The organism is Thiemannella venezuelensis (assembly GCF_014203605.1).
Lineage (GTDB): Bacteria > Actinomycetota > Actinomycetes > Streptosporangiales > Streptosporangiaceae > Planomonospora_A > Planomonospora_A venezuelensis.
The window spans coordinates 1-55,578 of the sequence record NZ_JACHJJ010000008.1; the positions used below are offsets into that span (position 1 = coordinate 1).

Here is a 55,578-nt window from a genome sequence, read left to right on the forward strand (position 1 = left end):
ACGGAGAGCGGGAAGCCCAGGAGCAGGTAGCGGGTGTCGATGCCGATGCGGCGCAGGAGGGATCTCATGGAGCCAACGCTACGAGCCCCCGGCGGGCCCGATCGACCCTGTTGGCAGGCATCCCGGGGTAGGGCTGGCCCTACCCTTCCGGATGGCACGGCCTCGCCCCGAAGAGGTCCGTCGACCGCCGGCGGGGCGGGCCACCACGGCGCGAAGCTATCGCCTCAACGGCTCGCTCGGCATCCGACCACGGTCAGATATGTGCATCCGCCTGAGGTCGCACCACCGGCTCGTGCCCGCCCGCCAAGATGCGACCCGGGCCAGACGCGCGCCCCCCGCCTCGCCCAGCACCATGTTGACGTGCCACGGCGTACCGGTCCGGGCACACCGATACGGACATGATGGGCGGCAATCCATGAGCGTTGATCTTCAGGGGCGAGTGACTCGATGGCGGCGGACCGGCGCGGAGCGGCGGGCCGCCAACGCCGCCGCCAACCTGGACCGCCGGCCCGCGTTTCCCGGCCGATGGGTGAGCGCCGTCTCACTGATCGGCGGCCCTATCCTGATCATGACCGGGACTCTCCTGCGCTCCCAGTTCTACTACTTCGTCCCGTACCAGCTCGCCGCCTACACCCAGCACCCCGCCCTCATCACCGCCGCCTACGCCTGCTTCGCCCTGGGGTTCGTGCTGCTGTGGCCGGCGGTCATGACGCTGGCGCAGAGGATCTCCGCCACCCACCCGCTGTGGGGAATGTGGGGCGGCTGCCTGGTGATGGTCGGCCTGTTCACCCGGGTCTTCCAGTTCGGCACCGATCACCTGGCCTTCCACCTGACCGACGTCCTCGGCCTGCAGACGATGCTCGACGGCATCGACGGCTACTACAACGCGTGGCGGGACACGCACTGGCACCCGTTCAGGTCCATGTCCGGACCGGCCTTCTTCGGCTGGGTCGTGCTGGCCATCGGCGCCTACCGCTCCGGCGCCCTGGGACTGGGCCGTTCGATCGCACTCGGCCTGATGTCGGCCCTCGCGCTCGGGACGCTCAAGGGCACCGAGCCCCAGTCCTTCATCGCCGTGGCCGGCCTCTGCCTCGCCTTCATCCCCCTGGGCGTCTCGCTGCTGCGCAGCGGTCCCCCGCCGACCAGGCGCGCCATGATCTGGATCACCGTCCTCATCGGCGTGCATGTCCTCATGACGGCCTTCGGCCCGAGAGGATGACGATCCAGACCAGCGCCGGTGAGCCCGGGACCCGCTCACCGGCGCCGCCGTGACTCAGCGGTGTCGCAGGGGCTCAGCGGAGCCGGCCGGTCTCCGGGTGCCCTGGGTCACGATCCGCAGGCCGTACTCGATCGGGCCGTACCGGTGGGACCGCATCCACCAGGAACTCAGTCCGAGCAGGACCACGTAGATCACGACGGCCACGCCCGTCACCACCGGAGGCGTGAGCCGCCCGGCCAGGCCGAGGCCGTAGCCGGTGAAGAGCAGGGCGATCAGCACGGACTGGCCGATGTAGTTGGAGGCGGCCATCCGTCCCGCCGGGCCGAGGACGCCGGTGAGCGCGGGGAAGCGCCGCAGCGCCCGCAGCAGGGTGGCGACGAAGGCCGCCGCCAGGAAGGGCGAGGTCACCGTGTTGACCGCCAGGCCGTACAGGGCGACCTCGTCGGAACGGCCGGAGGCCCAGGCGAAGAAGAGCATGCCGGGCAGGCCCACCAGGAAGCCGACCCCCTGGGCACGCGCCACCAGGCGCTGCCGGAGTTCCGGCCGCTCCAGCAGCCCGGTCCTGCCCGCAGCCAGTCCGAGCAGGAACATCGCCAGTGCGACCGGACCCTGGAAGCCCCACACGAACAGGGCGGACGGCAGATAGACCTCGGTCTGGAAGGTGAGGAAGCCGAGCGGCCCGTCGGTCACCAGCCGGAGGGCGCGCGCTCCGGCGGCGGGGTCGGCGGCGGGGATCGGGTCGGCCGGGGCGAGGGTGGAGAGCCACCCCAGCCCGGCCCAGAACAGGCCGACGAGGCCGACGATGCAGGAGCCGGCGAGGACGGCGGTCCGCGGCTTGACGGCGCGCATCGGCAGCAGGATCACGCCGAGGACGGCGTACAGCGTGAGGATGTCGCCGAACCACAGGAAGAACCCGTGCAGCACCCCGAGGACGAACAGGCCCAGGCAGCGGCGGAGCATCCGGCTCCGGACCCGGCCCTCACCCCATGAGCGCATCTGCAGGGTGAAGGAGTAGCCGAACAGGAACGCGAAGATCACGTAGAACTTGCTGAAGACCAGAGCGTTCACCGCGAAGGCGACCGGGTCGTCGGTCGGGGGCAGGGCGCCGACCGCCACGTGGGCGGGGTCGGGCAGGTAGGCGATGGTGCCGAGCAGGATGCCCAGGAGCGCGAAGGCGCGGATGGCGTCGATCTCCCGGATGCGCGTCGTTTCCATGAGTTTATATCTAATAGAAATATCTGCCAGATACAAGAGGTGGAGACGGCATGCGGAGCCCGCCCATGGGCGGCGACCGGGCCGCCCGCGCCCGTCGGGCCGCGACCATGCCCTGCTATTCAGCATTGCTATGTACTGGTAGTCAGTGTTACTTTGTACCGGTAGTCAGCATCACCAAGTAGCTGAAGGACGTCTCATGGGCAAGCAGGCGACAGAGATGCTCAAGGGAACGCTGGAGGGCATCGTCCTGGCGATCCTGGCCGACCGGCCCGCCTACGGCTACGAGATCACGGCGTGGCTGCGGGAGCAGGGCTTCTCCGACATCGCCGAGGGCACCATCTACGCACTGCTGGTCAGGATCGAGCAGCGCGGCCTGGTCGACGTGGAGAAGGTCCCGTCCGAGAAGGGGCCGCCGCGCAAGGTGTACTCCCTCAACACCCAGGGGCGGGAGTACCTCGAAGAGTTCTGGAGGACCTGGAGCTTCCTCGCAGAACGGCTCGAACAGCTCCGCAAGGGAGGCGAGTAGACATGACCACGGAGTCGAACGAGCAGAAGAGCCGCTACCGGCAGTACCTGGAACTGGTCACCGGGTCGCTGGAGGACAAGCGGCGCTACCGGCAGTACAAGGCGCGCATCAGGCGGCTTCCCGAGAACTACCGCACGGCGGCCGAGGCGCTGGAGCGGTACCTGATGATGCTCGGGCCGGCGGACGGCGCCGGCGCGATGGCGATGTACGAGGACCTCGCCGACCTGCTCGAGCAGAGCGCGGCGGACGGAACCCCGATCCGCGACCTCTTCGGGGAGGACCCGGTGGAGTTCGTGGAGGCGTTCATGGCCAACTACCCGGCCGGACAGTGGAGATCCCGGGAGCGGAACCGCTTCACCAGCGCCATCGAGCGCGCCGCCGGCGAGGACACCGGAGGAAAGGACAGGGCCGTCTGATGACGACACGGCAAGCACAGGCGATCCAGGTCCACGGCCTGGAGAAGTCGTACGGGGGGCTGCGGGTGCTGCGCGGCGTGGACTTCACCGTGGCGCGGGGCGGCATCTTCGCCCTGCTCGGCTCGAACGGGGCGGGCAAGACCACGGTCGTGAAGATCCTGTCCACGCTGCTCAAGCCCGACGCGGGAACGGCCCGCGTCAACGGCTTCGACGTCGCCGCGCAGGCCGCGGACGTACGGGAGTCCATCAGCCTCACCGGGCAGTTCGCGGCCGTGGACGAGATCCTCAGCGGGCGCGAGAACCTCGTGCTGGTCGCCCGGCTGCGGCACCTCGGGAATCCGGGCGAGGTCGCCGATGACCTGCTGGAGCGTTTCTCGCTGACCGACGCGGCCGCGAGGCGGGTCTCGACCTATTCCGGCGGCATGCGCCGCCGTCTCGACATCGCGATGAGCCTCATCGGCGATCCGCCGGTCATCTTCCTCGACGAGCCGACGACCGGGCTCGACCCCCAGGCGCGCATCGAGGTGTGGCAGGTCGTCAAGGAACTCGCCGCCCAGGGTACGACGGTGCTGCTCACCACTCAGTACCTGGACGAGGCCGAGCAGCTCGCCGACCGGATCGCGATCCTCCACGAGGGCCGGATCATCGTCAACGGCACCCTGTCCGAGCTCAAGCGGCTGCTCCCACCCGCCGAAATCGAATACGTCGAGAAGCAGCCGACCCTCGAGGACGTCTTCCTCGCACTCGTCGGCGCCGACGGCAAGGACCGCAACGCCGGCACGAACGCGTAAGGAGCAACCATGAGCAAGCACTTCTTCGGCGACACCGCCGTCCTGCTGGGACGATCCCTGCGCCACATCACGCGGAGCGCGGACACCATCATCACGACGGCGGTCATGCCGATCGCCATGCTGCTGCTGTTCGTCTACGTGTTCGGCGGCGCGATCGACACGGGATCGGTGCCGTATGTGAACTACCTGCTGCCCGGCATCCTGCTCATCACGGTCGCCTCGGGCATCGCCTACACCGCGTTCCGGCTGTTCATGGACATGAGGAGCGGCATCTTCGAGCGATTCCAGTCCATGCCGACCGCCCGGTCGTCGGTGCTGTGGGCGCACGTGCTGACCTCGGTGGTCGCCAATTCGATCTCGCTCGTGGTGGTCGTGCTCGTCGCCCTGCTCATGGGTTTCCGCTCGGGGGCGGGCCTGCCGGCATGGCTGTCGGTCGCCGGCATCCTGCTCCTGTTCACCCTGGCGCTGACATGGCTCGCCGTCATCCCCGGCCTGGTCGCGAAGACCGCTGACGGCGCGAGCGCGTTCTCCTACCCGCTCATCTTCCTGCCGTTCCTCAGCTCGGCGTTCGTGCCCACCGCCACCATGCCCGGCCCGCTGCGCGTCTTCGCCGAGCACCAGCCGGTGACGTCCATCGTCAACGCCATCCGCGACCTGTTCACCCAGCAGCCCGTCGGCGCCGGCCTCTGGACCGCTCTGGCGTGGTGCGCCGGCCTCCTCGTCGTCGCGTACGGCCTCGCCATGAACACCTACCGCCGCAAGGTCTCCTAGACCGTACCGGCCGGCGCGGCGGAGAGGCGCCTCGCGGCGCGGTCGCCGTGGACGGGACGCCTTCCGGGGCCGCGGCGGTCGTTCTCCGATTCAGCACGGCCCCCGAGTCCTCCCGAACACGTACTATCTCGATTCAAGGTCATGGCCGAATCCCTCACCCTGCGGCCGGCCGTACCCGCCGGACAGGCCGCCCCGCGCCCCGAGACCGCCGACGTCCACGGCGTCGGAAGCCTCCCGGTCACCTGGGACGCCCGACCGAGGTGCCCCGCGCACGCCAGGGCGGTCCGCCCCAAGCCCAGCGGACCCGGAGCGCTTCACAGCGTCATCCACCACTTCGCCGGACGCGGCCGTGACCCGTATGGATCGCGTCAACAATCCATCCGACAGCGTAGGGAAACCGTCAAGATGCGAGGAAAAGCTCCGCTAGCGCTATTTCATAGACCTTGGTCCTAACTTATGGACCTTGGGGCGTTTCAGGATCGGGGAAATGGTGATCGGCATGCCACGGGGACGGCTGCGGATCTATCTGGGTGCGGCGCCAGGGGTGGGCAAGACCTTCGCGATGCTGAACGAGGGGTGCCGCGGCCTGCAGCGCGGCCGGGACGTGGTCGTGGGCTTCGTGGAGACCCACGGTCGCGCCCGCACCGCCGGGTTGCTGGAGGGCATGGAGATCGTCCCCGCCAGACGTGCGCCCCGCGGCGGGATCGTCTTCACCGAGCTGGACACCGAGGCGGTCATCGCCCGGCGGCCGGCGGTCGCCCTCATCGACGAGCTCGCCCACACCAACGCTCCGGGGTCGGGGAACGCCAAGCGCTGGCAGGACATCGAACAGATCCTGGAGGCCGGCATCGACGTCGTCTCCACGGTCAACATCCAGCACCTGGAGTCGCTCACCGATGTGGTGCGGCAGATCACCGGGATGACGCAGCACGAGACCGTGCCGGACGAGGTCGTGCGGCGGGCCGACCAGGTCGAGCTGGTCGACATGACCCCCCAGGCGCTGCGCCGCCGCCTGGCGCACGGCAACGTCTACGCACCGCAGGAGATCGACGCCGCGCTGGCGAACTACTTCCGGGAGGGGAACCTGACGGCGCTGCGGGAGCTGGCGCTGCTGTGGGTGGCGGGAAAGGTCGACGAGCAACTGGAACGCTATCGCGTCGAACACGGCATCGCCGCACCCTGGGGCGCGCGGGAGCGGGTCGTGGTCGCGCTGACCGGCGGCCCGGAGGGCGAGACGCTGATCCGGCGGGCGGCCCGGATCGCCGGCCGGACCAAGGGCGCCGACCTGCTGGCCGTGCACGTCACCCGCGCGGGCGGCGGCCTGATCGGCGCGGATCCGGCCCATCTGGCCCGCCAGCGCACGCTGGTCGAAGCCCTCGGCGGCTCCTACCACCAGGTGGTGGGCGACGACGTTGCACGTGCACTGCTGGACTTCTCGCGCGGTGTCAACGCCACCCAGCTGGTGCTGGGCGCCTCCCGCCGCGGCCGGCTGGCCCGCCTTCGCTCTCGCGGCGTCGGCGCGGAGACGATCGCGCTGTCCGGTTCCATCGACGTGCACATGGTCACCCACGAGCAGAGCGCCACCGGACGGCGGCGCCCGTCGCGCTCGCCTGCCGGGCTTTCCCGGACCCGGCGGACCGCCGGGTGGTGCCTGACCGCGCTCGGCCTGCCCTCCCTGGCCGCGGTGCTCGTCTGGCTGGGCGGAGCGGTGAGCATGTCCAGCCGGATCCTGCTGTTCTTGCTGATGGTCGCCGGCGTGGCCCTGCTCGGCGGCAGGTGGCCCGCGATCACCGCCGCCGTGGGCGGATCCACCCTGCTCAACTGGTTCTTCACTCCGCCCCTGCACACCCTGTTCGTGGCCGATGCGGACAACCTGCTCGCACTCATCGTGTTCGTTCTGGTCGCGGTCACGGTCAGCACCATCGTCGACCTGGCCGCCCGCCGGACCGAAGAGGCCGCCCGCGCCGGTGCGGAGGCCGAGGTGCTGTCCACCCTGGCCGGGCACGTGCTGCGCGGACAGGCCGCGCTGGCCTCCCTGCTGGCCCGGCTGCGTGAGACCTTCGCCCTGACCTCGGTGACGCTCCTGGAACGCGTCGGCGAGCCGGGCCCCGACGATCGCGGCGACCCCGGGGCCTGGCGCATCCTGGCCACCTCCGGCGGCCCGCCCTGCACCCACCCGGCCACCGCCGACACCGACGTCGTCATCGACACCTGCCTGGTGCTGGCGGTCCGCGGGCGGCTGCTGAAAGCCTCCGACCGCCGGGTGCTGGAGGCGTTCGCCACCGAGGCCGCCGTCGCCCTGCGCCAGGAGCGGCTGCAGCAGGAGGCCGCACGGGCCCGGCCGCTGGCCGAGGCCGACAAGATGCGCACCGCCCTGCTGGCCGCCGTCAGCCATGATCTGCGCACCCCGCTGGCCTCGGCCAAGGCGGCCGTCGACAGCCTGCGCAACACCGAGATCGGCTGGAGCGACGACGACCGCGCCGAACTCCTGGCCACCGCCGCCGAGTCCCTGGCCATGCTGGACCGGCTGGTGTCCAACCTGCTCGACATGAGCCGCCTGCAGGCCGGCGTGCTCGGCCTGGCCGCGCATCCGGTGGCGCTGGAGGAGATCGTGCCGCGCTCCGTCGACGCCCTGGGCCCGCTGCGTGAGCGCGTCGAGGGCGACATCCCGCTGGACCTGCCCGAGATCGTCGCCGATCCGGCCCTGCTGGAACGCGTCCTGGTCAACCTGATGTCGAACGCGGCCCGCCACAGCCCGCCCGGTCACAAGGTCCTGGTCACCGCCAGCCGGTACGGCGACCGCGTGGAGATCCGCGTGATCGACCACGGGCCCGGCATCCCGCCCGCGGCCCGCGATCAGGTCTTCCTGCCCTTCCAACGCCTCGGCGACCGCGACACCCACACCGGTGTCGGCCTGGGCCTGGCGCTGGCCCGCGGGCTCACCGAGGCCATGGGCGGCACCCTGGTTCCCGACGAGACCCCCGGAGGCGGACTCACCATGGTCGTTTCCATGCCCGTCCTCCCCGCGGCGGAGCGCGCCTCCGCGCAGGGGGACGCATGACCCGCGTCCTGATCGTCGACGACGAGCCGCAGCTGCTGCGGGCGCTGCGCATCAACCTGGCCGCCCGCCACTACGAGGTCGCCCTGGCCGATGACGGCGGCTCCGCGCTGCGCCAGGCCGCGCAGTTCCACCCCGACGTGGTCGTGCTGGATCTGGGCCTGCCCGACATCGACGGCGTGGAGGTCGTCCACGGTCTGCGCGGCTGGACCTCCGTGCCGATCATCGTGCTGTCGGGCCGGGCGGGCAGCCAGGACAAGATCGACGCCCTGGACGCCGGAGCCGACGACTACGTCACCAAACCGTTCGACATCGAGGAGCTCCTGGCCCGGATCCGGGCCGTCACCCGCCGCGCCTCACCGCATGAGACGCAGCCGGTGCAGATCCGGATCGGTGAGCGCACGGTCGATCTGGCCGCCAAGACGGTCTCCGGCGGCGTACGACTGACCCCGACCGAATGGCGACTGCTGGAGCTGCTGCTGCGCCACCCGGGCCGGTTGATCAGCCAGCGCCAGATGCTCACCGAGGTGTGGGGCGCCGGCTACGCCAAGGAGACCCACTACCTGCGCCAGTACATGGCCCAGCTGCGCCGGAAGCTGGAGCCCGACCCGGCCCGCCCGGTGCATCTGATCACCGAACCCGGCATGGGCTACCGGTTCGCCCCCTGAGCGACAGACCGGCGCCGCCGTACCCACCCCGCAGAGCCTGGAACGGACCACACCATGCACACGACACATGCCGCCGGAGCACATCGGCCGATGACCGCGGGAGGTGGAGGGCGGTGAAGGCATCGGCCCCGAAACCCGCCGCCGCCGGGAACCCCCAGACCGGACATGCGGAGGCCGGACATGCCGAATCCGGGCTGCGCCGATGGCTGCTGCACGGACTGGCGCGGACCGGCCCCAAGACCAGCGGGCCCCACCACGAGGAGGCGCCGGGCCACCAGCACGCCTGGTGGCAGGTGATGTGCCTGACCGGCGTCGACTACTTCTCCACCCTGGGCTACCAGCCCGGCATCGCCGCGCTGGCCGCCGGGACGCTCAGCCCGATCGCCACACTGCTGCTGGTCGCGCTCACCCTGCTGGGGGCGCTGCCCACCTACCGGGCGGTGGCCCGCCAGAGCCCCAGCGGGCTGGGCTCGCTGTCGATGCTGGAGCGCCTGCTGCCCGGCTGGCGCGGCAAACTGCTGGTGCTGTCCCTGCTCGGCTTCGTGGCCACCGCGTTCATCGTGACGATCACCCTGTCGGCCGCCGACGCCACCGCCCACGTGCTGCACAACCCGTTCGTGCCCGCGGCCCTCTCCACCTGGCAGGTCCCGGTCACGCTGGTGCTGATCGCCGCGCTGGGCGGAGTGTTCCTGCTCGGCTTCAGCGAGGCCATCTCCATCGCCGTGGTGCTGGTCGCGGTCTACCTGACGCTCAACGTCGTGGTCGTGGCGGTGGCCGTCCGGCATGTGCTGGCCGAGCCGGCCCTGGTCGCCGACTGGGGTGCCGCGCTGACCGCCGAGCACTCCAGCCCGATCGCGATGATCGCCGTCTCGCTGTACGTCATGCCCAAACTCGCCCTGGGCCTGTCGGGTTTCGAGACCGGCGTGGCGGTCATGCCACTGGTCAAGGGCGACCTGGACCGGCGGATCACAGGCGCGAGGAAACTGCTGACCACCGCGGCGCTCATCATGAGCGTCTTCCTGATCGCCTCCAGCTTTGCCACCACCGTGCTCATCCCCGCCGGGGAGTTCGCCGAGGGCGGCCGCGCCAACGGCCGCGCCCTGGCCTATCTGGCGCACGCGTTCCTGGGCGACTGGTTCGGCACCGCCTACGACATCTCCACGATCGCGATCCTGTGGTTCGCCGGCGCCTCGGCCCTGGCCGGGCTGCTCAACATCGTCCCGCGCTACCTGCCCCGCTACGGCATGGCCCCCGACTGGTCCCGGGCCACCCGGCCGATGGTGCTGGTCTTCACCGCCGTCTCCTTCGCCATCACGCTGTTCTTCGACGCCGACGTCGAATCCCAGGGCGGCGCCTACGCCACCGGTGTACTCGCGCTGATCCTGTCGGCGGCCGTGGCGGTCACCCTGTCGGCGTGGAAGCAGCGGCAGGCCGGGGCGACGGCGGCGTTCGGCCTCATCACGATCGTGTTCGCCTACGCCACCGTCGCCAACATCGTCGAACGCCCCGACGGCCTGGTGATCGCGGCGTTCTTCGTCGCGGGCATCGTGCTGACCTCCCTGGTCTCCCGCGCCACCCGCTCCACCGAACTGCGCGTCACCCGCATCACCCTGGACGACCTGGCCCGGCGCTACATCAACGAGGCCGGGGAGATCCATCTGATCGCCAACGAGCCGCATGAACGCGACTGCAAGGAGTACGTCGACAAAACCCGCGAAGCCTGGGAGCTGCACCGGCTGCGCACCGCCGAGGGCCTGCTGTTCTTGGAGGTCACCGTCCCGGACGCCTCGGAGTTCGCAAGCGAGCTGCGCGTCGTCGGCGAAGAACGCCACGGCTTTCGCATCCTGCGCATGGAGAGCACCACCATCGCCAACGCCATCGCCGCCCTGCTGCTGTACCTGCGCGATGAGACCGGCAAGCTGCCGCACGTCTACTACCACTGGGCCGCCGAAGGCAACCCGATCGGCGCACTGCTGCGCTACCTGGTCTTCGGCGGCGGCGACATCCCGCCGCTGACCCGGGAGGTCCTGCGCCAGGCCGAACCCGACATCGCCCGCCGCCCCCTGGTCCACGTCGGCTGAAAACGCTTCTTCCCGCACGCCGGGATGTACGGCGGCCGCGGGGACCACCGACGGGTCAGGCCGGACCGGCGCTCTTCAGCGGGTCGGTGTCCGCCTCCCACCGGACCGAGCCACGGGCCGGACCCTGACCTACCGCGGCTCCGGCCCATGAGGAACGCACCGACCCGTCTTCCCATCCGATCCGAGCCATTGAGAAACCACCCGAAACGGAAGGGGGGTGCAGTGATCCGTCGCTCGTCCGCCCAGGCGCTGCGGGGCGCGGGCCTGGTCGCGGTCTCCACCTACGTGCTGCCGGCGCTGACCCCGCACACCCTGGACCAGGTGCTGTTCGAGGTCGTCTCGGCGCTGGCCACGGTGGGACTGTCCACCGGCATCACCGCCGCGCTCACCCCTGCCGGGCAGATCCCATCACGTTGCTGATGTTCATCGGCCGGGTGGGCCCTGCCACGGTCTTCTCCGCCATGGCGCTGCGCGCCCAGGTGCGCCGCTACGAGCTACCCGAAGAGAAGACCATCGTCGGCTGAACAGGAGGGCTCGGCCCGTACCGCTTCACAACCGGTCGGATGAGGCATGCTCCGGTGGTTCTCCGGGCCGGGCGGGCCGCCCCGGCCGCATGCCCCGCAGCGGCTTTCGAAGCGGCGCGCGGTTCAGCGGGGACGGCGCCCCTTCCTGTCCCGGCCGCTCTGCGCGCCCCGGCGGCCCGACCCGTCCGGAGCGGGACTCCGCGGCTTCTTCCGCGCCTTCTCCGGGGCAGGCGCGGGAGTACGGCCCCGCGAGCTGTTCGCCGTACGCCCGCGGACGATGCCGATGAAGTCCTCCACCAGCTCGGTCGTCGCCTCCGTGGGCCAGGCCAGCGCGACCTGCGACTGCGGCGTCTCCACGACCGGCCGGTAGGTCAGATCCCTGCGGTGGTGCAGCCGCGCCAGCGACTGCGGGACCAGCAGCAGCCCGGCCCCCGCCGCCACCAGCTCGATCGCCTCCGCCGTCGTGTCCGGACGCGTGAAAGCCGGCAGTCCCGGCAGGACCGTCCACCCAAGGGTGTCGTCCATCGGGTGGAGCACCTCGTCGTCGGCGAGATCGGCGACGGTCACCTCGTCGGCGGCGGCCACCGCGTGGTCCTTCGGCACCACGACCATGGTGGTCTCGACGTAGAGGGGGATCACGCTGAGCCCCTCGCGGTCCACCGGCAGCCGCACGAACCCGGCGTCGGCGCCGCCGTCGCGCAGGCACCTCACCGCGTCGGCGGCGGCGACGGGGACCAGGGTGAGCGGCACGTCGGGCACGCGCTCGGCCCAGACGCCGGCCCATTTGGCGGGCGTCACCCCGGGCACGTACGCCAGCCGGAACTCCCTGTCGGTCATCTCCTCAGGTTACCGATGTCGGGGGAGGCGGTTCCCCGCCATACCCTTGACACCATGACCAAGCCCAAGACCACCCAGACGATGAAGCCCGCGACCGCGGCCAAGAAGCTGGGTGTGCTCCTCTCGGCCACTCCCGCCGAGTTCCAGGAGGGAGTCGTCTCCCGGGACGAGCTGAACGCGCTGCAGGCCGCTCCGCCGGCCTGGCTGACCGAGCTGCGGCGCAACGGGCCGCACCCCCGGCAGGTCGTCGCCGTGAAGCTGGGCGTCTCCAACTCGGGCCTGGCCAGGGGCGGCATCACCGGGCCGCTCACCACCGCCGAGATCGACGCCATCAAGGCGGAGGACCCCGAGTGGCTGAAGCACGAGCGGTCGGTCCAGGCCGAGGTGCGCAAGGAGGCGCAGCGCCTCAAGCAGCGCCGGTGACGACGGCCAGGACCGGCACCGACGCGGGCTGAGGTCCGCAGACGTCTCCGGACCGGTCACCGGTCCGGGTCTCCGCGTTCTCCGGGGGGAGACCATGACCGACCTGCACGACCTCCGTCTGGGCGTGATCGGCGCCGGGCAACGCGGTGTTCTCGCCGCCGCCGCCCACCGGCCAGGCCGGGGGGCTCGCATAACCGCCCTGTGCGACACCGACCCCGCGACGCTGGAGAACAGCGCGCGGCGGTTCGGCGTGAACGGCGCCGCCGCCGTCACCGACCACCGCCGCCTGCTCTGCCGAACCGATGTGGACGCCGTCATCATCGCCACGCCGGATGACACCCACGCCGCGATCGCCCGCGACGCCCTGACCGCGGGCAAGACCGTTTACCTCGAAAAGCCCCTGGCCATCACCATCGAAGACTGCGATGAGGTGCTGCGCGTGGCGGCCAGGACCGGGACACGCCTCTACCTCGGGCACAACATGCGGCATCTGGGCGTGGTCCGGGTGATGCGGGACATCATCAGCCGCGGCGAAATCGGAGTCCCCAAGACCATCTGGGTGCGGCATTTCGTCGGCCGCGGCGGCGACTACTACTTCAAGGACTGGCACGCCGACCGGCGGCGCACCACCGGCCTGCTCATCCAGAAGGCCGCACATGACATCGATGTGATCCACTGGCTCGCCGGCGGCTACACCCGGCACGTCAACGCCTTCGGCGACCTCATGCTCTACGGAGGGCTGCCCCGCCGCCCGGAGGGCACGCCGCCGGCCGACGGCTGGCTCACCGACTGGCCCTGGCCGCCGACGGCCTCGACCGGCCTGCACCACCGCATCGACGTCGAGGACGTGTCGGTCGTGAACATGCGCCTGGACAACGGTGTCATCGCCGCCTACCAGCAGTGCCACTTCAGCCCCGACTACTGGCGCAACTACACGGTCATCGGCACCCACGGCCGTCTGGAGAACTTCGGGGACGAAGCCGGCGCCGTCGTCAAGGTATGGAACCGGGGCCCCTCCGCCTACCGGGACGACTGCGACATCGCCTACACCGTCCCCCCGGCCGAAGGCGGGCACGGAGGAGCCGACGAGGCCGTCATCGACGAGTTCCTCCGGTTCGCCCGCCACGGCGGCCCGACCGACACCTCACCGGTGGCCGCCCGGATGAGCGTCGCCGCGGGCTACCTCGCCACCCTCTCGCTGCGCGAGGGCGGCACTCCCCGCACCGTTCCTCCGCTGGAGCCCGGACTCCTGGACTACTTCGCCCGGCACCAGGTCTCCGGCCGGGTGGCACGAGGGCGCTGAGCGGTGGCGTATCCATTCGGAACATCCGCACTTCGCCCGCGCCGTCGACCGCTGCGCCCTCGTACGGATGCTTCGGATGCCGGTCGGTCCCGGCGCCGAGTCGCGGCCCGACCGCGTGCGTGCCGCTCCTGATCGACAGCCGCTCACCGGCGCTCCCTGGCCGGCCAGCCGCGCCGGCCACCCCTAAGGCGTTTCAAGGCAGGCGTCCGCGCAGGCGGCGGAGGCCGCGGCATAGGGGTGGCATTTGTTAGGGGTTGGAGAGCCGCAATTCCCTGGTTACGTTTGCCCCGTTCAACCGCGTAGCACTTGAAATGGGGTTATCAATGGCAGGCCAGCTCACGCACCAGGCGGTTTCCCATGCCCTGAAAGGCATCGTGGCGCGCGTACTCCAGATCCCCGAGAGCACCATCACCGACGATGCCAGGATCACCGACCTGAGCCTCGTCGAATCCATCAAGCTGCTGCGGATCGCCGGGCGGATCGAGCGCACCTTCGGCATCGAGTTCGACAACGAGGTGCTGTTCCGCACCGGAACCCTGAGCGAGGTCGCCGACGAGATCTACCGGCTGTGCGTGCAGGAACGGGAGAAGGTCGCTTGAGCGCGCTCGTCCCGGCAGGGGTGCGGACGCTGGGTGAGATGTTCGTCCGCGCGTCGGAGTCGCACCCCGGTCAGGTCGTCGGCACCTTCTTCCCCGGCCGGTGCCTGACCTTCCACGAGCTGGTCCGCGACGGCCGCCTCGCGGCCGCGCGGCTGCGGTCCCTCGGCGTGGAGCCTGCCACGCCGGTGGCCGTTCTCCTGCAGTCGCCGGTGGACTTCCTCCGGATCACCGGCGGCATCGCGCTCGCGGGCGCGGTGATGGTCCCCCTCGCCGTCTCCACCGGGTTCACCAAGGCGTTCCTGTCCCGGATGCGGCACGTGCTGGCCGACAGCGGCACGCGGTTCGCCGTCATCGACGACCCGTACGCCGAGCCGCTCGCCGAGCTGGTGCCCGGTCTGCGCGTCGTGCCGCTCTCCCGGCTCGCCGGCCCGTACGCCCACCTGCTCGACGACGGCGACAGCGACGGCGACGGCGGTGTCATGGAACCGCCGCAGGCCGGGGACGACGACCTCGCGCTGATCCAGTACACCTCCGGCAGCACCTCGGCGCCCCGCGGCGTCGCGCTGACCCACCGCAACGTGCTGGCCGGCCTGCGCGCCATCCAGCGCGGAGTCGACGCGCGAGCCGGCGACGTGACCTGCCACTGGCTGCCGCTCTCCCACGACATGGGGCTGTTCTCCACGCTGGCGGCGATCGGCGGCGGCATCGCGGTCCACGTGTCCGCGCCGCAGGACTTCATCAAGCGGCCGGACGACTGGCTGCGCCGGTTCTGCGACCTGCGCGCCACCGTCTACCTGGGCCCGGCCTTCGGCTACGGCCACCTGCTCGACTCCGTACCCCCGGAGGACGTGCCCGGCTTCGACCTGTCCGCGGTGCGGGTCATGCTCAACGGCGCCGAGCCGATCGCTCCCGAGCTGATCACCGCCTTCCAGGAGCGCTTCGCACCCGCCGGGCTCGACCCGCGCGCCATGACCCCGTGCTACGGCCTGGCCGAGGCCACCCTCGCGGTCACCTTCACCCCCGTCGGGCAGGAGGCCCGGGTCGACTGGGTCGATCGCGACGTGCTCAACGACGCGGGGCGGGCCGAACCCGCCGACCGGGGCGCCCTCGCAGCGCGCGGCATCGTGAGCTGCGGTGTGCCCGCGCCCGGCGTCGAGGTCCGGATCGTCAAGGACGGCGTCGAGGCGGGCGAGAGGGCCGTCGGCGACATCGAGGTCCGGGGCGAGCCGGTGATGCGCGGCTACCACGGGCAGGCGCCCCTTCCCGCCGGCGGCTGGTGCCCCACGGGAGACCTCGGCTACCTGGCCGGCTCGGCGCTGCACGTCACGGGGCGCCGCAAGGAAATGATCATTCTCGGCGGGCGCAACCACTACCCGGAGGACGTCGAGGCCAGGGTCCGCCGGGTGGCGGGACTGTACCGCGGGCGGGCCGTCGCGGTCGTCCTCCCGGCCGGCCACGGCACCGGCCGGCCCGAGCGCATCGCGGTGCTGGCCGAGGCCGCCACCGCGCGGCCGCCCCACGGGCCGCTCGTCTCCGACCTCAGGGCGGCGGCGGCCGGGGAACTGGGCGGCGCCTCCGTCGACGTCGTGCTCCTGGGCAGGGGCGGACTGCTGCGCACCACCAGCGGCAAGTTCCAGCGCCTCCTCATGCGCGACCGCCTGCTCGCCGGCACGCTCGACCGGGTCCTCGAGCACGTGACCGCGGAAGAACGCGTCAGGAGCGCCGCGTGAACCGCTTCCCCGCCGCGGAGGAACTCGACCTGGCCCTCGGCGACCCGCACCGGCCCGCCGGCCCTCTCACGTTCGGCGCCGCGATGGCGGGCGACCACGCGGAGCGCTGGCCGCACGGCTCGCTGGACCGGCTGCGGGCATGGGGCTACCCGGCCCATCTGGTGCCCGCCTCGCTCGGCGGCCGGTTGACGTCCCTGGAGGAGCTGCTGGCCCTCGGCAGGGTGGTGGCGCGCCGCGACCCGACCGTGGCCGTGATCGCGAACTCCCCGTGGGCGTCCGGCACGCCGGTGTGGCTCGCGGGGACGCCCGCCCAGCAGCGGGACTACGCCGACGCCGTCCTGCGCGGCCAGTGGATGTCGCTGGCGCTGACCGAGTTCGACAAGGGCGCCGACCTGCTGTCGGGCGACCTCACCGCGCGGCGCGTGAGCGGCGGGTACGTGCTCGACGGCGCCAAATGGATGATCAACAACGTCCGGCTGGCCCGGTTCGTCTGCCTGCTCGTACGCGAGCCGTCCCTGGCCGGGCTGCGTTCGCTGACCCTGCTGCTGGTGGACATGGAACGGCTGCCGGCCGGCGGTTACGAGCTGCTGCCGAGGATCCACACGCACGGGATCCGGGGCGCGGACATCGCGGGGGTGCGGTTCCTGGACGCGTTCGTGCCGTCGTCGGCCGTCCTGGGGCGGCCCGGCCGCGGGCTGGATCTCACGATCCGCTCGCTGATCACCATCCGCACGATGGTGCCCGGACTCAGCCTGGGCGCGTTCGACACCGGACTGCGCTGCGCGTTCGACGTCCTGCGCCACCGTCACGTACGGCAGGGGCGGGCGATCGACCTGCCGTACGTCCGGGAGGAGCTCGCCGCCGCCGACCTGGACCTGCGCGTGGCCGAGACGCTGGCCACCTGCTGCGTGCGGATCCTGCAGCACCTGCCCGCCCTGGCCCCCGTCGCCTCGGCGGTCGCCAAGTACCTCGTGCCGCACCTCGCCGAGCAGCGGCTGCGCCGCCTGGCCGGGGTGCTCGGGGCGCGCTACCTGCTGCGCCAGGACCACTGGTACGGCGTCTACGACAAGCTCGTGCGCGACACGCGGCTCTTCAGCCTGTTCGACGGCAGCGAGCCGGTCGTGCTCAGCTCGCTGGCGGCCCAGGTGTCGTGCCTGACCGAGCCGGGGGCCGACCCGCGCGCGGCCGACGAGGTGTTCCAGCCGGCCTTCGCGCCGCAGCCGTACCCCGCGGGGCTCGCGGCACTGGGCACGGCGAGCGACCTCGACCCCGTCACCGCCGGCCTGGACGGCGCCTGCGCCGACCTGGAGCGCGGGGCGGGGTCCGCACGTGCCGCCGCGCTGCTCCGGCAGGCGGGCCGCGACCTGCTCGCGGACGCGCGCCGGGACGTGGACCCGCGGTCCGAGGACGGGCTGCAGGTCGGCGAGCGGTACGCGCGCACCTTCGCCGCGGTCTGCCTCGCCCGGTCGGGGCCCGGGCACTGGCTCGCGGCCGGTGTGGAGTCGCTGCTGCGCCCCGGCGGCGCCCGCATGCCGCGTGAGACGGCCGAGAGCCTGTTCCTGGATCTCGCCATGCGCTACGCGGGCCGCTCGGCGTTGTCGCTGTCCCGACCGGCTTGAAGGGGCGGATACATGGACCAGACCATCGAGGCGGCCCTCGGCACGGCCGCCCGGCTCGACCGGGCCCTCGGCGACCCCATGGACGAGCGCAATCCCGCCTCCTTCCACGCGGCCGTCGCGACCGACAGGGAGGGCAGGTTCCCCCAGCACCTGCGCGACGCGGCGTTCTCGTGGGGGCTCGCCGAGTACCTGACCCCCGCCGCCTCGGGCGGCCGGCTGCGGTCCCTGGACCACTGCCTCGCCCTGTTCCGCGTCCTGGCGCGGCGCGACCTCACGGCGGCGTCGGCGATCGCGGCCGGCTTCCTGGCCGGCCTGCCCGTCTGGCAGCGCGGCACGCCCGCCCAGCGCCGGGCGGTCGCCGCGCTGCTGCGCCGGCACGAGTTGCTGGGGCTGCCGATGGGCGAGGCGGAGCACGGCGTGGACATCACGGCGGACGCCCGGCTCGATGCCCTGGCCGGGGCCGGGAACGCGTGGAGCCTGAGCGGCAGGACCACGCTCGCCGGCCACGACGGGCACGTCGCGGGCACGACCCTGCTCGCCCGCACCGGCGCCGGCGTCACCGCGTTCCTGCTGCTGCGGGAGGCGGACCGCGGCGGGCACTGGCGGTCCGACCCCGCGTACGAGACCCACGGCCTGCGCGGTTCGGCCCTCGGCCGCCTCACCCTGTCGGGTTTCCCCGCCGGCCCGGCCGAGACGGTGGGCCCGCCGGGGCAGGGGCGGGAGACCGCCGCGCGGACCCTGCCGGTGGCGCGGCTGGTGGTCGCCGGCCTGGCCCTCGGCGGACTGGACACCTGCCTGCGCGCGGTCGTGGCGTTCACGCGGTCCCGGCGGCTGTACGGCGCGCCGATCCTGGAGCTCGAACCGGTCGCCGTCCGCCTGGCCGACGTCTACGCGGACCTGCTCATCGGCGAGGCCGTCTGCCACGGGCTGTGCCGCACCGCGCGCACGGATCCGCACCGCTTTCCCGCGGCCTCGGCGCGCGTCGGCGACCTGGTGCCGGAACTGGCCGGCGACGGCGTGGAGTCCCTGGCGATCGTGCTGGGCGCGCGGGCGTACTGCGCGACCGAGCACTGGCACGGCATCGTGGAGAAGATGCGCCGCGACGTGGCCGTGGTGACCGCCCTGGCGGACTCCGGGGACTTCCCGCCCGCCGCGCCGCCGGACGAGCTGCCGCCCGACCCGTTCGTCCCGGTCCCGCCCGAGCTGGCGTGGCTGGGGGAGCCCGCGGCGGACGGCGCCGGTGACGGCGACCCCCTCGCGCGGGCCCGCGCCCTCGTCCGCGAGGAGGGCCTGCCGGGACCGTACGCCCCCCGCCTGCTGGAGCTGCTCGACCGCCTGGCCGGGATCGCCTCACACCGCGGGGCGTCGCCGTCGCCCGGCGACGCCCGTCTGGACGCCGCGGCGGCCTGCGCCTCGGCCTGGCTGCACGGGCGGCACCGCGACGACTTCCACGCCACCGGGGCGTGGCTGCTGCTGTGCCTGCGGCGGATCGCCGTACGACTGGGCGAGCCCCAGCCCGCGGACGCCGGCCTGCGCCGGCGGACGGTGGACCGCATCGGACTCGACCACGACGGGCGACGGCTCTTCTCCGACATCGAGGTGCCCCTGAGATGACCATTACCGATCACCGGCGGGCACCGCAGCGCCTCCGCGTGAGCTTCACCGACGGCAGCACGAGCGAACTCGTGGTCTTCCGGGCCGCCGAGAAGGACGCGCCGATCGTGCTCTGCCTGCCCGCCATGGGCGTGCGGGCGAGCTACTACACGGCGGTCGCCGCCGAGCTCGCCGCTCGCGGGCACACCGCGGTCCTGGCCGACCTGCGCGGCAACGGCGGCAGCTCGGTCCGCCCGTCGCGCTCGACCACGTTCGGCTACGCCGAGATGCTCGAAACCGAGCTGCCGGAGATCGTCGACGCGCTGCGCCGGGAGTTCGGCGCCGAGCGGGTCACGTTGTTCGGGCACAGCCTCGGTGGTCATCTGAGCGTGCTGCACGCCGCGACCTCGCCGCACGTGGCCGCCGCCGTGCTCGTCGCCACCGGGACGAGCTGGTACGGCCGCGTGCCCGGGATACGCAGGCCGGCCAGGTTCCTGGGCCTGCAGATCATCCGGGTCGCCACCGCGCTGCACGGCTACCTGCCCGGCTGGCTGCCCTTCGCGGGCAAGGAGGCCCGCGGCGTGGTCCGCGACTGGATGCACGACGCCGTGCACGGCGCCTACCTCGTCCACGGCAGCCGGGTCGACTACGAGGCGGCCCTGGCCCGCTCGGCGGTCCCCGTGCTGTTCGTCGTACTGCCCGGGGACCGCTACGTTCCCGAACCCTGTTCGGAGCATCTCGCCGCCAAACTCCGGTCGGCCAGGGTCGCATGGGCGGAGATCCCACCCGAGGACGTCGGGCTGGGCAGGACACACCACTTCCGCTGGGCGCACCGGCCCGGCGCGGTCGTCGACGCCGCCGTGGAGTGGCTCGGATCAGGAAACACGGAGGTCACGTCATGACTCAGCCGGTCCAGGAAGCGACGCGCGCCGACATCGCGGCGATCGACATCAGCGACATCTGCACGCCCGAGTACACGGTCACACTCGAACGCATCAGGTACGAGGCCGCGCTGGTGCTGTCGCGCATCGCCATGCGGCACCTCTTCGCGACGGGCGAGGCCGTGCACGACCCGAAGGCGCCGCCGCCGTCCACCGGGTCGGAGCGGCAGCCGTACTTCTTCCGCAAGCGGCTGATCGAGTACCTCGCCGACCGCGGCGACCTGGTCCGCGACGGCTACGCCTACCGCCCCACCCCCGAGCTGGCCCGGCGCGCGCAGGCCCGCGAGGACGCCTATCTCGCCGGGGTGTCGTCGCCGGACACGGCCACCATGGTCGCGCTGCGCGCCGTCGAGTCGGTGGCCGGGGAGGTCCTGCGGGGCCGTGACGGGCTGGCCGCGATGGAGGAGCGGATCGGCGTCGCGGAGACCTGGCGCATCTGGCAGTACCTCATGGTGGACGTGGCGCCCAAGCAGACCTGCAACAGCCTCGTGGCCCGTGTGCTGGACCAGCGCCTGCGCGCGGGCGACCCCATCGTGGTGTTCGAGGGCGGCGCCGGCGTCGGAGCCACCATCCGCGCCGCCCTGCAGATCGACGGCTTCCGGGAGCGGGCCCGGGCGATCCGGCACTACGGCTTCACCGACATCAGCCGCGAGCTCATGCGCGGCGCCAGGCGGATGCTGCAGGAGGAGGCGCCGGAGCTGCTGGCCGTCACCTCCTTCGACCGGGTCGACCTCGACGACCTGGACTCCTACGACGACGTGCCCTACCTGCGGGACGGCTCGGCCGACCTGGTCATCCTGGAGAACGTCCTGCACGACGTCGAGAACCTCCACGAGGTGCTGCGCTCCTGCCACCGCATCCTGAAGCCCGGCGGCTGGCTCACCTTCACCTCGGGCAACCGCACGCGGCCCGGTGTGTTCTTCCCCTGCGAGGTCCTGCAGACCAGCCTGCACAGCTACAACCGGGCGGTCCTGGACCCCCCGCGCCGCGTCAACGTCGGCTACCTCACCCAGCAGGAGTGGGCGCGCTCGCTGACCGACGCCGGATTCCCCTCGTTCCGGGCGTTCCCCGGCGAGAGCGACCTCGAGTTCTGGCCGTTCGGCGGCTTCGTCGCCGAACGGCCCTGAGGCCCGCCCGGCGGTGTCCGGCGCCCGCCCCGCCGGCGTGATCTCCGAGACGGCCGGCGGGCCGCGCCACCGGACCGCCCGCAGTGCTCCTGCACCGCTTCGTCCCCGCCGCACGCCCTTTCACTAGAAAGATCCAAGCCGTTTGCAACAGCGGCCCGGGACCCTACTGCCGTGGACCGCACCGGGCTCTCGCGGAGAAGCGCGACGCGCGGGAACGGGAGAGCGCGGGTGCGGCCCACGCCGGGGAAGTGCAAGCACAGCGAGGACATGGACATGATCGGGAAGTTCGCCGCCGGCGCCGCCGTCACTCTGGTCGCGCTCGCGGCCACCCAGGTGACGGCTCGGTCCGCCGACGCCGCCGCAACGTACAGCAGCCCGTGCCAGGGCATCCGCAACTGCCAGGCCGCGATGCAGGACGGCGAGGGATGGATGGTGGAGACCCCTGAGAAGAACTGGAAGAAGGTGATCTACCAGTTCAAACACCTGAAGAAGAGCGCCAGGAGGGTATGCGCCCACGAATACCCGAGGCTGACCATGTGGATCAGCAGTCCGGACTCCTCGCGGCACAAGACGGTCACCGTCAAGGCGTCCGGCAGGTTGCCGCGCTCCCACTGCCCCTGAGACCCGCCCGCGGAGCCCCGGACCCGGCCGTCACGGGTACGGCCGGCCGCTCTCCTTCGTCTCCCGGTGGGTGAAGATCTCGATCAGGGCGCCGACCGGGGTGTCGGCCTCGGTGGGGTGCCGGAACCGCCGGTCGGGGTTGACGTTGTAGTGGTTGCGGCGGCCGACCCGGTCACGCGTCAGGTAACCGGCCTCCTCCAGATCGCTCACGATTCCCTGGGCGGCGCGTTCGGTGATGCCGATGGCGGCGGCGATGTCACGCAGCCGCGCCTGGGGGTCACGGGCGATCTCCAGCAGAACACGCGCGTGGTTGGTCAGGAACGTCCACCGGGAACGGGTCTCGTCCGTGCCGGTCATCACGGGCACCTTCACTGTCTTGTCGAGCTGATCCGCGGCTCAGGCTAACGCATCGCGCCGGACGGCCTACACGAAGATTCTATCCAGAAAAGCATTTCCGGTAAGATGTTTCCTGATTACCATTGCCGTATCGGCGTCCGCCGTCGACGCCGCGATCAGGAACACCCGAGGGGACACGATGACCGCCACCGCGCCCGCCGTCGTCACACGCCCCGCCTCCCGCGCGGAGGCGGCCGCACGCCACCACCGCGGCGCGTGAGCCCCGCTTGCAATGATCCAGACGGGAAACCCGGGCACACCGCCCCGCCCGCGCCCCTCGCCGGCGGCCGGACCGGCCGTGGTCGACCAGCTCCTGTACGCCGACCCCCAGCTGCGCATCGTCTGCCAGACCTCGGTGGGACCGTCGACCGTCCGCCTCATCGGTGAGATCGACGCCCGCAACACCGCGGAGGTGACGCGGACACTGGCACACGCCGCGCGGATCGACGACTCCTACGTCATCGACGGCAGCGCCCTGACCTTCATCGACGTGGCCGGCACACGAGCCCTGATCACGGCCGTGGGCGCGGACCGGAGGCGCCTGCGCGCCCCGTCACGGCCCCTGCGACACATATTGGACATCGCCTACCCGCTCCCGACCGGCACGGTCACGCCCCCCGCGGCGTGACCCCGGCCGCGGCCGGGGCCGGTCCGGCCGGGAGGTCCTGCCTCCGGGGCGGTGAGGCCCTGTGAAGTATGGACTTTGGTGGGATGTGCGGTCGCGGCGGGCCGTACTAGCGTGCCTGCCATGTCGCTCGCGCTCATTCCCAGCCCCTCCGAAGGGGTCTGGCACCTGGGGCCGCTGCCCATCCGCGGTTACACGGTCTGCATCATGCTCGGTGTCGTCGTGGCCGTCGTCGTCGCCGAGCGCCGCTGGCGGAACCGCGGCGGGGCTCCGGGAACCATGGTCGACCTGGCGACCTGGGGGCTCCCGTTCGGCATCGTGGGCGCACGGCTGTACCACGTCATCACCGACTGGCAGCTGTACTTCGGGCCCGACGCCCCCAACCGGCCGATCGACGCGATCCTGATCTGGAGCGACTCCGGGCCGGGCTGGCGCGGCCTGGGCGTCTGGGGCGGCATCGCCTTGGGCGGGGTGGGCGTGTGGATCGCCTGCCGCCGCCGGGGCATCACGCTGAGCGCGGTCGCCGACACCGTGGCCCCGGCCGTCGCGATCGGCCAGGCCGTCGGCCGGTGGTGCAACTACTTCAACCAGGAGCTGTTCGGCGGTCCCACCGACCTGCCCTGGGGTCTGGTCATCGACGCGGGCCGCCCGGGGACCGTGCCGGGCGTCACCACCTACCACCCGACGTTCCTGTACGAGTCGCTGTGGAACCTGGGCCTGGCGCTGGCACTGGTCTGGATCGGCGGTCGCTTCGCGCTGCGGCACGGCCGCCTGTTCGCCCTGTACGTGGCGGGCTACACCGCGGGCCGGTTCTGGATCGAGGGCCTGCGCGTCGACCCGGCCAACGAGATCCTCGGGATGCGGCTGAACCAGTGGACGTCGATCGCCCTGTTCCTGGGCGCGATGGCCTACGTCCATCTGGCCCGGAACAAGCGGTCGGAGGAGTCTCTGGGCGGCGAACGGGTCCCCGCCGGGGTGACGTGACCCCGCGCGACGGCGCCGCCCGGACACGGCGGGCCCGCCGGAGCAGAGGCGGCCCGCCGTGTCCGCGGGCCGCCGCGTCTCATTCACCGGCGGCCGGCGCGTAGCCGGGAACGGTGCGCGGGGCCCTCTGGCGGGTACCGTACGCGAGGAGACGAAGAAGGGCGTGGCGGACGCGTTGTCCTCCCCATGCCGGGCGATCGCAGTCGGACGAGGCCTTCGCGGCCGCCGGGGTGCGACGCGAGGTGTCCTTCGAGGTGTCGTCCGTCGACTTCATGGTCGATCTGGTACGGCAGGGCCTCGGCGTGGGCATGCTGCCGGCCGCGTACGCGCCGCGCTTCTCCGACCTGCGCATCATCCGGCTTCGCGATGCTCCCACCCGGACGGAGTACCTGATCTGGGACAACCGGCCGTCCCCGGCGGCCGCGGCCTTCCTCGACCTGGTCCGGGTAGACCGTCCGGATCGGCGGTAGGGGCATGACCGCGGTGGGAGCGGTGCCGTCAGAGCCGTGCCGGGCACGGCCCGGCACCCACGGGCGGGGTCCCCGCCTCCCCCGCCTCCCCGGAGGCGTCGCATCGTCATCGCATAGCGGATGTATCAATCGGTACGGGCACTGTTGTCTCACACCGGCAACGATGGAGGAGAACACGATGAGCAGCACCGGAAGCGGCACGTACGAGGGGTTCACGGCCGAGGAGCGGGCCGCGATGAAGGAGCACGCCCAGGAGCAGAAGAAGGCGGCGCGCCGCGGCTCGCGTGCGGACAAGGCTGCGGAGGCGGAGCGGGACGTGCTCGCGAAGATCTCCGAGATGCAGGACTCGGACCGGGTCATGGCGGAGCGCGTCCACGCCATCGTCAAGGCCTACGCCCCGGTCCTCGAACCGAAGCTCTGGTACGGGATGCCCGCCTACGCACGGGACGGCAAGGTCGTCTGCTTCTTCCAGAGCGCGGAGAAGTTCAAGGCGCGCTACGCGACGCTCGGGTTCAACGACCTGGCGAGGCTGGACGAGGGCACGATGTGGCCGACCGCTTTCGCCCTCACCGAGGTGACGGACGAGGTGGAGGCGCGGATCTCCGCCCTGGTGAGGCAGGCGGTGGGCTGAGGCGCGCGTCACTTCGAGACGACGGTCGCCGCACGCGGCCCCGAGGGCCGGCGGTGGATGACGTCGGCGAGGAATCCGGCGAGATCGGCGCGGTGCAGCGACTGCGACGCCCTGACCCGCCCGGTGACCTCCAGCGCGCCGGTCGCAGGCCCGTCGTCGAGTTTCGGCGGTCGCACCAGCGTCGCCGGAAGCGCCGCGCCGGCGACGAGGCGTTCCTGGCGGTCGACCTCGGCCAGCCGTTCGCGCCCCACGGCCGCGGCGTAGACCATCCGGCCGAACCAGGAGAGCTGCCCGGCGCTGGCGGTGCCTCCGAGAGCGGAGACCAGCACCAGATGCGCGCCGGGCGCCGCCTCCCGGGCGGCGGAGAGCAGGACGCCGGTGGCCTGGGAGCGCACGGTGCCCGGGGCGCCCCGACCGGGCGCGGCGACCAGGGTGATCACCGCCTCGGCGCCGGAGACGGCACCGCGGACGGCCGCCGGGTCGGTGGCGTCGCCCCGGTGGAGCCGGGTGTCCGGTGAACTCGCGGCCACCCGGTCCGGCCGGCGCGCCAGGACCGTCACTTCGTGATCGCGCTCCAGGATCGGGAGCAGCAGGGCGCCGGTGGCGCCCGTGGCGCCGAGCAGGGCCACTCTCATCGGACCTCCATGGGACTTCCTAAGTTGATAGTGTCAACATAGGAAGATAGCCGCCTATCTAGACAGCGTCAACATTAGGAGGGGTGCCGGTGACCGAGCGGGCGTACCACCACGGGAACCTGCGGGCAGCCTTGATCGAGGCGGGCCTGCGGCTCCTGGGCGAAGGAGGGGTCGAGGCGGTGGGCATCCGGAGCGCGGCGCGCATGGCCGGAGTCAGCCACGCCGCCCCGGCGCGCTACTTTCCGACGGCGACGAGCTTTCTGGCCGCCGTCGCGGCGGTCGGCTACGAGCGGCTCGCAGCCGCGCTGACCGAAGCCGCGGACTCCGCCGGGGACTCGCTCTCCGCCCTCCGCGCCGTGGGCCTGGCCTACGTCGGCTTCGCCCGCCGGGAACCGAACACCTTCCGCGTGCTCACCCATCCGTCGCTGGCCGACAAATCCCAGCACCCCGATCTGCTCTCGGCGTCCGACCGCGCCTTCGACGTGCTGCACGCGGCCGTCCTGCGCGCGCAGGCCGACGGCCACCTCGGCCCCGCCGCCCCGGCGGCGCTGGCGCTGACGGCGTGGTCCACCGTGCACGGCATCAGCTCCCTCGTGGTCGACGACCAGCTCGCGGCGAAGGGCTACACCGGCGACCCGGACGACCTGGCGGAAGAGGTGCTCGCCACGTTGTTCCTGGGCATGCGGTCCGCGGAGACCTGAGCCGGGGCCTCCGCCGAGGCGCGTCACCATCCGCCTTCGAAGAAGGCCAGGAGCGCCGGGGCCGGGTCCGCCGCGGTGGCCGTGTTCGCCGCACCGACGACGATCACGAGCAGCGACGACGACACCGCGAGGACGCCGGACGCCCCCAGCACGCGCCTCGTCCGCCTGTCGGACGGCCCCGTTCCCGCGAACCTCTTCCACGACGCGACGCCCACGCCGATGAGGACGGCCGCCACGACCGCGGCGACCGCGGCGAGCGCGACGTGGTACCGGGCGAAGTCTCCGATCATCACCTCCAGGGCGGGCGGAGTCCGGCCGCCCGCGTCCAGGGACTCGGCCAGCCGCCGCTTGACCTGGTCGAGCGTGCCGGAGAGCTCTCCGCCGGCTTCACCGGCCGCCAGCAGCGGCAGCAGCGAGGAGAAGGGCGCCACCGCCCCCTGGACGTTGGCCATCACCAGCGGCAACGAGCACAGCGTGAGCATCGTGACGAGAACGCCGGCCGACGCGAGGGCGGCCCTCCGCCCCGCCCCGAGACCGCCGGCCCTCAGGAACGCCCGCCAGAGGAGAACGCCGAGCGCGACGAGCACGATCAGCAAGGTCGCAGCGATCACGGCCTTGGCCGCGTGGTAGCGGAACCAGTAGTCGACGACCCGCTCCAGGCCCGGCGGGAAATCCCGGCCGCCGGACGCCCAGTACGCGGTGAACGCCTCGCTGAAGGCGCCGCCGAGGTCGCGTTCGTCGGCGAAGCCGTCCGGGCCGCTCGCCGCCAGTGTGCGCGGAGCGACGACGAAGGCGGTGGCGAGGGCCGCCGTGAGGGCGACGAGTACGGCGAGTGCGCGACCGGGAAGACCGGCCGATCGCGACGGGACCGTGGAAGTGCGCAAGGAGACTCCTTCGGCTCGATCGAGTGGGTGGAAGGCGCACCGGCCTGCGGGCCCGCCGGCGGAGAGGATCCGCTCAGCCGGTCGTGCCCGCAGGCCGCTCGTGCGCGCCCGGCGGTTGTGGCGCCGCCGTCGTTGCGATCACCATTGCGCACCGGCGGTCGCCCGGTCATCGGGGTGCGCCGGACACTCGGAGGTGGGGCCTGCCCCACCTCCCGGGGCGGAGCGGACGGGTCCCGGCGCGCCCGCGATCATGCCGGTGTCCGGACTCGCCCCGGAACTCCGGATTAGGCTGGGGCCATGACCGGATCGTTCCCCTCTGCGGTCCGGCGCCGGTGGCGGCCGGACGCCAGATCCGTCTTCCGCATGGGGCGTCGCACGATCGTGGAGTCGCTGTACCTGCTCACCGCGCCGGTGACCGCCGCGGCCGGCCTGCTGCTGGTGCTCGCCGGTCTGTGCGCCGGAGCGGTCGGCCTGCTGCTGCCGGGCGGATCGCCGATCGTCGCCGGTGCTCTGGCGCCGGTGCGGTGGTCCGCCGGCATCGAGCGGTGGCGGATCGCCAAGGTGCTTCCACCGGCCGCCGGGACGGACGGCGCGGGCCGGCGGCGGGGGCCGGAGGAGACCGCCGCCGCGTCCGGCCCGGGGCTGTGGCTCGGCGTGGCGCACTCGGTGGTGATGCTCCCCGTCGCTCTGGTCACCTCGGTGACGACGGTGCTGTGGTGGTTCGCCGGCCTCGGCGGCGGCACGTCCGCCCTGCGCAACCTCTACTCGTCCGCCGGGCGGATGGAGCCCATGACCCTGACCGTGGGCGACGCCCGATCCCACATCGCCCTGAGCCTGGGGCTGACGTCACCGGCCGAGCGGCTCGCCTTCGGGACCGCGGTCGGCCTGCTGCTGCTGTCCACCCTGCCGTTGGCGACCCGGGCGTGTGTCGCCGTCCATGCCGGACTGGGGCGGGCCCTGCTGTCCGGCGCGTCCGCGTCGCGCCGCAGGACCAGCGGACCGGAGCGGGAGCGTGGCGCCTCCCGCGCGCAGGCCGCCGCGGTGGCGGCCGAGGCGACCGCGCTGCGCCGGCTCGAACGCGACATCCACGACGGGCCCCAGCAGCGGCTGGTCCGGCTGGCGATGGAACTGGGCCGCGCCCAGTACCACTTCGACAGCAGGCCGGAGGCCGTCCGCTCGGCACTCGCCGACGCGATCGTCCAGACCGAGGAGGCGCTGGAGGAGCTGCGCGCCCTGTCGCGGGGGATCGCACCGCCGATCCTCGCCGACCGCGGCCTGCGCGCGGCGCTCACCGCCCTGGCGGCGCGCTCGACCGTACCCGTCGACCTCGATGCCGGCCCCCTGGACCGCCGGCCGGCCGCCGCCGTCGAGACGGCCGCGTACTTCGTGGTCGCCGAGGCTCTGACCAACGTGGCCAAGCACAGCCGCGCCGACCGGTGCACGATCGGGCTGCGCCACGGGGAGGGGACCTTGCGGGTCTGGGTGACGGACGACGGAGTGGGCGGCGCCGCGCTGGACAAGGGGCACGGACTGCGGGGGCTGGAGGACCGCCTGCACGCGGCCGGCGGCCGGCTGCGGATCACCAGTCCCCGCGGCGGCCCGACGACGATCACCGCGGAACTGCCGTGCCGCTGAACCCGCCCGGCCCACCGCCGGACCGCACGGCCCGCGGTCCGCTGCGGATCGTCCTGGCCGACGACGCGGTACTGCTGCGCGAGGGCCTGGTCCGCCTGCTCACCGAGGACGGCCATCAGGTGGTGGCCGCGGTCGGTGACGGTCCGGCCCTGGTCGAGGCCGTGCTCGAACACCGCCCGGACGTGTCGATCGTCGATGTGCGGATGCCGCCGGCCTACACGGACGAGGGCCTGCGCGCGGCGATCACGGCCCGCTCGCGGTTGCCCGGCGCCCCCATGCTCGTGCTCAGCCAGTACGTGGAGGCGTCCTACGCCGGTGATCTGCTCGCGGACGGCTCCGGCTCGGTCGGGTACCTGCTGAAGAACCGGGTCTCCCGGGTGGAGGAGTTCCTGGACGCCCTCGACCGGGTCGCCCGGGGCGCGACGGTGCTCGACCCGCAGGTCGTCGCGCAACTGCTGGCCGGGCAGCGCCGGGACGACGCCCTGGAGGCGCTGACCTCGCGTGAACGGCAGCTCCTGGCGCTGATGGCCGAGGGGCATTCCAACACGGCCATCGCCGAGCGGCTGGTGGTCTCCGCCAGCACGGTGGAGAAGCACATCGGCAATGTCTTCACCAAGCTCGGCCTGCCGCCCGACGACTCCCGGCACCGTCGGGTGCTCGCCGTCCTCGCCTACCTCGGAGCCTGACGGCGGCACGTCCGCTCCGGATCCGCCGGCATCGCGCTGGGCCCGCCCGTCACCCGCCGTCCGCGCCGGGGCGGGTCCGCGAGCGGAAGGTGCGGCGGTAGTTGTCCGGGGGCACGCCGACCGTGCGGTTGAAGTGCCGGCGCAGCGTCGTGGCGGTGCCCATGCCGGTGGCCTCCGCGATGGCGTCGACGCTGTCGTCGGTGGTCTCCAGCAGCTCCTGGGCGTGGCGGATCCGCTGGGTCAGCAGCCACTGCAGCGGGGTGGTGCCGGTCACCGACCTGAAGTGCCGGCCCAGGTTGCGCGAGCTCATCCGCGCCCGGCGGGCCAGGTCCTCCACGGTCAGCGGGCGGTCCAGCCGTTCGATCACCCAGGGGAGCAGGTCGGCGAGCGGGTGGTTGCCCGGGGCGGGCACCGGGGTGGTGACGAACTGGGCCTGGCCGCCGTCCCGGTGCGGCGGCACGACCAGGCGGCGGGCGAGCGCGTTGGCGACCGACGACCCGTGGTCGAGGCGGACCAGGTGCAGGCACAGGTCCATGGCGGCGGCTTTGCCCGCGGAGGTGAGGACGCTGCCGTTGTCCACGTACAGGACGTCCGGGTCCACCTCCACCCGGGGATGGCGGACGGCCAGGTCCCGGGCGTGCGCCCAGTGCGTGGTCGCGCGCCTGCCGTCCAGCAGGCCGGCGGCGGCCAGCACGAACGCGCCCGTGCAGAGGGAGGCCACACGCGCGCCGGCCTCGTGGGCCGCGCGCACCGCGTCGACCAGGTCGGCGGGTGGATCCACGTCGATGTCGGCCCAGCCCGGCACGATCACGGTGTCGGCATGCGGAAGCCGGTCGAGACCGTGGTCGGGCTCCAGCCGGAACCGGCCGACCCGCACGGCGGCCGGTCCGCAGACGAGGACGCTGTACCAGGGACCGGCCGCGCCGGTGGGGGCGGCCCCGAAGACCTCGCACGCCAGGGACAGCTCGAAGTGCAGCATTCCGTCGGTGACGGCCACCGCGACAGTGCTCATGTCCGGAATTGTATGGGTGATGGCGTTCCGGACACTCGTCGGGAGAACCGGCCCTTGCCAGGATGTTCACGGCAGATCGCAGCAGCAGATCATCCGGACCGGGAGGAGAACCCGTGGGATCAGGGCTCATGGTGGCGGTGTTCGGCGCGTACGGGCACACCGGGCGCTTCGTGGTGGCGGAGCTGCGGCGCCGCGGGTTCGTCCCGGTCCTGTCCGGGCGCGACGCCGGCAAGCTGAAGGCGTCGGCGTCCGGATCCGGGCTGGAGGCCCGCCCGGCGTCGGTCGACGACCCGGCCTCGCTCGACCGCGCGCTGGCCGGCGCGGCGGCCGTGGTCAACTGCGCCGGCCCCTTCGCCGTGACGGCCGCCCCCGTGATCGAGGCGGCACTGCGCGCCGGGATCCCGTACGTGGACGTGGCGGCCGAGATCGAGGCCAACGCCGACACGTTCACGCACTTCGCGGAACGCTCCCGCGCCGCGGGAGCGGTGATCGTCCCGGCGATGGCCTTCTACGGCGGCCTCGGCGACCTGCTGACCACCGCCGCGATGGGCGACTGGACGGAGGCGGACGAGGCGCACATCGCCTACGGGCTGAGCGGCTGGCACCCCACCGCCGGGACGCGCGCCGCGGGCGCGGTCTCCCGGCGGCGCCGGGACGGCCGGCGCGTCCGCTACACGGACGGCCGGCTGGAGTACCGCCATGACGACCCGCCGACCCTGGAGTGGCCCTTCCCCGACCCGGTGGGCCCCCGGGCCGTCATCGGGGAGTTCACGATGGCCGACGTCGTCACGGTTCCCAGCCACCTGTCCATCCCCGAGGTGTGCACCTACATGACGGTCGAGGCGGCCAGGGACCTGTCGGCCCCGGACACACCGGAGCCGGAGCCGGCCGACGAGCTGGGGCGGTCGGCGCAGACCTTCCTCGTCGACGTCGTCGTGCGCTCCGCCGGCGACGAACGGCGCGCCGTGGCCAGGGGCCGGGACATCTACGCCGTCACCGCGCCGCTCGTGGTGGAGGCGGTCGACCGCATCCTCACCGGGCGGACCAGGACGGCCGGTGTCGCCTCCGCCGGAGAGATCTTCGACGCGCCCGACTTCCTCCGCGCGCTGTCGCCGCACATCTCCCTGGAGCTGCACCCGTAGCGGCCGGACCGCCCCGGGGCCTTGTCCGGTGCTACTCCGCGTAGGGCTGGTCCTCTCCCTGGGCGCTGTAGCCGAGGCTCCAGATGTAGCCGTCGGGGTCCGCGAAGGAACCGCCGTACCCGCCCCACGCCAGGGGGCCGGCGGGCTTGAGGATCGCGGCGCCGGCCTTCGCGGCCTCCTCCATGATCTCGTCGACCCGCGCCTCGCTGCGGACCACGTAGGTGAGGACCAGCCCGCTGAAGCCGCCGCCCTCCGGGCTCGTGCCCACCTGGTCGGCCAGGCCTTCGCGGCCGTAGAAGCCGACGGGCGTGCCGCCGTCCGGCTCGAAGAAGACCGAGACGCCGTAGTCCTGCTGGATCTTCCAGCCGAGGCCCTCCGTGTAGAACCGCTTGGACTGCTCCATGTCCCGGACGCCGAGAAGGATCGAGCTCACGTGCGCTTTCATGCCTTGTCTCCTCTGTGCTCGGTGCTGCCCGCGGAAACCAGGCTAGGACGGCCCCGCGGCCGCCGCTTCTTCATTCCTGACCGGTTCGACCGGCCGTCCACCCGGCGGCCGCTGCCCGCCGCCATCCTCCGAACGGAGGATGGCGGCGGTCGTCCGTCTGCCGCCGGATTGCGCACGATCGCATGATCCGGCGGCCGGTGCCCTTCTCGCACACTCGGTGAGAACCCGTCGAACCGAGGAGAGACATGGTTTCCACACCGGGACTGCGGCCGGTCCGGGAAGGCGAGCGACAACTCGCCCCCGACCTCGCCCGAGGGGTCATGCTGGCGCTGATCGCCGTGGCCAACTCCGCCCTCTACCTGTACGGCCGCCCGTACGGCATGCGGCAGCACGTCATCGAGCACGGCCTGCCGGACCGGGTGACCGCGGCACTGACCATGACGTTCGTGGACGGCCGGGCCTACCCGATGTTCGCCGCGCTGTTCGGCTATGGCATGGTGCAGATCTGGAACCGGCGGCGCGACGAGGAGGAGGGGCGGCGGGTCCTGAAGCGGCGGAGCCTGTGGCTGCTGCTGTTCGGGGCGGTCCACGCCGTGCTGCTGTTCTCCGGGGACGTGCTCGGGGTCTACGGACTGCTCGGGCTCGCGATCGTCCGGTTGCTGCGCGTGCGCGACCGCACCCTGCTGGTCCTCGCCGGCGTCTGGCTCGTCCCCGTCGCCCTGCTGTCCGCCCTGGCCTACAACACGCCCCGGGCCACGCAGGAGCGGACCATCTTCTGGTCGCTCGCGGCCGAGGACCCGCTGACGGCGCTGACCTTGCGGCCGATCGAGTGGCTGATGACCCCGGTCGGGATGACGGGCGTGTTCACCGCCGGGCTCGTGGGCGTCTGGGCGGGACGGCGGGATCTCCTGTCCGCGCCGGACGGGCTGCTGCGGCGGGCCGCGGTGTGGGGACCGCTCGCCGGGACGCTCGGCGGGCTGCCCGTGGGCCTGACCGCGACCGGCTTCCTCGACGTGGAGGGTCCCGTCACGGTGATGGCGCTCAACGCCGTCCACATGGTGACCGGCATCGCCGCCGGCCTGGGGTACGCGGCCCTGATCGCCCTGCTCGCGCGGCGGATCGGGACGCGGCGCGGGCCGCTGGTGACCGCGCTGTCGGCCTGCGGCCAGCGCTCGATGACGAGTTACCTTCTCCAGTCGGTGGTGTTCGTGGCGCTTCTGCCCCCTTATACGATCGGGCTGGGCGGATGGCTGGGATCCGCTGCCACGGTCGCGCTGGCGGTCGGCACGTGGGCCGCGACGGTGGTCGCGGCCGAGTTCATGCGCAGGGCCGGGATGCGCGGACCCGCCGAGGCGCTGCTGCGGCGCCTGGCCTATCCGCGCCGGTGAGAGCGAGGGCGACGTGCTGCGGGTTCACGACTGGGACAGGGCATGGCGCACCCTGCCGCTGGGCGTCCTCGGAGCGGTGACCCTGATCGCGGTGGCCGACCCGTCGGCACCGCCGTACGAGCGGGCCGTCACGTTCGCGACGGCCGCCGCCGTGGCGGTGTGGCACTGGTGGATGGTGCTGGCGCACCCCGGGTGGCCGGAGCGGGCGCCGGTGCCGATGGCGGTCTACTTCGCCGGGTTCCTCGCGCTGGCCTGGGTGCTGTCCTCGCGCCACCCGGCGTACACGCTCCTGGTGGTGGCGGGCTTCCCCACGGCCTTCGCGACGCTTCCCGGCCGCCACGCCTACCTCGGGGTGGCCGCCACGGCGCTCGTCGTCGTCGGCGGCCCGGCCGCCCTGCTGGACGCCGAGGACCCCTGGCCGATCGCGTCGGCGCTCGCCGGAGGGACGCTGGCGGCGTTCATCGGCTGGAGCATCAGAACGCTGGAGGGCGAGGTCGGACGCCGGCGCGCGGCCAACCAGGCGCTGGAGGACGCCAACCGGGAACTGGAGGGCGCGAACCTCCGCCTCGCCCGGCTCGGGGAGGAGAACGCCGAGCTGCAGGGCAGGCTGCTGGCCGCGGCCCGCCAGACCGGTGTGGCCGGGGAGCGGGGCCGGCTGGCCCGGGAGATCCACGACACCGTCGCGCAGGGACTGGCGGGCATCGTCACGCAGCTCGAAGCCGCCGAGGAGGCCGCGAGCGACGCCGAGGCGGTGCGGCGGCGGCTGGCCGTCGCGCGGAACCTCGCCAGGGAGAGCCTGACCGAGGTCCGCCGCTCCCTGGACGGCCTGCGCCCCGGGCCGCTGGCGGACAGCAGGTTGCCCGAGGCGCTGTCGGCGCTGGTCTCCGACTGGAGCGCCGCGCACGAGCTGCCCGCCGCGCTCACCGTCACCGGTACCGCCCGGCTGCTGCATCCCGAGGTCGAGGTGACCGTGTACCGGGCCGTGCAGGAGGCGCTGGCCAACGTGGCCCGGCACGCCCAGGCCCGCAAGGCCGGTGTGACCCTGTCGTACATGGAGGATGTGCTGGTGGCCGATATCCGGGACGACGGGGTGGGGTTCACCCCCTCCGGAACGGGCGGCGAGGACTCCGGGGCCGGAGGCTTCGGGCTCACCGCCATGCGGCAGCGGGTCGTCAGGCTCGCCGGGAGCCTCGAGGTGGAGTCCGCGCCCGGTCAGGGAACCGCGGTCAGCGTGACGGTCCCCGCGGTCTCCGCCGAGGCCGGGAGGGAGGCGACATGAGCGTACGGCTGGTGATCGTGGACGACCACCCCGTCGTGCGGGACGGACTGCGGGGCATGTTCGTGGAGCAGGCCGACCTGGAGGTCGTGGGCGAGGCGGAGGACGGGGAGCGGGGGCTGGCCGTGGTCGCGCGGGAGCGTCCCGACGTCGTGCTGACCGACCTGCGCATGCCCGGCCTCGGCGGAGCGGAGTTCATCCGGCTGCTGGCGGAACGGGTGCCCTCGGCCCGCGTGCTGGTTCTGACCACCTACGACGGCGACGACGACGTGCTGCCCGCGCTGACCGCGGGCGCGATCGGCTACCTGCTCAAGGACTCCCCGCGCGAGGAGGTCTTCCGCGCCGTGCGGGCGGCGGCGGCGGGAGAGACGGTGCTGTCCCCCGCGGTGGCCGCCCGGGTGCTCAACCGGGTCCGCACGCCCGCCCCCGCCGGGCTGAGCGAGCGCGAACGGACCGTGCTCTCCCTGGTCGCGCGCGGCTCCACCAACAAGGAGGCGGCGGCGGCGCTGTTCATCAGCGAGACGACGGTGAAGACCCACCTGGCGCACATCTATACGAAGCTGGGCGTCTCCGACCGGGCCGCGGCCGTGGCCGCCGCCTACCGCCGGGGTCTGCTGCCGTGACGCTCCGGCGCCCGCCGCGGCGGGCGGGGACGGGCGCGCGTCTCGTCACGCCGCCGTCGGCAGGCTGCGGTCCAGGCCGGTGATGCGCAGGATCCGGGACATGTGCGGGCGGGGCGCGCTCAGCAGGAGGGTGACGCCCTGCTCTCTGGCGCGGCGCTGGATGCCGACCAGGACCGACAGGCCGCAGGCGTCGCAGAACGACACCTCCGACAGGTCGAGCACGAGCAGGCTCGTGCTGTAGCGCAGCACGGCCAGCAGCCGCTCGCGAAGCGCTCCCCGGGTGTGGAGGTCGATCTCACCGGACAGGTGGACGGTGGTCGGAGCCGACGGACCGGCCAGGTCGAGTGGGCGTGTGTCGATGATGGTCATGGGGTTCTCCGATCAGAGAAGAGAAGAGGACGCGGCGCCGGGCGGCGTGTGGTCACGCTCGGGCGGCCGGCCGCCGGTCGGCGGCGATGAGCCCGGTCGGTTCGGCCGCGGCGTCACGCGGGTACGGCCACCGCGCCCCGTCCGGGGTGTCCCGCCGGCCGGGAAAGGGGTCCGGGGTGCTGCGGACCTCGGAGCCGACGGTGGGACCCGCGGTGGCGGCGGTGTTCAGCCGTGTGAGATGAGAAAGAAGCGTCGGCGTCATGGTCGCCTGGCCCGTCCAGGCCCTCGAAGGGGCCGAAAGCGGTCGATCGCCGCGGGTGACGCCGGCTTGACTGCCAACGCTCGAAATATCCTCGGTACTCACACTGTACCTTGCCCGGAAAAGGATCGCCGCCACGGCTCGGCTCCGGAAGCCGGCGGCGGGCGGGACCCCTTCGGAAACGGGCCTGTCCGGTGAACCGCCCTGCCTCTTTCAGCGGCGGCGTGTCCCGGGCTCCGCGGGGGCCGGCGCCGGTCCGGTCAGCCGTTGTCCAGGGTGAGCAGACCGCGCCGGAAGGCGGTGGCGACGGCGGCCGCGCGGTCGTTGACGCCGAGTTTGGTGTAGATGTGCAGCACGTGGCTCTTGACCGTGGCCTCGCTGATGAACAGGCGCGCGGCCGTCTCGCGGTTGGTGGCGCCCTCGGCGATGAGCCGGAGGACCTCCAGTTCCCGGGCGCTCAGCGGGTCGGCGGGGGTGCGGACCCGGCCGAGGAGGCGGGTGGCGACCGACGGGGAGAGCACGGCTTCGCCCCGCGCCGCCGTCCGCACGGCCCGGACGAGCTCGTCGCGGCCGGTGTCCTTCAGGAGGTAGCCGGTGGCTCCGGCCTCGATGGCGGGCAGGACGTCCCGGTCGGTGTCGTAGGTGGTCAGGACCAGGACGCGGGCCGCGTTGCCCCGCCGGGCGAGTTCCTTGATGGCGGTGACGCCGTCCGTCCCCGGCATGCGCAGGTCCATGAGGATCACGTCCGGGTTCAACGCCTGCGCGAGCTCGACGGCCTGCGCGCCGTCTCCGGCCTCGCCGAGCACCTCGAACTCCGGGTCGCCGGCGAACATGCCCCGGATTCCGTCGCGCACGATGGGGTGGTCGTCGGCGATCAGCAGCCGGACGGGGGGCTCAGCCACGGGCCACCGCCGGAACGCTCGCCGAGATCGCGGTGCCCGCGCCGGGCTCGGACTCGATCTCCAGCGTGCCCGCCAGGCGGCTCACCCGCCGGCGCATCGACGCCAGGCCGAAGCCGCCGCCGTCGCGCACGCGCTCGGGGTCGAACCCGGCGCCGTCGTCGCGGACGTCCAGGGTGACCACGTCCTCCATGTAGGACAGGGTCACGCCGACCCGGGAGGCGCCGGCGTGTTTGGCGGCGTTGGCCAGGGCCTCCTGCACCGTGCGCAGCAATGTCTCCTCGATCTCCGGGTGCATGGGACGGACCGTACCAGTGGCGGTGAAGTCCGCACGCACCCCGTTGAGTTCGCCCCAGCGGGCCACGACGTCCTGCAGCGCCTCGGGCAGCGGCGCCGCTTCCAGCTGGCCGGGTCCCACCGCGTGCACCGAGCGCCGGGCCTCGGCGAGGCTCTCCCGGGCCAGCCGTACCGCGTTGTCCACGTGACGCCGCCAGTCGTCGGCCTGCCTGGCGGCCTGGAGCTGGGTGATGATGCCGGTCAGGCCCTGGGCGAGGGTGTCGTGGATCTCGGCCGCCATGCGCTGCCGTTCGTCGAGCACGCCCGCCTCGCGGGCCTGGACCAGGAGCTGGGCCTGGAGTCCGGCGTTCTCCCGCATGGCCTCTTCGAGCCGCACCACCATGCGCCTGCGCTCGTCGCTCCGCTCGGCGGTGACCTCTCCGACGAAGCTGAACAGACTCACTCCCCCGACGATGGCGGCGGTGAAGAACAGGTAGGTGAAGATCGCGGACGGGGTGGGCTCGGGCAGGCCCCCGCCGTAGGCCGCGACGCTGATCGCCGCCGTGGCGCTCACCCCGGCCGCCCGCCACGTCCCCTTCAGGTACTGCCAGGAGTGCAGGAATCCGACGAAGCCAAAGAAGCTCGCGAACCACACTCCCTGCGTGCAGAGCGCGCCGATCAGGACCACCAGCCCCGCCACGTAGACCGCGCCTGCGGCCACGCCCCGCGGCGCCAGCCGCATCCAGGCGGCCGCGAGAGCGGCGAGGCCGAGGGTGATCCAGGGGTTTCCGCCGGTCAGCAGGGAGAGCACCGCGGAGACCACCAGCAGGACGTACGGCGCGGCCGCCATCTGGCGCTCCAGCAGCCGTTCCCATCGGTCGAGCCGGCCGGTCATCCGTCACTCCCAGCGGAAGAACGTGGCCGCCGCGATGCTGACGACCAGGGCGTAGCCGGCCAGCACCCCCAGCAGCAGGGGGCTGGGAGCGGCACCCGCCCAGACCTCCCGCATGCTCTGCCCGAAAGCACCCAGGGGGGTGTACTCCCCGATGCGGGCCACCATAGCGGGCATCTGGTCCTTGGGCTGCATGAGCCCGGCGAGGTAGGCCATCGGGAAGTACAGCAGGACCCCGATGCCGTTGGCGGCCCGGCCGTTGGGCGCCAGCGCCGCGATGAGCAGGCCGATGGCGAACATGCTCGCCGTACCGAGGAGGAACACCAGCACGGCGGACGGCACCCCGGTGGGCAGGTGGGCGCCGAGGACGGTGCCCGCGACGGCCAGCAGCAGGCCGCAGGCGGTCACCGCGAGGACGAGCTGCAGGAGCACCTGCACCACCAGCATGTTCCCCGGGCGCACCGGCGTGGCGGACAACCTGCGCAGGATCCCCCGTTCGCGGTAGGTGGCCAGGGTGGTGGGCAGCAGGTACAGGCCCACCATCCCCACGGCGATGGCCAGCGCCATCGGCAGCAGCACGGTGTCGCCCGGCTCGATCGAGCTTCCGAACACCACCAGGATGAACAGCGGGATGAGCAGCGAGAACAGCGCCCCGGGCTCCCGGGTCAGCAGCTTGGCCTCGACGACGGCGAGCTTCATCATGATCAGAATTCCTTTACTCGAAGGACCGGCCGGTCAGGGCGGCGAAGGCGTCGTCCAGGGTGCGCTTGTCGATGCGGAGGTCACTGACCAGGACGTGGTGGCGGGCCAGGTGCGCGGTCACCGCCGTGGCGAAGTCGCCCCGGCCGGTGACGACCACCCGGGTCCCCTCCCGGGACACGTCGATCACCTCGGGCAGGTTCTCCAGGCCGGCCGTGCCGCTCGTGTCCCCCGCCATCAGCGTGAACCGCATCCGGTGCTCGCCGCCGACCAGCCCGGCCGGGGTGTCGACCGCCACGACCCTGCCGCGGTTGAAGACGGCGACGCGGTCGCACAGCTCCTCCACCTCGTCCATGAAGTGGCTGACCAGCACCACCGTCACCCCGCTCGCCCGGACCCGCTTGACCAGTTCCCAGGTGGTACGGCGGGCCTGCGGGTCCAGGCCCGTGGTCAGCTCGTCCAGGAAGGCCACCCGCGGGTTGCCGACCAGTGCCAGCGCGATGAACAGCCGCTGCTGCTGACCGCCGGACAGCTTGCCGAAGCGGGCGTCGCGCTTGCCGGCCAGCCCCCACTCCTCCAGCAGCTCCCGCCAGTCGCGCGGGTTCGCGTAGAAGGAGGCGTACAGGTCGAGGGCCTCCCAGACCTTGATGTTCTCCGGCAGCTGGGTCTGCTGGAGCTGCACCCCGATCAGCTCGTGCACCTTGCGCGCGTCCTTGACCGGGTCGAGCCCGAGGACCCTGATCGACCCGCCGTCGGGCCGCCGCAGGCCCTCCACGCACTCCACGGTGGTGGTCTTGCCGGTGCCGTTGGGACCGAGGATGCCGAAGATCTCGCCCTCCTCCACGGAGAAGGACACCCCGTCCAGGACCGTCAGGTCCGCGTAGCTCTTGCGGAGGTCTGTGACTTCGATGACTGCCATGGATCAAGCATCTTCCGGTCGCGCCCGAGGCGAATCGACCTGCCGGTCATACTCGTCCGCGAATGGTGCCGATCCGGAAATCCACCGAACGGTTGATGCCGTCGGCGGGAGGCGGGTGCTCCCGGGAGCGTCCCGCGGTGCCGGGAGGCAGGCCGGCCGCGTCCCGCTCCGCTGCCCAATACTTAGGTATTGACCTAAGCATGGGGCAGCTGCATACTTAGGTATGTGCCTAATGAACAGGCGCGGCTCGACCAGGTCTTCCAGGCACTGGCCGACCCGACGCGACGCAAGGTGATCGAACGGCTCGTCTCGGGGCCGGCCGCCACCTCGGAGCTGGCCAAGCCGTTCGACATGGCGCTCCCGTCGTTCACCCAGCACCTGACGGTGCTGGAGCGCGCGGGGCTGGTGACCTCGGCCAAGCAGGGGCGGGTGCGGACCTACCGGCTCGCCCCCGCCGCCCTGGAGGTCGCCGGCGGCTGGCTGGCGGAGCAGCGCCGCACCTGGGAGCGGCGCCTCGACCAACTCGACCGCTTTCTCACCGACCTGAAGGAGCAACCATGAGCTTCACCCCGCACACCCTCGACCCGAACCTCGACATCGAGCTCGACCGGGAGGTCGACGTGGCGCCCGAGCTCGTCTGGAAGGCGTGGACCACGCCGGACCTCCTCAAGCAGTGGTTCGCGCCCAAGCCCTTCGAGACGCCGCACTGCGAGATCGACCTCCGTCCCGGCGGCGTCTTCCGCACGGTGATGCGCTCGCCCGAAGGCACGGAGTTCGACGGGGCCGGCTGCTACCTCGAGGTGGTCCCGAACGAGCGGCTGGTGTGGACCAGCGCCCTGGCGCCCGGCTACCGTCCGCAGTCCGGCGAGATGGTCTTCACCGCGATCATCGAGCTCCGGCCGAACGGCTCCGGCGGCACCCGCTACCGGGCCGTCGCCATGCACCAGACGCCCGAGGACAACAAGAAGCACACGGACATGGGCTTCGTCGAGGGCTGGGGCGCGGCGCTCGACCAGCTCGTCGCCCTCGTCAAGGCCCTCTGACGCCCGCGGCGCCGCGGGCAGTCCCCCGAAGGGTCGCCGGCCGTTCCACCGCGCACCCGGCGACACGCCGGGCGGCGCCCGGCGATCATCCGTCGGTGCGAGGCGCGCGGTACAGGCGCAGGACACTTCTGCGCAGCGCGGCACCGGCCTGCGCGGAGGTCAGCCTGCCGGCGGCGACCTCGTCGCCGGCGGCGTGCCCCAAGGCCATCGTGGCGGTCAGGAGCCAGGCCGGCGAGAGCACGCGGTCGAACTCCCCGGTGTCCTGGCCACGGCAGATCAGCCGGTGCAGCCGGTCGTTGATCGGCCGGTGCCGTTCGCGGGACTCCGCAGGGTCGGTCACCGCGACCGACGGGTGCATCAGGAGCGGGTAGCGCTCGAAAATGCGCCAGCTCGTGTCGAGCCACCGCATGAGGGCGTCGGCCGCCGAACCGGCGTCGAGGTCCGCGGCGACGATCGCGGCGACGACCTCGGCGGTGATCCGGTCCATCACTGCGTCCAGCAGCACCCGCCGCGACGGGAAATGGGCGTAGACGGTCTGACGGGTCACTCCCGCCGCGGTCGCGACCTCCTCCAGCCCGGCCTCGGGCCGCCTGCCGAGCACGCGCACCGCCGCGTCGAGGACGGCGGCGGCGCTGCGGTGAGCATCCGCCCGGCGCCGCCGGCGTCCCTCGCCAGTTTTCTCAGACACGGTTGTCAAGGATAGTGCAAGGGAATACATTTGACACGGATGTAAGAGTTGAGTGGGCGGCGAGCGCACTCCTCCCTCGACACCCGGAGGCACGCATGTCCAGCGCACACCTCACGCCCGCGACCGATCTGGCGGGCTACCTGACCCGGTACGCCGAGGAGATCACCTTCGGCGACGAGGAACCGGGAACGGTCATGGACCGCTATCACACGCCGGACTACGAGCTGGTCAACGACGGGATCCTCCTGGACCGGCAGCGGTTGCTCGACCATGTCCACTCCGGCCGCAGGCGCGCCGCCGCCGTCCGCGTCGAGGTCGACGAGGCACTCGTCAGCGGTGACCGCGTCGCCGCACGCTACCGGCTGACCGCGTCCATGCGCAGGGGGAACGTCATCAGCACAGAGATCCACATGTTCGGCCGGCTCGCCGACGACGGGCGGCTCCGCCGAGCCACCCAGTTGACCCGCACGATTCCCGCCTCGGACGGCGGCGCCACCGGGCCATGACCCCGCCTCCTCCATCCGGCCACCCCGGGCCCCGGATCCACGGCTCGGCCGAACGACGGGGGACGCGCACCCCGAGCACCCGCCGACCCGCCGCCTGAGGCGGCCCGATGGATTTCCGGCTCCCGCGGTCTTGCCAAGCCGATGGGAGCCATCCTATTCTCCCGGATGGAAAGCGCTTTCCTACTTTACCACGACCAGCCCGGTGAAGCGGCCATCGCAGCACCTGCGGCGACTTCGGCATGGGTCGCCGCCGCTCCGACGACAGGTCGGCGGCCTCGGCGGCCCGCCGGAACGGCCACGGTACGCAGCAGCACCCCCCAGCGAAGGAAGGCCAGAATGAGACGACCAGTCGCCCTGCGACTCTCCGCGGCACTGGCAACGACGGCCATGGCGGCCGCGGCCGGTGTGGTCCTGTCGATGCCCGCGGCGTCGGCGGCGGCCGGCGGCGCCACCGGCTACGCGACCCAGAACGGCGGGACCACCGGCGGTGCGGGCGGGCAGACGGTGCGCGCCACCACGGGGACCGCGATCCACGCGGCCCTGTGCGGCCGGGCCAGCAGCAGCACCCCGATCATCATCGAGGTCGAGGGCACCATCAACCACGCCAACACCGCCAAGGTGTCGGGCTCCAGCTGCAACACCGCCGCCGGGCTGATCGAGCTCAAGCAGATCAGCAACGTCACGATCGTCGGAGTCGGCGGCGGAGCCGTCTTCGACCAGCTGGGCATCCACATCCGCGACTCCAGCAACATCATCATCCAGAACGTGACCGTCCGGAACGTCAAGAAGTCGGGCTCCCCCACGTCCAACGGCGGTGACGCCATCGGCATGGAGAGCACGGTCCGCAACGTCTGGGTCGACCACGTCACCCTGGAGGCGTCGGGCGGGGAGTCGGAGGGCTTCGACGGCCTCTTCGACATGAAGGACGACGTCCGGTACGTGACCCTGTCCTACAGCACCCTGCGCAACTCCGGCCGCGGCGGCCTCGTCGGGTCCAGCGAGAGCGACACCGGCAACGGCTTCATCACGTACCACCACAACCTGTACGAGAACATCGACTCCCGTACGCCCCTGCTGCGCGGCGGCATCGCCCACATCTACAACAACCACTACGTCAGCCTCAACGAGTCCGGCATCAACTCCCGCGCCGGGGCCCGCGCCAAGGTCGACAACAACTACTTCAAGAACTCCAAGGACGTCCTGGGCACGTTCTACACCGACGCGGCCGGCTACTGGCAGGTCAGCGGCAACATCTTCGACAACGTGACCTGGTCCAGCCCCGGCACCGACAACAAGCCCGCCGGTCCCGACCCGCAGTCCAACACCACGGTCAGCATCCCCTACTCCTACAGCCTCGACGCGGCCGGTTGCGTGCCGAGCATCGTGAGCCAGACGGCGGGAGCCGGCAAGGGACTGAAGGTGTCGAACGGCAGCTGCTCGCCGCAGACGCCGACCCCCACGCCCACCGTGACGGCCACGCCGACGCCCACCGTGACGGCCACGCCGACGCCGACGCCGACGTCCACCCAGCCCAGCGGGACCAACCTCAGCATCGGGGCCGGCTCCGACGGCTCCAGCAAGGCCTCCGGGACGAGCTACGGCAACGTGCGGGACGGCTCCATGAGCACCTACTGGTCGCCGGCCGGCTCGACCGGCTCCATCTCGATCAAGTGGGGCTCCGCCACCGCGGTGTCCAAGATCAACATCAGGGAGGCGTCGGGCTCCGCGGGCGGCATCAAGACCTGGAGGGTCGTCAACGGCGACACCGGCGCCGTCCTGACCTCCGGCAGCGGGGCGGGCGTCATCACCTTCGCCCGGACCTCGCTGCGCAAGCTCACCTTCGAGATCACCGGCTCGACCGGTACGCCGAAGGTCGCCGAGTACGAGACCTACGCCGGATAGCGGCGCGGTCCCGCCGCCCGCCCGGGTCCGGTCCGCCCCGGACCCGCCGGACGGCGGAAACGCACCCGGCGCCGGCGCGGTGAGCGCCGCCCGCCATTGATCACCCGAACCGGGGGCCGTCGGATCCGACGGCCCCCGGTTCCGTGCCGGCGCCGGAGACCCGGCCGCCCGGGCGCGGGAAGCACCGAGGCCCGCGCACGCCGTACGGCCCTCGCCTCCGGGCGGAGGAGCGCCGCCCGCGAAATAAATGATGCGTCATATACGTTGGCCGAAGCGTACATGATGGGTCATCTACGTGGACGAGGAATGTCATGCAGTTCGGTGTCTTTTCGGTCAGCGACATCACCACCGACCCCACGACCGGGCGGGCGCCCGGTGAGGCCGAGCGGATCCGGGCGGTCGTCACGATCGCCGAGAAGGCAGAGGAGGTCGGCCTGGACGTGTTCGCGCTCGGCGAGCACCACAACCCGCCGTTCTTCTCCTCCTCGCCCACCACCACACTGGGCTACATCGCCGCGCGGACGCAGCGGCTGCAGCTCTCCACGGCCACCACACTGATCACCACCAACGACCCGGTGAAGATCGCCGAGGACTACGCGATGCTGCAGCACCTCGCCGGCGGCCGCGTGGACCTCATGCTGGGCCGCGGCAACACCGGCCCGGTCTACCCCTGGTTCGGCCAGGACATCCGCGACGGCATCGCGCTCGCGGTCGAGAACTACGCCCTGCTGCACCGGCTGTGGCGCGAGGACGTGGTCGACTGGCAGGGCCGCTTCCGCACTCCGCTGCAGGGCTTCACCTCGACTCCGCGGCCCCTCGACGGCGTGCCGCCGTTCGTCTGGCACGGCTCCATCCGCAGCCCCGAGATCGCCGAGCAGGCCGCCTACTACGGCGACGGCTTCTTCCACAACCACATCTTCTGGCCCAAGGAGCACACCCGGCGGATGGTCGGCCTCTACCGGCGGCGCTTCGAGCACTACGGCCACGGCTCGGCCGACCAGGCCGTCGTCGGCCTCGGCGGGCAGGTGTTCATGCGCAGGAACAGCCAGGACGCGGTCCGCGAGTTCCGCCCCTACTTCGACGACGCCCCGGTCTACGGCCGCGGCCCGTCGCTGGAGGAGTTCATGCGCGAGACGCCGCTGACCGTGGGCAGTCCGCAGCAGGTCATCGACCGCACCCTGGGCTTCCGCGACTACGTGGGCGACTACCAGCGGCAGCTGTTCCTCATCGACCACGCGGGCCTGCCGCTGAAGACCGTCCTGGAGCAGCTCGACATCCTCGGCGAGGAGGTCGTGCCGGTGCTGCGCAAGGAGTTCGCCGCGCTCAAGCCCGCCCACGTTCCCGACGCGCCCACCCATGCCGGCCGGGTCGCCGCGGCGGGCGGCGCCAGGGACGCCACCGTGCACACGACCGCCGACACCGTGACCGGCCGGGCCGGCCAGGAGGTGCAGGCCCGATGAGCACGCGCACCCTCGCCGTCGTCAGCGCCGGCCTGTCGGTCCCCTCCTCCACCCGGCTGCTGGCCGACCGGCTCGCGCAGGCCGGCGTCGAGGCGCTGGCCGCGCTGGACCTCGCCGCCGCCGTCGAGGTCGTCGAGCTGCGGGGACACGCCCGCGACCTGGCCGACAACCTCGTCACGGGCTTCCCGAACACCGCTCTACGGACGGCCGTCGACACGGTGACCGGCGCCGACGGGCTGATCGCCGTCACACCGATCTTCTCCGCCTCCTACAGCGGCCTGTTCAAGACCTTCTTCGACGTGCTCGACAAGGAGGCGCTGACCGGCAAGCCCGTGCTGATGGGCGCGACCGCCGGAACCGCCCGGCACTCGCTGGCCCTCGAACACGGGATGCGGCCCCTGTTCGCCTACCTGCGGGCCGTCGTCACACCCACCGCCGTGTTCGCCGCGTCGGAGGACTGGGCCGGCGGCGACCGGACCGGCGCGGCGCTGAGCGACCGCGTCCGGCGCGCCGCCGGCGAGCTGGCCGCACTGGTCGCGCAGCGGCCGCGGGCCGCCGTCGCCGACCCGTTCGACGATCCCCCGCCCTTCGGCACGCTCCTGGCCGGTCTGTGACACCGCATCAGGCGCGGTCGCCGGCGGGGAAGCGGCCTGACCGCGACGTCCGCAGATGCAGTCGAGGGCGGCCGACGACCGCAGAATCATGAGGTTAGGCTAACCTAATTGCCGCATGTTACGGTTTGCCTGGTCGTGGTCAAGAGTGCAGCGGACAGCGCGGGGGCAAGGGATTGCGGATGCTTCTCCGGCGAACGGCGGTCGCGGGGGACCGGTGGCGGTCCGCTCCGGCGGTTCGCCGCGGCGCCGTCCCAACCGCCCCCGCCGTCCCCGCCGTACGCGATCGACGAGCCCGTCGGGCCGGTCGGCCGGGGACGGCCGCCGGCACGTCCCGCCCCCGAGCCGCCGTGGTCCGGGTGTGAGCGCCACCGACACGCGCGCCGCCCCGGCCGTCCTGCACACGGCGACCGGACGCGAGGCCACCCGATGGGTCGCGGCGCGCTGCCGCGAGGCGCCGTGGCTGACGGCCGCCACCGTCCTCAGCGCGGTGGCCGGGGCGGCGCTCGAACTGCTGCCGGTGCTCCTGCTCGGCCGGGTGGTCGACGGGGTGGTCGCAGGCGAGTCCCGGTCGGTCCTGGTCACGGTCGGAGCCCTGATGGCGGCCGCCGCGCTGCTCGGCGTGGCGGCCGCCGCGGCCTCGACGTACCTGGTCGGACGGCTGGGCGCGGATCTGCTCGCGCGGCTGCGGGAGGACGCCGTCCGGGCGGTGCTGAGCATGCCGAGCGCACGGATCGAGCAGGCCGGCCGGGGCGACGTGCTGTCCCGGGTCGGCGACGACGTGGCCGTGGTGTCCCAGGGCATCCGGACGGCCGTCCCCACGGTGTTCTCCTCGGGAGTTCTGGTCGTCATCGCCACGGCCGGCATGTTCGGGCTGGACTGGCGGCTCGGCCTGGCGGGCGCCGGCGCGCTGCCCGCGTACTGGCTGGCCCTGCGCTGGTACCTGCCTCGTTCCGCGCCGCTCTACCGCAGGCAGCGGGAGGCCCAGGCCGACCGCGCGCAGGCGCTGATCAGCGGCCTGAACGGGATCGACACCGTCCGGGCCTACCGCCTGGAGGACGCCTTCCGCGAGAAGGTCACCGCCGAGTCGTGGCGGGTGCGCGATCTCGGCGTCGAGGTGTTCCGGTTCTTCGGCCGGTTCGTCGGCAGGGAGAACCGCGCCGAGTTCGTCGGGCTGGTCCTGATCATCGTGGTGGGGTACGTCCTGCTGGAGACCGGCGCCGCCACCCTGGGCGAGGTGTCGGTGGCCCCGCTGCTGTTCCACCGGCTGTTCAATCCGCTGGGCGCCATCCTGTTCACCTTCGACGAGGCGCAGAAGTCGGGGGCGAGCCTGACCCGGCTGGTCGGGGTGCTGGGCGAGGCCTCCGACGAACGGCTGGTGGGCGGTGCGGCCGTCGCGCCGGCGGACGCCGGGCCGTACCCGGTGGCGGTGGAGGGGCTGACGTTCGGCTACCCCGATTCCGAGCAGCCGGTCCTGCGGGACGTCGACCTGGTGATCCCGGCGGGCGGCTCACTCGCGCTGGTGGGGGCGACGGGCGCGGGCAAGACGACCCTGGCGGCACTGATCGCGGGCATCGGGAGCCCGCAGGCCGGGTCGATCCGCATCGGATCGACCGATCTCGCGGGCCTGGACGAGGCCGGGGCGCGGGCCCTGGTGAGCATCCTGACGCAGGAGACGCACGTGTTCTCCGGTCCGCTCGCCGACGACCTGCGGCTGGCCGCGCCGCAGGCGACCGACGCCGAGCTGGTGGACGCGCTGCGCACGGTCGGCGCCGACGCGTGGGTCGCGGCGCTGCCCGACGGGCTGGACACGGTGGTCGGCGAGGGCGGTGGGCGCCTGGACGGCACCAAGGCCGCCCAGCTCGCCCTGGCCCGGCTGGTACTGGGCCGGTCGCCGGTGGTGGTGCTGGACGAGTCGACCGCGGAGGCGGGCAGCCAGGGCGCCGCCGAGCTGGAGCGGGCCGTGTCGGCCGCGTGCCGGGGCCGCACCACGCTGTTCGTGGCGCACCGGCTGACCCAGGCGATGGCCGCGGACCGGATCGCCGTGCTGGACGCGGGACGCATCGTGGAGCAGGGCACCCACGACGAGTTGGTGGCGCTGGACGGCCGGTACGCACGGCTGTGGCACGCGTGGCGGGAGAGTGGCTAGGTTGCCCGACACCCCGATGACGACTCCTGACGGGCGGGGACCCCGCACGGGGTCCGGCGTCCTGCGGGCCGCGCTGCGCCGCAACGCGGGCGCCATGACCCGGGGCACCGTCCTGCTGGGCATGTACCAGGCGGGTGAGACCGCCTTCCCCATCGCGCTCGGCCTGATCGTCGAGCACACGATGCGGGAGCGCAGCCTCGGCTCGCTCGGCCTGTCGGTCGCCGCGCTGGCCGTGATCATCACGACCGTGTCGCTGTCGTGGCGGTTCGGGATGCGCATCCTGCAGAAGGCCGGCACGACCGAGGCGCACCGCTGGCGGGTGCGGGTCGCGGCCTGCGGACTCCAGCCGGTGGCCAGGGACACCGGCCTCAGGTCCGGCGAGGTCCTGACCATCGCCACCGAGGACGCCGACCAGACCGCCGACATCATCGAGGTGGTACCGCTGCTGGTCAGCTCACTGGTCGCGGTGCTGATCGCGGCGGTCGCGCTGGGCGTCGCCGACGTCCGGCTCGGCCTGCTGGTGATCGCGGGGACCGTCGCGATCCTGTCGGTCCTGAGCGTGATGTCCAGGCGGATCGGCGCGAGCACCCGCGAGCAGCAGGCCCGGGTGGCGCGGGCCGGCGCGAAGGTCGCCGACCTGATCACCGGCCTGCGCCCCCTGCACGGCTTCGGCGGCAACCACGCGGCGTTCCTGTCCTACCGGAAGGTCAGCACGGAGGCGAGGAACCAGGCGGTCACCGTCGCCAGGGTGAACGGCGCGTACACCGGCGCCGCGCTGGCGCTCAACGCGCTCCTCGCCGCCGCCGTGACCCTGACGGCGGGCTGGCTGGCGTTCGACGGCCGGATCACCATCGGGCAGCTCGTCATGGCCGTGGGGCTGGCGCAGTTCATCATGGAACCGCTCAAGCTGTTCTCGGAGATGCCGAAGTACGTGATGATCGCGCGGGCGTCGGCGGAGCGGATGGCGCTGGTGCTGGCCGCACCGCCGGTGGCGGCCCCCGGCCGGGAGCGCCCGGCCGCGGGCGGGGGCCTGGAGGTCGACGGCGTGCGGTACGGGTCCCTGCGCGAGCTGAAGTTCCACGTGTCCGCCGGCGAGTTCGTGGCGATCGCCGCCTACCGGCCGCGCGCGGCGGCCGACCTCGCGGCGGTCCTGGCCGTGAACGTCCCGCCCGGCGCGTACGAGGGCGTGGTGCGGGTCGGCGGGCGGGAGCTGGCGGACCTGTCGGTCGAGGCGGTCCGCGAGCACATGCTGGTGAACCCGTACGACGGGGAGGTCTTCGCGGGCACCCTCCGCACGAACATCGACCCGGCGGGCACCGGCCGCATGATCCACGAGGCCGTCGAGGCGTCCATGCTGACCGACGTCGTCGCCCTCCACCGCGAAGGACTCGACCACGGCGTCCGCGACCGCGGCGCGAACCTCTCCGGCGGGCAGCGCCAGCGGCTGTCCCTGGCCCGCGCCCTCGCCGCCGACCCCGACGTCCTCGTCCTGCACGACCCGACGACGGCCGTCGACGCGGTCACCGAACAGCTCATCGCGCGCAACGTCGCGGAGCTGCGGCGGAACCGCACCACCATCGTGATCACCAGCAGCCCGGCCCTCCTGGACGTCGCCGACCGCGTCCTCGTCCTGGACGGCGGCGTCATCACCGCCGAGGACACCCACCGGAACCTCCTGGCCGCCGACGAGGGCTACCGCCTGGCCGTGGCCCGGTGATCTGAGCGGGCCAGACGGCCGGCTCCCGCGCGCGACCGGCTCCCATCCGCTACCTCTCCGGCCCCGCGAGGGTCTCCGCCAGCCGGGAGAAGCCGTCGTCCCCGTGGCCGGAGCCGACGGCCCGCCGGGCGACGGCCGCCGCCGCGTCCAGCACACCGGTGTCGAGCCCGTGGCCCCGGGCGGCGTGGGCGATGTGCTCCATGCCCGCGAGCGCCGACCGGACGGTGGACGCGTCGCCCGGATGGCGGCCGTCGTCGACGTGCCCGGCGAACTCGTCGATGATGCCCGGCATCAGGTCGCTGATCCCCCGCGCGAACGGGGCCAGCTCCCGGGCCGTGACGCCCTCGGCGGAGGCCAGGGCGAAGGCGTGGACGAGGCCGCTCATGGACGTCCAGAACAGGTCGAGCAGGGCCACGTCGTACGCCGCCGCCCGCCCCGGGTCGGCTCCGAGGTGGACGGCGGCGCCGCCCAGGCTCGCCAGCGTGTCCCGGTGCCGCCGGTGGACCTCCTCCGGCCCGCTGTACAGGACGAGGGCCCCGGGGCCCCCGATGGTCCCGGTGGGGGTCATGATCGAGCCGTCGAGGTAGTCGATGCCGTGTTCGGCCGCCCACGCGGCGGTACGGCGGGCGTTCTCCGGCGAGTCCGCGGTGAGGTTCACCAGCGTCCTGCCCCTGAGCGCGCCGGCGGCGGGCTCGGTGACCGCGCGTACGGCGTCGTAGTCGATCACGCAGACGATCGTCAGCGGGCTCGCCGCGACCGCGTCGGCTACGCTGTCCGCCCGCGAGGCGCCCCGGGCCGCGAGGGCGTCCGCTTTCGAGGCCGTACGGTTCCACACGGTCGTGGGATGGCCGCTCTCCAGGAAGGCGGTGGCCAGTGCCCTGCCCATCGGTCCCAGGCCCAGGACCGTCACCGGGGATCGGTCGCCGTCGGTCATGTGTGCACACTCCAGAGAAGTCGTCGAGGGTGAAGGCGTCCCGGGAGGCCGGGACGCCGGGAGGCGCCGGCGGCTCAGCCCCGGGCCGGGGCCGTGCGCAGCAGCCCGACCAGGCTGGAGACGTCGCCCCCGCCGTGGCCGGCGGCGACGCCCCGGTCGAGCAGCGCCCGCATGGGCTCCACCAGCTCGGTGCTGACGCCCTGCGCCCTGCTGGCGTCCAGCAGGTTGACGTAGGCCGCCGCCTGCATCTCCAGGTTCGAGTCCGCGGCCGAGTGGTCGCCGGAGTCGACCGCCGCCGCCATCGCGGGAAGGCTCGCGATCATGGCGTTGAGGAACCCGGAGACCATGGGCGTGAACTCCGAGGCCGGGACCTCCTCCGAACCGGCCATGGCGACGGCGTGGAAGAAGCCGCCGAACATCCCGTACATCGCGCCGAGCAGTGCCAGGTCGTACAGCGACGCCCGCCCCGGGTCGTCGTCCACGTAGACGGCCGTGCCCAGCGCGCCGAGCAGCCGCTCGTGGGCACCGAAGGCGTCCCGCGAGCCGCTGTAGAGGATCATCGCCTCGGCCTGCCCGATCATCGGAGGCACGGCCATGATCCCTCCGTCCAGGTAACCGGCGCCGTGCCCGGCCGCCCATCCGGCCGTCTCACGGGCCTGTCCCGGCGTGCCGTTGGTGAGGTTCACCACCGTCCGGCCCGCCAGCGTCCCGGCCACCGGGTCGAGGGTCTCGCGCACCGCCGCGTAGTCCAGCACGCACACCACGGCGACCGGGCTCGCGGCGACCGCCTCGGCGACGGCGGCGGTCTCGGCCGCGCCCCGGGCGACGAGTTCTCCGGCCCTGCCGGGCGTACGGTTCCACACGGTCGTGGGGTGGCCGTTCTCCAGGAAGGCCCCCGCCAGCGCCCTGCCCATCGCGCCCAGACCGATGACGCTCACCGGTGGGCGGTTGTCGTCCGTCACTTCGTGCCCCCGTTCGGATCGGCCTGTCCGGCCTCGGAAAAGCCCGGTCCGGGATTCCGGACCGGGCATTCCGATGCTCGCGCCGTGGTGCACTTTCCTCAAGTACCTACTATTTTTTCAGGTACTTACCTTTTTGTATGTGAAGAGGACGCGATGAAGAAGCGGACGTACAACTGCGGCCTCGACGCCGCCGTCGACGTCGTGGGCGGCAAGTGGAAGGCGCTGATCCTGTGGGCGCTGCACCACGAGCCCCTCAGGTTCGGGGAGCTGAGGCGGTCGGTCTCGGGCATCAGCGAGAAGATGCTGATCCAGCAGCTCCGCGAGATGGAGACCTCCGGCCTGGTGCACCGGGAGGTCTACCACCAGGTCCCGCCGAAGGTGGAGTACTCGCTCACCGACTTCGGCCGGTCGCTCAACACCGCGCTCATCCCGCTCGGAGAGTGGGGGGAGGAGCACATGGCGACCATCGAGGCCATCCCCCGCGACTGATGGGAGCTACCGGGTCGGCCGACCCGCCGGAGTCCCGGCCGGACCCGGGCGGCCCGCCGGAGGGCGCGGCGCGGGCGCCGGTCAGCGGCGGAGCGCGTCCGGGGCGTCGTCGTCGGCCAGGAAGCCCCCGGACTGGTGGTGCCAGAGCCGGGCGTAGGGGCCCCGGGCCCGGAGCAGCTCGTCGTGGGTGCCCTGCTCCACGATGCGCCCCCGGTTGAGCACGACGAGCCGGTCCATGCGGACGACGGTGCTCAGCCGGTGCGCGACCACGATCGCGGTACGGCCCTGCATCGAGCTCCACAGGGCCTCCTGGACGAGGATCTCGCTCTCGGAGTCCAGGGCGCTGGTCGCCTCGTCCAGCAGCAGGATCGGCGCGTCGCGCAGGATGGCGCGCGCGAGGGCGACGCGCTGCCGCTGGCCGCCGGAGAGCTTGACGCCGCGCTCGCCGACCAGGGTGTCGAACCCGTCCGGCAGGGACTCGACGAACTCCGTGACATGCGCCGCCCGCGCGGCCCGGAGGATCTCGGCGTCGGTGGCGCCCGGCCGGGCGAACGCGAGGTTGTCCCGCACGGACCGGTGGAACATGGCGGGTTCCTGGGGGACGTACGCGATGAGGCTGCGCAGGTCGGCCTGGCGGAGCCGGGTGATGTCCTGGCCGCCCACGAGGATCCTGCCCCCGTCCACGTCCATGAGGCGCAGCAGCAGCCGGGTGAGGGTGCTCTTGCCGCCGCCGGACTGGCCGACCAGCCCGATCCTGGCGCCGCTGGGGATGTCCAGGTCGAGGTCCTCGAACAGGGGCGGGCCGTCGCCGTACGCGAACCTCACCCGCTCGAAGCGGACGCCCGCGCCGGCCGGGCGCAGCGGCTGCGGGTCGGCCGGGTCCACCACGGCCGGCGGCACGAGGAGCAGTTCGGTGAACTGCGCCGCTTCGGTGAGCACGCTCTCCATGCGCCGGTATATCTGGTTGAACTCGAACATGATGCTGATCGTGTTCGAGTAGTAGGTGAACGTCACCACGATGGCCTCCACCCCGAGGCCGCCGCCGAGCGCCACGGCGAGGAGCAGGCCCAGTGCGCTGGTGAGCACCGACATCGGGGCGACGACGGTGTCCACCCGGAGGTTGCCGTAGTCCCAGGAGCGCAGGGACAGCCTGTGCTGCTCGGCGAGCCTGACCCGGTGCTCGGCGGCCTCGCGCTCCTCGGCCGCGAACGCGCGGACCGTGTCCATGTTGGCCAGCACGTCGGCGACGTGGCCCGACACCCGCACCTTGGCGGCCTCGCGTTCGTCGACCAGCGCCTGGCGGCGGCGGATGAGCGGGGCGACGAGCACGGCGGTGACGACGATGAGGCCCACGAGGACGAGGACCAGCAGCGGGTGGTACCGCCACAGCACCACCGAGGCGAAGGCCAGGGGCACCACCTTGGCGATGATCGAGAATGTGAGCGTGTCGGCGAACTCCTCGAACCTGGAGGAGAATCCGAGCACCCGCTTGGTCAGCGAACCGGCGAAGTTGTCGTGGAAGAACGCGGCGTCCTTGGCCAGCAGCTCGTCCATGCCCACCACGCCGAGCCGCTCGATGCCCCGGGCGTCGGTGCGGTTCAGGAAGTGGATCCCCACCCGCCACAGCACCTCGCCCGCCAGCAGCAGCGCGGCGAAGCCGAGCACGTAGGGCAGCAGCGCGCCGACGGAGCCGTCCCCGCCGCGGGACAGGTGCCCCACGAGCCCGGCCACCGCCAGCGGCGCCAGGTACAGCAGGCAGACGTTCCCGATCGCCGGCAACGTCAGCGCGGGCACCGCGACCCGCCACTGACGCCTCAGCTCACCGCAGTAGTGGCGCAGCACCAGCAGGACGGCCGACTTCCGCACCGACGGACCGGCTCCAGAGCCCCCGAGCCCAGCCATCCGCCCTCCCGAATGCCGACACCGCCCTGGCCATGCTGCCGCAGGCCGTACGGGGGGAGCGAACGATTTTCCGGCCGCCCCGGCCCGCGCCGCTCCGCGGTCCGCCGGGTACGGCTCGCGCCGGAAGTCCCCGGAGCGGCGGGGACCGCCGAACGCCCGGCGGAGCCCCCGTGCGGGCGCACGCATCCCGCCCCGCCGCGGAACCCCGGTCACCTGCGATATCAACTGGTCCAATCAGTTGACCAGAGGTGTCGGTACAGAACACAATTCTGGCCATGACAGATGAGCGCATCCGGCGCGAATCGGTCTCCGACCAGGTCTTCGCCCGCCTGAGGGACCGCATCCTCAGCAGTGCCCTGGAACCCGGAGCCGAACTCACCGCCGAACGGGACCTCGCCGAGCAGTACGGCGTCAACCGGCACGCCGTACGCGAGGCCCTCAAGAGACTCCAGCAGGCCCGGCTCGTGGAGGTCAGCCACGGCGGGCGGACCCGCGTACTGGACTGGCGGCAGAACGCCGGCCTCGACCTCGCGATGCACCTCGCCCGCACCGGCGACGTCCTGCGGGTGGAGAACCTGCAGCGGGACATGCTGGAGATGCGCGCGTGCATCGGCGCCGACGCCGCCCGGCTGTGCGCCGGGCGCGGCTCCGACGCCGACCTGGCGGCGATCGCCGGGGCGGCGGCCCGCTACGGCACGGAGGGCGAGGACCTGGGCGCGCTCGGCGCCGCCGACATCGCCTGGTGGCGGCTGATCATCCGGGGCTCGGGCAACGTCGCCTACCTGCTGGCCTTCAACAGCCTGGTCGGCAGCGACCTGGCGGTAGGCCGGGTGCCGTCCGACCACCGTGCGGAGGAGTTGCTGGACGTGGCCGCGCACCGGCGGCTCGCCGGGCTGATCTCCGAGCGCCGGGCCGCCGACGCCGAGCGCGCCGCCCGCGAGCTGCTGTCGCGCAGTGTGCCCGCACTGCCGGAGAGGGCGCGATGATCCCCGCGGTGATGTACGCGATCCCGGCGTTCGTGCTGCTGGTCGCGGTCGAGGCCCTGTCGTACCGGTTCCGTCCCGACGACGGCGAGCGCGGCTACGACGCGCGCGACACGGTCACCAGCATGTCGATGGGCGCGGGCAGCCAGGTGGTCGGCTTCCCGTGGAAGGCGTTCGCGGTCGTCGCCTACGCCGGCCTGTACACGCTGGCCCCCTGGCAGCTCTCGCCCGCCTCGGCGTGGACGTGGGTGCTGCTGTTCTTCGCCGACGACCTGGCCTACTACTGGTTCCACCGGCTGCACCACCGCATCCGCATGCTGTGGG

Annotated in this window: 56 protein-coding genes (1 of these 56 only partly in view); 40 read left to right on the forward strand and 16 right to left on the reverse strand. The window is 72.7% G+C overall.

The window, feature by feature from the left end; all coding sequences use genetic code 11:
* Positions 1-568: 568 nt before the first annotated feature.
* On the forward strand, positions 569-1,219 hold the full coding sequence (locus FHS22_RS13800; protein WP_184941721.1) for a hypothetical protein: 651 nt from the start codon (positions 569-571) through the stop codon (positions 1,217-1,219).
* A gap of 54 nt (positions 1,220-1,273) precedes the next feature.
* On the opposite strand, the gene FHS22_RS13805 is transcribed toward FHS22_RS13800, so the two are convergent.
* A complete protein-coding gene (locus FHS22_RS13805; protein WP_184941723.1) occupies positions 1,274-2,434 on the reverse strand; it encodes a DUF418 domain-containing protein in 1,161 nt (386 codons plus the stop codon).
* Between the two features lie 196 nt (positions 2,435-2,630).
* On the opposite strand from FHS22_RS13805, the gene FHS22_RS13810 reads away from it, so the two are divergent.
* The 8 genes from FHS22_RS13810 (at position 2,631) to FHS22_RS39605 (ending at position 11,165) form a co-directional block, all read left to right on the forward strand.
* Positions 2,631-2,960 (forward strand): PadR family transcriptional regulator, encoded by a 330-nt coding sequence (locus tag FHS22_RS13810; protein WP_184941725.1) that lies wholly within the window; start codon positions 2,631-2,633, stop codon positions 2,958-2,960.
* A gap of 2 nt (positions 2,961-2,962) precedes the next feature.
* Positions 2,963-3,376 (forward strand): DUF1048 domain-containing protein, encoded by a 414-nt coding sequence (locus FHS22_RS13815; protein ID WP_184941727.1) that lies wholly within the window; start codon positions 2,963-2,965, stop codon positions 3,374-3,376.
* Positions 3,376-4,167 (forward strand): ABC transporter ATP-binding protein, encoded by a 792-nt coding sequence (locus FHS22_RS13820; RefSeq protein ID WP_184941729.1) that lies wholly within the window; start codon positions 3,376-3,378, stop codon positions 4,165-4,167. Before FHS22_RS13815 ends, FHS22_RS13820 begins: the two co-directional genes overlap by 1 nt.
* A gap of 9 nt (positions 4,168-4,176) precedes the next feature.
* On the forward strand, positions 4,177-4,938 hold the full coding sequence (locus FHS22_RS13825) for an ABC transporter permease (protein WP_184941731.1): 762 nt from the start codon (positions 4,177-4,179) through the stop codon (positions 4,936-4,938).
* A gap of 499 nt (positions 4,939-5,437) precedes the next feature.
* Positions 5,438-7,999, forward strand: coding sequence for a sensor histidine kinase (locus FHS22_RS13830; protein WP_184941732.1), 2,562 nt, complete (start codon positions 5,438-5,440; stop codon positions 7,997-7,999).
* Positions 7,996-8,664 (forward strand): response regulator, encoded by a 669-nt coding sequence (locus FHS22_RS13835; RefSeq protein ID WP_184941734.1) that lies wholly within the window; start codon positions 7,996-7,998, stop codon positions 8,662-8,664. Before FHS22_RS13830 ends, FHS22_RS13835 begins: the two co-directional genes overlap by 4 nt.
* A gap of 113 nt (positions 8,665-8,777) precedes the next feature.
* Positions 8,778-10,745, forward strand: coding sequence for an APC family permease (locus FHS22_RS13840; protein ID WP_338047742.1), 1,968 nt, complete (start codon positions 8,778-8,780; stop codon positions 10,743-10,745).
* Positions 10,746-10,967: 222 nt separating this feature from the next.
* Positions 10,968-11,165 carry a hypothetical protein gene (locus FHS22_RS39605; RefSeq protein WP_377296325.1) on the forward strand — a complete coding sequence of 66 codons (198 nt, stop codon included), beginning with the start codon at positions 10,968-10,970 and terminating at the stop codon, positions 11,163-11,165.
* 227 nt (positions 11,166-11,392) lie between these two features.
* Here the strand turns inward: FHS22_RS39605 and FHS22_RS13850 are convergent, their stop codons facing one another.
* The gene (locus FHS22_RS13850) at positions 11,393-12,106 is read right to left on the reverse strand and encodes a LysR family substrate-binding domain-containing protein (RefSeq protein ID WP_184941736.1); all 714 of its coding nucleotides are present in this window, start codon (positions 12,104-12,106) and stop codon (positions 11,393-11,395) included.
* A gap of 54 nt (positions 12,107-12,160) precedes the next feature.
* Here FHS22_RS13850 and FHS22_RS13855 point away from each other — a divergent pair, with 54 nt between their 5' ends.
* From FHS22_RS13855 to FHS22_RS13895, 9 genes are all read left to right on the forward strand, one after another.
* On the forward strand, positions 12,161-12,529 hold the full coding sequence (locus FHS22_RS13855; protein ID WP_184941737.1) for a DUF5997 family protein: 369 nt from the start codon (positions 12,161-12,163) through the stop codon (positions 12,527-12,529).
* A 94-nt stretch (positions 12,530-12,623) separates the two neighbouring features.
* Positions 12,624-13,832 carry a Gfo/Idh/MocA family protein gene (locus FHS22_RS13860; RefSeq protein ID WP_260407932.1) on the forward strand — a complete coding sequence of 403 codons (1,209 nt, stop codon included), beginning with the start codon at positions 12,624-12,626 and terminating at the stop codon, positions 13,830-13,832.
* A 323-nt stretch (positions 13,833-14,155) separates the two neighbouring features.
* The gene (locus FHS22_RS13865) at positions 14,156-14,431 is read left to right on the forward strand and encodes an acyl carrier protein (RefSeq protein WP_184941739.1); all 276 of its coding nucleotides are present in this window, start codon (positions 14,156-14,158) and stop codon (positions 14,429-14,431) included.
* Entirely contained in the window at positions 14,428-16,161 is a 1,734-nt protein-coding gene (locus tag FHS22_RS13870; RefSeq protein WP_184941740.1) for an AMP-binding protein, read from the forward strand. The genes FHS22_RS13865 and FHS22_RS13870 overlap by 4 nt, the downstream gene beginning before the upstream one ends.
* Positions 16,158-17,780: an acyl-CoA dehydrogenase family protein gene (locus FHS22_RS13875; RefSeq protein WP_184941742.1), complete on the forward strand. Its 1,623-nt coding sequence runs from the start codon at positions 16,158-16,160 to the stop codon at positions 17,778-17,780. The genes FHS22_RS13870 and FHS22_RS13875 overlap by 4 nt, the downstream gene beginning before the upstream one ends.
* Positions 17,781-17,792: 12 nt before the next feature.
* Positions 17,793-19,394: an acyl-CoA dehydrogenase family protein gene (locus FHS22_RS13880; RefSeq protein WP_184941744.1), complete on the forward strand. Its 1,602-nt coding sequence runs from the start codon at positions 17,793-17,795 to the stop codon at positions 19,392-19,394.
* Entirely contained in the window at positions 19,391-20,275 is an 885-nt protein-coding gene (locus FHS22_RS13885; protein WP_184941745.1) for an alpha/beta hydrolase family protein, read from the forward strand. The genes FHS22_RS13880 and FHS22_RS13885 overlap by 4 nt, the downstream gene beginning before the upstream one ends.
* On the forward strand, positions 20,272-21,441 hold the full coding sequence (locus tag FHS22_RS13890) for a class I SAM-dependent methyltransferase (protein ID WP_184941747.1): 1,170 nt from the start codon (positions 20,272-20,274) through the stop codon (positions 21,439-21,441). Before FHS22_RS13885 ends, FHS22_RS13890 begins: the two co-directional genes overlap by 4 nt.
* Before the next feature lie 228 nt (positions 21,442-21,669).
* Entirely contained in the window at positions 21,670-22,062 is a 393-nt protein-coding gene (locus tag FHS22_RS13895; protein ID WP_184941749.1) for a hypothetical protein, read from the forward strand.
* Positions 22,063-22,092: 30 nt separating this feature from the next.
* Here the strand turns inward: FHS22_RS13895 and FHS22_RS13900 are convergent, their stop codons facing one another.
* Positions 22,093-22,419 carry a helix-turn-helix transcriptional regulator gene (locus tag FHS22_RS13900; protein ID WP_184941751.1) on the reverse strand — a complete coding sequence of 109 codons (327 nt, stop codon included), beginning with the start codon at positions 22,417-22,419 and terminating at the stop codon, positions 22,093-22,095.
* A gap of 337 nt (positions 22,420-22,756) precedes the next feature.
* On the opposite strand from FHS22_RS13900, the gene FHS22_RS13905 reads away from it, so the two are divergent.
* The 4 genes from FHS22_RS13905 to FHS22_RS13920 all read left to right on the forward strand — a co-directional run bounded on the left by FHS22_RS13905 (position 22,757) and on the right by FHS22_RS13920 (position 25,168).
* The gene (locus FHS22_RS13905) at positions 22,757-23,086 is read left to right on the forward strand and encodes an STAS domain-containing protein (RefSeq protein ID WP_221473633.1); all 330 of its coding nucleotides are present in this window, start codon (positions 22,757-22,759) and stop codon (positions 23,084-23,086) included.
* 120 nt (positions 23,087-23,206) lie between these two features.
* Positions 23,207-24,067 (forward strand): prolipoprotein diacylglyceryl transferase, encoded by an 861-nt coding sequence (gene lgt / locus FHS22_RS13910; protein ID WP_184941754.1) that lies wholly within the window; start codon positions 23,207-23,209, stop codon positions 24,065-24,067.
* A gap of 113 nt (positions 24,068-24,180) precedes the next feature.
* The gene (locus FHS22_RS13915) at positions 24,181-24,537 is read left to right on the forward strand and encodes a LysR substrate-binding domain-containing protein (protein WP_184941756.1); all 357 of its coding nucleotides are present in this window, start codon (positions 24,181-24,183) and stop codon (positions 24,535-24,537) included.
* A 178-nt stretch (positions 24,538-24,715) separates the two neighbouring features.
* On the forward strand, positions 24,716-25,168 hold the full coding sequence (locus tag FHS22_RS13920) for an iron chaperone (protein WP_184941758.1): 453 nt from the start codon (positions 24,716-24,718) through the stop codon (positions 25,166-25,168).
* Positions 25,169-25,176: 8 nt separating this feature from the next.
* Here the strand turns inward: FHS22_RS13920 and FHS22_RS13925 are convergent, their stop codons facing one another.
* Positions 25,177-25,803, reverse strand: coding sequence for an NAD(P)-dependent oxidoreductase (locus tag FHS22_RS13925; RefSeq protein WP_184941760.1), 627 nt, complete (start codon positions 25,801-25,803; stop codon positions 25,177-25,179).
* A gap of 89 nt (positions 25,804-25,892) precedes the next feature.
* Between FHS22_RS13925 and FHS22_RS13930 the strand changes: the two genes are divergently transcribed.
* Entirely contained in the window at positions 25,893-26,504 is a 612-nt protein-coding gene (locus FHS22_RS13930) for a WHG domain-containing protein (protein WP_184941762.1), read from the forward strand.
* 23 nt (positions 26,505-26,527) lie between these two features.
* Here the strand turns inward: FHS22_RS13930 and FHS22_RS13935 are convergent, their stop codons facing one another.
* Entirely contained in the window at positions 26,528-27,388 is an 861-nt protein-coding gene (locus FHS22_RS13935) for a hypothetical protein (protein ID WP_184941764.1), read from the reverse strand.
* A 297-nt stretch (positions 27,389-27,685) separates the two neighbouring features.
* Between FHS22_RS13935 and FHS22_RS13940 the strand changes: the two genes are divergently transcribed.
* Together FHS22_RS13940 and FHS22_RS13945 are read left to right on the forward strand one after the other, a co-directional pair.
* Positions 27,686-29,023 carry a sensor histidine kinase gene (locus FHS22_RS13940; RefSeq protein WP_184941766.1) on the forward strand — a complete coding sequence of 446 codons (1,338 nt, stop codon included), beginning with the start codon at positions 27,686-27,688 and terminating at the stop codon, positions 29,021-29,023.
* A 41-nt stretch (positions 29,024-29,064) separates the two neighbouring features.
* Complete coding sequence (locus tag FHS22_RS13945; RefSeq protein ID WP_184942097.1) at positions 29,065-29,709, forward strand: LuxR C-terminal-related transcriptional regulator; 645 nt, start codon at positions 29,065-29,067, stop codon at positions 29,707-29,709.
* Between the two features lie 49 nt (positions 29,710-29,758).
* On the opposite strand, the gene FHS22_RS13950 is transcribed toward FHS22_RS13945, so the two are convergent.
* On the reverse strand, positions 29,759-30,721 hold the full coding sequence (locus FHS22_RS13950; RefSeq protein WP_184941767.1) for a GlxA family transcriptional regulator: 963 nt from the start codon (positions 30,719-30,721) through the stop codon (positions 29,759-29,761).
* 113 nt (positions 30,722-30,834) lie between these two features.
* Between FHS22_RS13950 and FHS22_RS13955 the strand changes: the two genes are divergently transcribed.
* A complete protein-coding gene (locus FHS22_RS13955) occupies positions 30,835-31,863 on the forward strand; it encodes a saccharopine dehydrogenase family protein (protein ID WP_184941769.1) in 1,029 nt (342 codons plus the stop codon).
* A gap of 31 nt (positions 31,864-31,894) precedes the next feature.
* Here the strand turns inward: FHS22_RS13955 and FHS22_RS13960 are convergent, their stop codons facing one another.
* Positions 31,895-32,308, reverse strand: a complete 414-nt coding sequence (locus tag FHS22_RS13960) for a VOC family protein (protein ID WP_184941771.1) — start codon at positions 32,306-32,308, stop codon at positions 31,895-31,897.
* Between the two features lie 245 nt (positions 32,309-32,553).
* Here FHS22_RS13960 and FHS22_RS13965 point away from each other — a divergent pair, with 245 nt between their 5' ends.
* From FHS22_RS13965 to FHS22_RS13975, 3 genes are read left to right on the forward strand one after another with little or no spacing between them, the layout of a single operon-like run.
* Entirely contained in the window at positions 32,554-33,696 is a 1,143-nt protein-coding gene (locus FHS22_RS13965; protein WP_184941773.1) for a DUF418 domain-containing protein, read from the forward strand.
* A gap of 13 nt (positions 33,697-33,709) precedes the next feature.
* Entirely contained in the window at positions 33,710-34,975 is a 1,266-nt protein-coding gene (locus tag FHS22_RS13970; RefSeq protein WP_184941775.1) for a sensor histidine kinase, read from the forward strand.
* Complete coding sequence (locus FHS22_RS13975) at positions 34,972-35,595, forward strand: response regulator (protein ID WP_184941777.1); 624 nt, start codon at positions 34,972-34,974, stop codon at positions 35,593-35,595. The genes FHS22_RS13970 and FHS22_RS13975 overlap by 4 nt, the downstream gene beginning before the upstream one ends.
* Positions 35,596-35,640: 45 nt before the next feature.
* Here the strand turns inward: FHS22_RS13975 and FHS22_RS13980 are convergent, their stop codons facing one another.
* The 5 genes from FHS22_RS13980 to FHS22_RS14000 form a co-directional block, all read right to left on the reverse strand.
* Complete coding sequence (locus tag FHS22_RS13980; RefSeq protein ID WP_184941779.1) at positions 35,641-35,964, reverse strand: STAS domain-containing protein; 324 nt, start codon at positions 35,962-35,964, stop codon at positions 35,641-35,643.
* A gap of 519 nt (positions 35,965-36,483) precedes the next feature.
* Positions 36,484-37,125, reverse strand: coding sequence for a response regulator (locus FHS22_RS13985; protein ID WP_184941781.1), 642 nt, complete (start codon positions 37,123-37,125; stop codon positions 36,484-36,486).
* A complete protein-coding gene (locus tag FHS22_RS13990) occupies positions 37,118-38,293 on the reverse strand; it encodes a sensor histidine kinase (RefSeq protein ID WP_184941783.1) in 1,176 nt (391 codons plus the stop codon). The genes FHS22_RS13985 and FHS22_RS13990 overlap by 8 nt, the downstream gene beginning before the upstream one ends.
* Before the next feature lie 3 nt (positions 38,294-38,296).
* The gene (locus tag FHS22_RS13995) at positions 38,297-38,992 is read right to left on the reverse strand and encodes an ABC transporter permease (protein ID WP_184941784.1); all 696 of its coding nucleotides are present in this window, start codon (positions 38,990-38,992) and stop codon (positions 38,297-38,299) included.
* Positions 38,993-39,005: 13 nt separating this feature from the next.
* Entirely contained in the window at positions 39,006-39,908 is a 903-nt protein-coding gene (locus tag FHS22_RS14000; RefSeq protein WP_184941786.1) for an ABC transporter ATP-binding protein, read from the reverse strand.
* Positions 39,909-40,133: 225 nt separating this feature from the next.
* On the opposite strand from FHS22_RS14000, the gene FHS22_RS14005 reads away from it, so the two are divergent.
* Positions 40,134-40,469, forward strand: coding sequence for an ArsR/SmtB family transcription factor (locus FHS22_RS14005; protein ID WP_184941788.1), 336 nt, complete (start codon positions 40,134-40,136; stop codon positions 40,467-40,469).
* Positions 40,466-40,951: an SRPBCC family protein gene (locus FHS22_RS14010; RefSeq protein ID WP_184941789.1), complete on the forward strand. Its 486-nt coding sequence runs from the start codon at positions 40,466-40,468 to the stop codon at positions 40,949-40,951. Before FHS22_RS14005 ends, FHS22_RS14010 begins: the two co-directional genes overlap by 4 nt.
* A gap of 85 nt (positions 40,952-41,036) precedes the next feature.
* On the opposite strand, the gene FHS22_RS14015 is transcribed toward FHS22_RS14010, so the two are convergent.
* Positions 41,037-41,639 (reverse strand): TetR/AcrR family transcriptional regulator, encoded by a 603-nt coding sequence (locus FHS22_RS14015; RefSeq protein ID WP_338047743.1) that lies wholly within the window; start codon positions 41,637-41,639, stop codon positions 41,037-41,039.
* Between the two features lie 95 nt (positions 41,640-41,734).
* Between FHS22_RS14015 and FHS22_RS14020 the strand changes: the two genes are divergently transcribed.
* The 6 genes from FHS22_RS14020 to FHS22_RS14045 all read left to right on the forward strand — a co-directional run bounded on the left by FHS22_RS14020 (position 41,735) and on the right by FHS22_RS14045 (position 49,984).
* Positions 41,735-42,145, forward strand: coding sequence for a nuclear transport factor 2 family protein (locus FHS22_RS14020; RefSeq protein ID WP_184941792.1), 411 nt, complete (start codon positions 41,735-41,737; stop codon positions 42,143-42,145).
* A 336-nt stretch (positions 42,146-42,481) separates the two neighbouring features.
* On the forward strand, positions 42,482-44,047 hold the full coding sequence (locus FHS22_RS14025; RefSeq protein WP_184941794.1) for a pectate lyase family protein: 1,566 nt from the start codon (positions 42,482-42,484) through the stop codon (positions 44,045-44,047).
* A gap of 311 nt (positions 44,048-44,358) precedes the next feature.
* Entirely contained in the window at positions 44,359-45,507 is a 1,149-nt protein-coding gene (locus FHS22_RS14030; RefSeq protein WP_184941796.1) for an LLM class flavin-dependent oxidoreductase, read from the forward strand.
* Entirely contained in the window at positions 45,504-46,121 is a 618-nt protein-coding gene (locus tag FHS22_RS14035) for an FMN reductase (RefSeq protein WP_184941797.1), read from the forward strand. The genes FHS22_RS14030 and FHS22_RS14035 overlap by 4 nt, the downstream gene beginning before the upstream one ends.
* A gap of 358 nt (positions 46,122-46,479) precedes the next feature.
* Positions 46,480-48,267: an ABC transporter ATP-binding protein gene (locus tag FHS22_RS14040; RefSeq protein WP_184941798.1), complete on the forward strand. Its 1,788-nt coding sequence runs from the start codon at positions 46,480-46,482 to the stop codon at positions 48,265-48,267.
* 16 nt (positions 48,268-48,283) lie between these two features.
* Positions 48,284-49,984 (forward strand): ABC transporter ATP-binding protein, encoded by a 1,701-nt coding sequence (locus FHS22_RS14045; protein ID WP_184941800.1) that lies wholly within the window; start codon positions 48,284-48,286, stop codon positions 49,982-49,984.
* Between the two features lie 49 nt (positions 49,985-50,033).
* On the opposite strand, the gene FHS22_RS14050 is transcribed toward FHS22_RS14045, so the two are convergent.
* Entirely contained in the window at positions 50,034-50,918 is an 885-nt protein-coding gene (locus FHS22_RS14050; RefSeq protein WP_184941802.1) for an NAD(P)-dependent oxidoreductase, read from the reverse strand.
* 74 nt (positions 50,919-50,992) lie between these two features.
* Positions 50,993-51,856 carry an NAD(P)-dependent oxidoreductase gene (locus FHS22_RS14055; protein WP_338047744.1) on the reverse strand — a complete coding sequence of 288 codons (864 nt, stop codon included), beginning with the start codon at positions 51,854-51,856 and terminating at the stop codon, positions 50,993-50,995.
* Between the two features lie 177 nt (positions 51,857-52,033).
* Between FHS22_RS14055 and FHS22_RS14060 the strand changes: the two genes are divergently transcribed.
* A complete protein-coding gene (locus FHS22_RS14060) occupies positions 52,034-52,369 on the forward strand; it encodes a winged helix-turn-helix transcriptional regulator (protein ID WP_184941803.1) in 336 nt (111 codons plus the stop codon).
* Between the two features lie 81 nt (positions 52,370-52,450).
* Here the strand turns inward: FHS22_RS14060 and FHS22_RS14065 are convergent, their stop codons facing one another.
* Entirely contained in the window at positions 52,451-54,235 is a 1,785-nt protein-coding gene (locus FHS22_RS14065) for an ABC transporter ATP-binding protein (RefSeq protein ID WP_338047745.1), read from the reverse strand.
* 311 nt (positions 54,236-54,546) lie between these two features.
* Here FHS22_RS14065 and FHS22_RS14070 point away from each other — a divergent pair, with 311 nt between their 5' ends.
* Positions 54,547-55,257 carry a FadR/GntR family transcriptional regulator gene (locus FHS22_RS14070; RefSeq protein WP_184941806.1) on the forward strand — a complete coding sequence of 237 codons (711 nt, stop codon included), beginning with the start codon at positions 54,547-54,549 and terminating at the stop codon, positions 55,255-55,257.
* Positions 55,254-55,578: the start of a sterol desaturase family protein gene (locus FHS22_RS14075; protein WP_184941808.1), read on the forward strand. It continues 515 nt past the right edge of the window; the window shows 325 of its 840 coding nt (coding positions 1-325); its start codon is at positions 55,254-55,256; the stop codon falls past the right edge of the window. The genes FHS22_RS14070 and FHS22_RS14075 overlap by 4 nt, the downstream gene beginning before the upstream one ends.

What these genes read in the sequence shown, in the direction of transcription:
- FHS22_RS13995 (WP_184941784.1), bottom strand. Translation starts at nt 38,992, where the DNA reads ATGATGAAGCTCGCCGTCGTCGAGGCCAAGCTGCTGACCCGGGAGCCC.
- FHS22_RS14025 (WP_184941794.1), top strand. Translation starts at nt 42,482, where the DNA reads ATGAGACGACCAGTCGCCCTGCGACTCTCCGCGGCACTGGCAACGACG.
- FHS22_RS13820 (WP_184941729.1), top strand. Translation starts at nt 3,376, where the DNA reads ATGACGACACGGCAAGCACAGGCGATCCAGGTCCACGGCCTGGAGAAG.
- FHS22_RS14060 (WP_184941803.1), top strand. Translation starts at nt 52,034, where the DNA reads ATGAAGAAGCGGACGTACAACTGCGGCCTCGACGCCGCCGTCGACGTC.
- FHS22_RS13825 (WP_184941731.1), top strand. Translation starts at nt 4,177, where the DNA reads ATGAGCAAGCACTTCTTCGGCGACACCGCCGTCCTGCTGGGACGATCC.
- FHS22_RS14030 (WP_184941796.1), top strand. Translation starts at nt 44,359, where the DNA reads ATGCAGTTCGGTGTCTTTTCGGTCAGCGACATCACCACCGACCCCACG.
- FHS22_RS14000 (WP_184941786.1), bottom strand. Translation starts at nt 39,908, where the DNA reads ATGGCAGTCATCGAAGTCACAGACCTCCGCAAGAGCTACGCGGACCTG.
- FHS22_RS13855 (WP_184941737.1), top strand. Translation starts at nt 12,161, where the DNA reads ATGACCAAGCCCAAGACCACCCAGACGATGAAGCCCGCGACCGCGGCC.
- FHS22_RS14020 (WP_184941792.1), top strand. Translation starts at nt 41,735, where the DNA reads ATGTCCAGCGCACACCTCACGCCCGCGACCGATCTGGCGGGCTACCTG.
- FHS22_RS13900 (WP_184941751.1), bottom strand. Translation starts at nt 22,419, where the DNA reads ATGACCGGCACGGACGAGACCCGTTCCCGGTGGACGTTCCTGACCAAC.
- FHS22_RS14070 (WP_184941806.1), top strand. Translation starts at nt 54,547, where the DNA reads ATGACAGATGAGCGCATCCGGCGCGAATCGGTCTCCGACCAGGTCTTC.
- FHS22_RS13880 (WP_184941744.1), top strand. Translation starts at nt 17,793, where the DNA reads ATGGACCAGACCATCGAGGCGGCCCTCGGCACGGCCGCCCGGCTCGAC.
- FHS22_RS13950 (WP_184941767.1), bottom strand. Translation starts at nt 30,721, where the DNA reads ATGAGCACTGTCGCGGTGGCCGTCACCGACGGAATGCTGCACTTCGAG.
- FHS22_RS13885 (WP_184941745.1), top strand. Translation starts at nt 19,391, where the DNA reads ATGACCATTACCGATCACCGGCGGGCACCGCAGCGCCTCCGCGTGAGC.
- FHS22_RS14010 (WP_184941789.1), top strand. Translation starts at nt 40,466, where the DNA reads ATGAGCTTCACCCCGCACACCCTCGACCCGAACCTCGACATCGAGCTC.
- FHS22_RS13835 (WP_184941734.1), top strand. Translation starts at nt 7,996, where the DNA reads ATGACCCGCGTCCTGATCGTCGACGACGAGCCGCAGCTGCTGCGGGCG.
- FHS22_RS14045 (WP_184941800.1), top strand. Translation starts at nt 48,284, where the DNA reads ATGACGACTCCTGACGGGCGGGGACCCCGCACGGGGTCCGGCGTCCTG.
- FHS22_RS13865 (WP_184941739.1), top strand. Translation starts at nt 14,156, where the DNA reads ATGGCAGGCCAGCTCACGCACCAGGCGGTTTCCCATGCCCTGAAAGGC.
- FHS22_RS13960 (WP_184941771.1), bottom strand. Translation starts at nt 32,308, where the DNA reads ATGAAAGCGCACGTGAGCTCGATCCTTCTCGGCGTCCGGGACATGGAG.
- FHS22_RS13805 (WP_184941723.1), bottom strand. Translation starts at nt 2,434, where the DNA reads ATGGAAACGACGCGCATCCGGGAGATCGACGCCATCCGCGCCTTCGCG.
- FHS22_RS13890 (WP_184941747.1), top strand. Translation starts at nt 20,272, where the DNA reads ATGACTCAGCCGGTCCAGGAAGCGACGCGCGCCGACATCGCGGCGATC.
- FHS22_RS13975 (WP_184941777.1), top strand. Translation starts at nt 34,972, where the DNA reads ATGAGCGTACGGCTGGTGATCGTGGACGACCACCCCGTCGTGCGGGAC.
- FHS22_RS13965 (WP_184941773.1), top strand. Translation starts at nt 32,554, where the DNA reads ATGGTTTCCACACCGGGACTGCGGCCGGTCCGGGAAGGCGAGCGACAA.
- FHS22_RS14050 (WP_184941802.1), bottom strand. Translation starts at nt 50,918, where the DNA reads ATGACCGACGGCGACCGATCCCCGGTGACGGTCCTGGGCCTGGGACCG.
- FHS22_RS13920 (WP_184941758.1), top strand. Translation starts at nt 24,716, where the DNA reads ATGAGCAGCACCGGAAGCGGCACGTACGAGGGGTTCACGGCCGAGGAG.
- FHS22_RS13940 (WP_184941766.1), top strand. Translation starts at nt 27,686, where the DNA reads ATGACCGGATCGTTCCCCTCTGCGGTCCGGCGCCGGTGGCGGCCGGAC.
- lgt (WP_184941754.1), top strand. Translation starts at nt 23,207, where the DNA reads ATGTCGCTCGCGCTCATTCCCAGCCCCTCCGAAGGGGTCTGGCACCTG.
- FHS22_RS13980 (WP_184941779.1), bottom strand. Translation starts at nt 35,964, where the DNA reads ATGACCATCATCGACACACGCCCACTCGACCTGGCCGGTCCGTCGGCT.
- FHS22_RS13800 (WP_184941721.1), top strand. Translation starts at nt 569, where the DNA reads ATGACCGGGACTCTCCTGCGCTCCCAGTTCTACTACTTCGTCCCGTAC.
- FHS22_RS13815 (WP_184941727.1), top strand. Translation starts at nt 2,963, where the DNA reads ATGACCACGGAGTCGAACGAGCAGAAGAGCCGCTACCGGCAGTACCTG.
- FHS22_RS13925 (WP_184941760.1), bottom strand. Translation starts at nt 25,803, where the DNA reads ATGAGAGTGGCCCTGCTCGGCGCCACGGGCGCCACCGGCGCCCTGCTG.
- FHS22_RS13830 (WP_184941732.1), top strand. Translation starts at nt 5,438, where the DNA reads ATGCCACGGGGACGGCTGCGGATCTATCTGGGTGCGGCGCCAGGGGTG.
- FHS22_RS13850 (WP_184941736.1), bottom strand. Translation starts at nt 12,106, where the DNA reads ATGACCGACAGGGAGTTCCGGCTGGCGTACGTGCCCGGGGTGACGCCC.
- FHS22_RS13860 (WP_260407932.1), top strand. Translation starts at nt 12,624, where the DNA reads ATGACCGACCTGCACGACCTCCGTCTGGGCGTGATCGGCGCCGGGCAA.
- FHS22_RS13990 (WP_184941783.1), bottom strand. Translation starts at nt 38,293, where the DNA reads ATGACCGGCCGGCTCGACCGATGGGAACGGCTGCTGGAGCGCCAGATG.
- FHS22_RS14035 (WP_184941797.1), top strand. Translation starts at nt 45,504, where the DNA reads ATGAGCACGCGCACCCTCGCCGTCGTCAGCGCCGGCCTGTCGGTCCCC.
- FHS22_RS13810 (WP_184941725.1), top strand. Translation starts at nt 2,631, where the DNA reads ATGGGCAAGCAGGCGACAGAGATGCTCAAGGGAACGCTGGAGGGCATC.